Annotated in this window: 50 protein-coding genes; 24 read left to right on the top strand and 26 right to left on the bottom strand. The window is 74.2% G+C overall.

Features of this window, described 5'->3' with window-relative positions:
* Positions 1-20: 20 nt before the first annotated feature.
* The gene (locus ACIQI7_RS00250) at positions 21-173 is read right to left on the bottom strand and encodes a hypothetical protein (protein ID WP_387755976.1); all 153 of its coding nucleotides are present in this window, start codon (positions 171-173) and stop codon (positions 21-23) included.
* A 204-nt stretch (positions 174-377) separates the two neighbouring features.
* On the opposite strand from ACIQI7_RS00250, the gene ACIQI7_RS00245 reads away from it, so the two are divergent.
* The 3 genes from ACIQI7_RS00245 to ACIQI7_RS00235 are packed head-to-tail and all read left to right on the top strand — an operon-like array spanning position 378 to position 4,008.
* On the top strand, positions 378-905 hold the full coding sequence (locus ACIQI7_RS00245; protein ID WP_401103354.1) for a (2Fe-2S)-binding protein: 528 nt from the start codon (positions 378-380) through the stop codon (positions 903-905).
* Entirely contained in the window at positions 902-1,906 is a 1,005-nt protein-coding gene (locus ACIQI7_RS00240) for an FAD binding domain-containing protein (RefSeq protein ID WP_401103352.1), read from the top strand. The genes ACIQI7_RS00245 and ACIQI7_RS00240 overlap by 4 nt, the downstream gene beginning before the upstream one ends.
* Positions 1,903-4,008, top strand: coding sequence for a xanthine dehydrogenase family protein molybdopterin-binding subunit (locus ACIQI7_RS00235; protein WP_401103351.1), 2,106 nt, complete (start codon positions 1,903-1,905; stop codon positions 4,006-4,008). Before ACIQI7_RS00240 ends, ACIQI7_RS00235 begins: the two co-directional genes overlap by 4 nt.
* Before the next feature lie 253 nt (positions 4,009-4,261).
* Here the strand turns inward: ACIQI7_RS00235 and ACIQI7_RS00230 are convergent, their stop codons facing one another.
* The gene (locus tag ACIQI7_RS00230) at positions 4,262-5,113 is read right to left on the bottom strand and encodes a class I SAM-dependent methyltransferase (RefSeq protein WP_401103349.1); all 852 of its coding nucleotides are present in this window, start codon (positions 5,111-5,113) and stop codon (positions 4,262-4,264) included.
* A 504-nt stretch (positions 5,114-5,617) separates the two neighbouring features.
* Here ACIQI7_RS00230 and ACIQI7_RS00225 point away from each other — a divergent pair.
* Positions 5,618-6,559: a TIGR01777 family oxidoreductase gene (locus ACIQI7_RS00225; protein WP_401103347.1), complete on the top strand. Its 942-nt coding sequence runs from the start codon at positions 5,618-5,620 to the stop codon at positions 6,557-6,559.
* Positions 6,560-6,684: 125 nt separating this feature from the next.
* A complete protein-coding gene (locus ACIQI7_RS00220; RefSeq protein ID WP_401103345.1) occupies positions 6,685-7,563 on the top strand; it encodes a hypothetical protein in 879 nt (292 codons plus the stop codon).
* A gap of 81 nt (positions 7,564-7,644) precedes the next feature.
* Here ACIQI7_RS00220 and ACIQI7_RS00215 read toward each other — a convergent pair whose 3' ends face one another.
* From ACIQI7_RS00215 to ACIQI7_RS00175, 9 genes are all read right to left on the bottom strand, one after another.
* Positions 7,645-9,489, bottom strand: a complete 1,845-nt coding sequence (locus ACIQI7_RS00215) for a complex I subunit 5 family protein (protein ID WP_401103343.1) — start codon at positions 9,487-9,489, stop codon at positions 7,645-7,647.
* Between the two features lie 6 nt (positions 9,490-9,495).
* Entirely contained in the window at positions 9,496-9,840 is a 345-nt protein-coding gene (locus ACIQI7_RS00210; RefSeq protein ID WP_401103339.1) for a sodium:proton antiporter, read from the bottom strand.
* A complete protein-coding gene (locus ACIQI7_RS00205; RefSeq protein WP_401103338.1) occupies positions 9,837-10,577 on the bottom strand; it encodes an MnhB domain-containing protein in 741 nt (246 codons plus the stop codon). The genes ACIQI7_RS00210 and ACIQI7_RS00205 overlap by 4 nt, the downstream gene beginning before the upstream one ends.
* A complete protein-coding gene (locus ACIQI7_RS00200; protein ID WP_401103336.1) occupies positions 10,574-10,846 on the bottom strand; it encodes a Na(+)/H(+) antiporter subunit B in 273 nt (90 codons plus the stop codon). Before ACIQI7_RS00200 ends, ACIQI7_RS00205 begins: the two co-directional genes overlap by 4 nt.
* Positions 10,843-11,118: a monovalent cation/H(+) antiporter subunit G gene (locus ACIQI7_RS00195; RefSeq protein ID WP_387756002.1), complete on the bottom strand. Its 276-nt coding sequence runs from the start codon at positions 11,116-11,118 to the stop codon at positions 10,843-10,845. The genes ACIQI7_RS00200 and ACIQI7_RS00195 overlap by 4 nt, the downstream gene beginning before the upstream one ends.
* Positions 11,118-11,375 carry a monovalent cation/H+ antiporter complex subunit F gene (locus ACIQI7_RS00190; protein ID WP_401103333.1) on the bottom strand — a complete coding sequence of 86 codons (258 nt, stop codon included), beginning with the start codon at positions 11,373-11,375 and terminating at the stop codon, positions 11,118-11,120. The genes ACIQI7_RS00195 and ACIQI7_RS00190 overlap by 1 nt, the downstream gene beginning before the upstream one ends.
* Positions 11,372-11,818 (bottom strand): hypothetical protein, encoded by a 447-nt coding sequence (locus ACIQI7_RS00185; protein WP_401103331.1) that lies wholly within the window; start codon positions 11,816-11,818, stop codon positions 11,372-11,374. The genes ACIQI7_RS00190 and ACIQI7_RS00185 overlap by 4 nt, the downstream gene beginning before the upstream one ends.
* 222 nt (positions 11,819-12,040) lie before the next feature.
* The gene (locus ACIQI7_RS00180) at positions 12,041-13,057 is read right to left on the bottom strand and encodes an SDR family oxidoreductase (RefSeq protein ID WP_401103329.1); all 1,017 of its coding nucleotides are present in this window, start codon (positions 13,055-13,057) and stop codon (positions 12,041-12,043) included.
* Complete coding sequence (locus ACIQI7_RS00175; protein WP_401103327.1) at positions 13,054-13,713, bottom strand: DUF6328 family protein; 660 nt, start codon at positions 13,711-13,713, stop codon at positions 13,054-13,056. Before ACIQI7_RS00175 ends, ACIQI7_RS00180 begins: the two co-directional genes overlap by 4 nt.
* A gap of 236 nt (positions 13,714-13,949) precedes the next feature.
* On the opposite strand from ACIQI7_RS00175, the gene ACIQI7_RS00170 reads away from it, so the two are divergent.
* The 5 genes from ACIQI7_RS00170 to ACIQI7_RS00150 all read left to right on the top strand — a co-directional run bounded on the left by ACIQI7_RS00170 (position 13,950) and on the right by ACIQI7_RS00150 (position 20,372).
* On the top strand, positions 13,950-15,755 hold the full coding sequence (locus tag ACIQI7_RS00170) for a thiamine pyrophosphate-requiring protein (RefSeq protein WP_401103325.1): 1,806 nt from the start codon (positions 13,950-13,952) through the stop codon (positions 15,753-15,755).
* A complete protein-coding gene (locus tag ACIQI7_RS00165; RefSeq protein WP_401103323.1) occupies positions 15,742-16,179 on the top strand; it encodes a hypothetical protein in 438 nt (145 codons plus the stop codon). Before ACIQI7_RS00170 ends, ACIQI7_RS00165 begins: the two co-directional genes overlap by 14 nt.
* A complete protein-coding gene (locus ACIQI7_RS00160) occupies positions 16,172-18,496 on the top strand; it encodes a GMC family oxidoreductase (protein WP_401103321.1) in 2,325 nt (774 codons plus the stop codon). The genes ACIQI7_RS00165 and ACIQI7_RS00160 overlap by 8 nt, the downstream gene beginning before the upstream one ends.
* On the top strand, positions 18,493-19,587 hold the full coding sequence (locus ACIQI7_RS00155) for an enolase C-terminal domain-like protein (protein ID WP_401103320.1): 1,095 nt from the start codon (positions 18,493-18,495) through the stop codon (positions 19,585-19,587). Before ACIQI7_RS00160 ends, ACIQI7_RS00155 begins: the two co-directional genes overlap by 4 nt.
* Positions 19,588-19,697: 110 nt before the next feature.
* Complete coding sequence (locus ACIQI7_RS00150) at positions 19,698-20,372, top strand: HAD family hydrolase (protein WP_401103319.1); 675 nt, start codon at positions 19,698-19,700, stop codon at positions 20,370-20,372.
* 140 nt (positions 20,373-20,512) lie between these two features.
* Here the strand turns inward: ACIQI7_RS00150 and ACIQI7_RS00145 are convergent, their stop codons facing one another.
* Together ACIQI7_RS00145 and ACIQI7_RS00140 are read right to left on the bottom strand one after the other, a co-directional pair.
* Positions 20,513-22,285: a glycoside hydrolase family 15 protein gene (locus ACIQI7_RS00145; protein ID WP_401103317.1), complete on the bottom strand. Its 1,773-nt coding sequence runs from the start codon at positions 22,283-22,285 to the stop codon at positions 20,513-20,515.
* A gap of 15 nt (positions 22,286-22,300) precedes the next feature.
* Entirely contained in the window at positions 22,301-23,254 is a 954-nt protein-coding gene (locus ACIQI7_RS00140; protein ID WP_401103316.1) for a TIGR03557 family F420-dependent LLM class oxidoreductase, read from the bottom strand.
* 177 nt (positions 23,255-23,431) lie between these two features.
* Here ACIQI7_RS00140 and ACIQI7_RS00135 point away from each other — a divergent pair, with 177 nt between their 5' ends.
* Complete coding sequence (locus ACIQI7_RS00135; protein WP_401103314.1) at positions 23,432-23,851, top strand: hypothetical protein; 420 nt, start codon at positions 23,432-23,434, stop codon at positions 23,849-23,851.
* Between the two features lie 41 nt (positions 23,852-23,892).
* On the opposite strand, the gene ACIQI7_RS00130 is transcribed toward ACIQI7_RS00135, so the two are convergent.
* On the bottom strand, positions 23,893-24,339 hold the full coding sequence (locus ACIQI7_RS00130) for an SRPBCC family protein (RefSeq protein ID WP_401103312.1): 447 nt from the start codon (positions 24,337-24,339) through the stop codon (positions 23,893-23,895).
* Positions 24,340-24,564: 225 nt separating this feature from the next.
* Positions 24,565-25,467, bottom strand: a complete 903-nt coding sequence (locus ACIQI7_RS00125; protein ID WP_401103310.1) for a LysR family transcriptional regulator — start codon at positions 25,465-25,467, stop codon at positions 24,565-24,567.
* Positions 25,468-25,685: 218 nt separating this feature from the next.
* Here ACIQI7_RS00125 and ACIQI7_RS00120 point away from each other — a divergent pair, with 218 nt between their 5' ends.
* Positions 25,686-26,573 carry a 3-hydroxyacyl-CoA dehydrogenase NAD-binding domain-containing protein gene (locus tag ACIQI7_RS00120; protein ID WP_401103308.1) on the top strand — a complete coding sequence of 296 codons (888 nt, stop codon included), beginning with the start codon at positions 25,686-25,688 and terminating at the stop codon, positions 26,571-26,573.
* 27 nt (positions 26,574-26,600) lie between these two features.
* Here the strand turns inward: ACIQI7_RS00120 and ACIQI7_RS00115 are convergent, their stop codons facing one another.
* Positions 26,601-28,163: a serine/threonine-protein kinase gene (locus tag ACIQI7_RS00115; RefSeq protein ID WP_401103306.1), complete on the bottom strand. Its 1,563-nt coding sequence runs from the start codon at positions 28,161-28,163 to the stop codon at positions 26,601-26,603.
* A gap of 157 nt (positions 28,164-28,320) precedes the next feature.
* Entirely contained in the window at positions 28,321-29,607 is a 1,287-nt protein-coding gene (locus ACIQI7_RS00110; RefSeq protein WP_401103304.1) for a Rieske 2Fe-2S domain-containing protein, read from the bottom strand.
* A gap of 353 nt (positions 29,608-29,960) precedes the next feature.
* Here ACIQI7_RS00110 and ACIQI7_RS00105 point away from each other — a divergent pair, with 353 nt between their 5' ends.
* From ACIQI7_RS00105 to ACIQI7_RS00090, 4 genes are all read left to right on the top strand, one after another.
* On the top strand, positions 29,961-30,539 hold the full coding sequence (locus ACIQI7_RS00105) for a leucine-rich repeat domain-containing protein (RefSeq protein WP_401103302.1): 579 nt from the start codon (positions 29,961-29,963) through the stop codon (positions 30,537-30,539).
* A 358-nt stretch (positions 30,540-30,897) separates the two neighbouring features.
* Complete coding sequence (locus ACIQI7_RS00100; protein WP_401103300.1) at positions 30,898-32,061, top strand: methyltransferase domain-containing protein; 1,164 nt, start codon at positions 30,898-30,900, stop codon at positions 32,059-32,061.
* 268 nt (positions 32,062-32,329) lie between these two features.
* Positions 32,330-32,695 (top strand): hypothetical protein, encoded by a 366-nt coding sequence (locus ACIQI7_RS00095; protein WP_401103298.1) that lies wholly within the window; start codon positions 32,330-32,332, stop codon positions 32,693-32,695.
* 416 nt (positions 32,696-33,111) lie between these two features.
* Complete coding sequence (locus ACIQI7_RS00090) at positions 33,112-35,442, top strand: lamin tail domain-containing protein (protein WP_401103296.1); 2,331 nt, start codon at positions 33,112-33,114, stop codon at positions 35,440-35,442.
* A gap of 175 nt (positions 35,443-35,617) precedes the next feature.
* On the opposite strand, the gene ACIQI7_RS00085 is transcribed toward ACIQI7_RS00090, so the two are convergent.
* Positions 35,618-36,841, bottom strand: coding sequence for an FAD-dependent monooxygenase (locus tag ACIQI7_RS00085; RefSeq protein ID WP_401103294.1), 1,224 nt, complete (start codon positions 36,839-36,841; stop codon positions 35,618-35,620).
* A gap of 179 nt (positions 36,842-37,020) precedes the next feature.
* Between ACIQI7_RS00085 and ACIQI7_RS00080 the strand changes: the two genes are divergently transcribed.
* Together ACIQI7_RS00080 and ACIQI7_RS00075 are read left to right on the top strand one after the other, a co-directional pair.
* Complete coding sequence (locus ACIQI7_RS00080) at positions 37,021-37,530, top strand: MarR family winged helix-turn-helix transcriptional regulator (protein WP_401103292.1); 510 nt, start codon at positions 37,021-37,023, stop codon at positions 37,528-37,530.
* A 197-nt stretch (positions 37,531-37,727) separates the two neighbouring features.
* Positions 37,728-38,312: a hypothetical protein gene (locus tag ACIQI7_RS00075; protein WP_401103290.1), complete on the top strand. Its 585-nt coding sequence runs from the start codon at positions 37,728-37,730 to the stop codon at positions 38,310-38,312.
* Between the two features lie 67 nt (positions 38,313-38,379).
* Here the strand turns inward: ACIQI7_RS00075 and ACIQI7_RS00070 are convergent, their stop codons facing one another.
* Positions 38,380-39,687 carry a M64 family metallopeptidase gene (locus tag ACIQI7_RS00070; protein ID WP_401103288.1) on the bottom strand — a complete coding sequence of 436 codons (1,308 nt, stop codon included), beginning with the start codon at positions 39,685-39,687 and terminating at the stop codon, positions 38,380-38,382.
* 327 nt (positions 39,688-40,014) lie between these two features.
* Between ACIQI7_RS00070 and ACIQI7_RS00065 the strand changes: the two genes are divergently transcribed.
* Positions 40,015-40,854 carry a DUF4328 domain-containing protein gene (locus ACIQI7_RS00065; protein ID WP_401103286.1) on the top strand — a complete coding sequence of 280 codons (840 nt, stop codon included), beginning with the start codon at positions 40,015-40,017 and terminating at the stop codon, positions 40,852-40,854.
* Between the two features lie 124 nt (positions 40,855-40,978).
* Here ACIQI7_RS00065 and ACIQI7_RS00060 read toward each other — a convergent pair whose 3' ends face one another.
* Both ACIQI7_RS00060 and ACIQI7_RS00055 read right to left on the bottom strand, forming a co-directional pair.
* Positions 40,979-41,743: a sporulation protein gene (locus ACIQI7_RS00060; protein ID WP_401103284.1), complete on the bottom strand. Its 765-nt coding sequence runs from the start codon at positions 41,741-41,743 to the stop codon at positions 40,979-40,981.
* 107 nt (positions 41,744-41,850) lie between these two features.
* Positions 41,851-43,302, bottom strand: coding sequence for an amidase (locus tag ACIQI7_RS00055; RefSeq protein ID WP_401103282.1), 1,452 nt, complete (start codon positions 43,300-43,302; stop codon positions 41,851-41,853).
* Positions 43,303-43,844: 542 nt separating this feature from the next.
* Between ACIQI7_RS00055 and ACIQI7_RS00050 the strand changes: the two genes are divergently transcribed.
* Entirely contained in the window at positions 43,845-45,200 is a 1,356-nt protein-coding gene (locus ACIQI7_RS00050) for an RICIN domain-containing protein (RefSeq protein WP_401103280.1), read from the top strand.
* Between the two features lie 138 nt (positions 45,201-45,338).
* On the opposite strand, the gene ACIQI7_RS00045 is transcribed toward ACIQI7_RS00050, so the two are convergent.
* Positions 45,339-45,806 carry a hypothetical protein gene (locus ACIQI7_RS00045; protein ID WP_401103278.1) on the bottom strand — a complete coding sequence of 156 codons (468 nt, stop codon included), beginning with the start codon at positions 45,804-45,806 and terminating at the stop codon, positions 45,339-45,341.
* Between the two features lie 179 nt (positions 45,807-45,985).
* Complete coding sequence (locus ACIQI7_RS00040; protein ID WP_401103276.1) at positions 45,986-46,366, bottom strand: hypothetical protein; 381 nt, start codon at positions 46,364-46,366, stop codon at positions 45,986-45,988.
* A gap of 320 nt (positions 46,367-46,686) precedes the next feature.
* Here ACIQI7_RS00040 and ACIQI7_RS00035 point away from each other — a divergent pair, with 320 nt between their 5' ends.
* Positions 46,687-47,769, top strand: a complete 1,083-nt coding sequence (locus tag ACIQI7_RS00035) for a methyltransferase (RefSeq protein ID WP_401103274.1) — start codon at positions 46,687-46,689, stop codon at positions 47,767-47,769.
* Positions 47,770-47,881: 112 nt separating this feature from the next.
* On the opposite strand, the gene ACIQI7_RS00030 is transcribed toward ACIQI7_RS00035, so the two are convergent.
* A complete protein-coding gene (locus ACIQI7_RS00030) occupies positions 47,882-50,413 on the bottom strand; it encodes a hypothetical protein (RefSeq protein ID WP_401103273.1) in 2,532 nt (843 codons plus the stop codon).
* Between the two features lie 122 nt (positions 50,414-50,535).
* Here ACIQI7_RS00030 and ACIQI7_RS00025 point away from each other — a divergent pair, with 122 nt between their 5' ends.
* A complete protein-coding gene (locus tag ACIQI7_RS00025; RefSeq protein WP_401103272.1) occupies positions 50,536-52,707 on the top strand; it encodes a HEAT repeat domain-containing protein in 2,172 nt (723 codons plus the stop codon).
* A gap of 23 nt (positions 52,708-52,730) precedes the next feature.
* On the opposite strand, the gene ACIQI7_RS00020 is transcribed toward ACIQI7_RS00025, so the two are convergent.
* Positions 52,731-53,615 carry an IS5 family transposase gene (locus tag ACIQI7_RS00020; protein ID WP_401104503.1) on the bottom strand — a complete coding sequence of 295 codons (885 nt, stop codon included), beginning with the start codon at positions 53,613-53,615 and terminating at the stop codon, positions 52,731-52,733.
* A gap of 268 nt (positions 53,616-53,883) precedes the next feature.
* The gene (locus ACIQI7_RS00015; protein WP_401103270.1) at positions 53,884-54,684 is read right to left on the bottom strand and encodes a maleylpyruvate isomerase family mycothiol-dependent enzyme; all 801 of its coding nucleotides are present in this window, start codon (positions 54,682-54,684) and stop codon (positions 53,884-53,886) included.
* Between the two features lie 137 nt (positions 54,685-54,821).
* Here ACIQI7_RS00015 and ACIQI7_RS00010 point away from each other — a divergent pair, with 137 nt between their 5' ends.
* Positions 54,822-55,523: a transposase family protein gene (locus tag ACIQI7_RS00010; RefSeq protein ID WP_401103268.1), complete on the top strand. Its 702-nt coding sequence runs from the start codon at positions 54,822-54,824 to the stop codon at positions 55,521-55,523.
* 41 nt (positions 55,524-55,564) lie between these two features.
* The gene (locus tag ACIQI7_RS00005; RefSeq protein ID WP_401103266.1) at positions 55,565-56,614 is read left to right on the top strand and encodes a hypothetical protein; all 1,050 of its coding nucleotides are present in this window, start codon (positions 55,565-55,567) and stop codon (positions 56,612-56,614) included.
* Positions 56,615-56,934: the final 320 nt, after the last annotated feature.

The raw sequence follows: 56,934 nt of genomic DNA, 5'->3' as shown, positions 1-56,934 counted from the left end.
GCCCGCCGCGCCCGTCAGGCTCATCTGCGCCGCCCCAGGCGCACGCCTCCCAGGACCAGGGCGACGACGAAGAGCACCGCGCCGATGACCAGCAGCCACAGCAGGCCCTTCACCAGTGCGCCGACGAAGCCGAACACCACGGCGATGAGCAGGATGAACAGGAACAGTGCCACGACGGCTCCTCCCTCTCTCGGTCGTTGGGCCTCAAGGCACCCTTGACGTTCCCGGCGTCTGCCCGCAAACGGACGTCGTACGCACCGGGGGGCCACCGGCCGGGCGCACCGACGCGCGGGCCCGGGTTCCGGCCGCTGCCGCCAGGGGTGTGACGGGGCGCCGTGCGCCGTGTGGGCGCCGCCGGGGCGGGGAAACCTGGTGCGATGGAGAGGGAGATCACCGTACGGGTCGACGGCACCGCGCGTCGGCTGACCGTCGACACGCGCACGACACTGCTCGACGCGCTGCGCGAACGGCTCGGAGTGACGAGCCCCAAGAAGGGTTGTGACCACGGACAGTGCGGCTCCTGCACGGTGCTGTCCGGCGGCCGCCGCGTGCTGGCCTGCCTCACGCTCGCCGTCACCCAGGACGGCGCCGAGGTCGTCACCGCCCAGGGGCTCGCCGCCGACGGGCTCCACCCGGTGCAGCAGGCCTTCGTCGACTGCGACGCGCTCCAGTGCGGGTACTGCACCCCCGGGCAGGTCGTCTCCGCCGTCGGGGTGCTCGACGAGTTCGCGCAGGGCTGGCCGAGCGCCGTCACCCGGGGCCCGGGCGCACCGGAGCCGGGACGCGCCGAGGTGGCCGAGCGGATGAGCGGCAACCTGTGCCGCTGCGGGGCCTACGTCAACATCGTCACCGCCGTGCTGCGGGCAGCGGGCCGGCCCGCCACCGATCCGGAGGTGTCCCGGTGAGACCGTTCGACTACCACCGGCCCGCCGACGCCGCGGCCGCCGTGCGCAGCGTCGCCGGCCGTCCGGACGCGGTCTTCCTCGGCGGCGGGACGAACCTGGTGGACCACCTCAAGCTGGGCGTCGCGCGGCCCGCCCTGGTCGTCGACGTCTCCGGCGTCCTGCCGACCGGGGTCGAGGAACTCGGCGACGGCGCCCTGCGGATCGGCGCGGGGGTCAGCAACAGCGCGCTCGCCGCGCACCCCCGGGTGCGCGAGTGGTTCCCGGTGCTGTCACAGGCCCTCCTGTCGGGGGCGTCCGGGCAGCTGCGCAACATGGCCACCACCGGCGGCAACCCGCTGCAGCGCACCCGCTGCGTCTACTTCCAGGACGTCACGACCCCGTGCAACAAGCGCGAGCCGGGCTCGGGCTGTTCGGCGGTCGGGGGATGGACCCGCAACCACGCGATCCTCGGCGCCTCCGAGCACTGCATCGCGGTCCACCCCTCGGACATGGCGGTGGCGCTGGCCGCGCTCGGGGCGCAGGTGCGGGTGCTCGGCCCGGCCGGCGAGCGCACGATCCCGTTCGTCGGTCTGCACCGGCTGCCCGGCGACGAGCCCGAGCGCGACACGGTGCTCGAACACGGCGAGCTGATCACCGCGATCGACCTGCCGGGAGAGCCGATCGCCCGCCGCTCGGCCTACCGCAAGGTGCGGGACCGGGCCTCGTACGCGTTCGCCCTGGTCAGCGTGGCCGCGGCGCTCGACGTCCGGGACGGGGTGGTGGCGGACGCGCGGATCGCCTTCGGAGGCGTGGCGCACGCTCCGTGGCGCGCGTACCGGGCCGAGGAGGCCCTGCGGGGCGCTCCCGCCACGGAGGCCGGCTTCCGGGCCGCCGCGGACGCGGAACTCGACGCCGCCCGGCCGGCCGGGGGCCTGGACGGCGGCAACGCGTTCAAGATCCCCCTGCTGCGCCGCACCCTCGCCGCCACCCTGCGCGGCCTGACCGGGAAGGACACCCCGTGACGCTCCCCGACGAGCCGGCCGCCGTCGGCCGCGACCTGCCCCGCCGGGACGGCACCGTCAAGGTCCTGGGCACCGCCACCTACGCCCACGAGACCCCGCTGGCGGACGCCGCCCACCTGTACGTCGTGCAGGCCGCCGTCGCCCGGGGGCGCGTCACGGAACTGGACACCGCGGCGGCCGAGGCGCTCGACGGCGTGGTCGCCGTGCTCACCCACGACCGGGCGGAGCGGCTGGCGTCCGTCGAGGACCGCGAGCTGGCGGTGCTCCAGGACGCGGAGGTCGCCTTCCGCGGCCAGGTCGTCGCGGTGGTCGTCGCCGAGACCTCCGAGGTGGCGCGGCACGCGGCCGGCCTCGTCCGGGTCGGCTACGCGCAGCAGGCGCACGACACCGAACTGCGGGCCGACCGCGAGGACCTGTACACGCCGGAGACGGTGAACCCGGACTTCCCCACGGACACCGCCGAGGGCGACGTGGACGCCGCGATGGCGGCGGCGGAGGTGACCGTCGAGGAGACGTACAGCACCGCGCGGAACCACAACAACCCGATGGAACCGCACGCCACGGTGGCCCGGTGGGACCCGGCGGGCGAGGGCTTCCTCACCCTGTGGGACTCCACCCAGGGCGTCCACTCGACGCGGTCCGCCCTGGCGGAGGTGTTCGGTCTCGACGAGGAGCGGGTGCGGGTCGTCTGCCCGTACGTCGGGGGCGGGTTCGGCTCCAAGGGACGGCCGCACGTCAACGTGGTGCTCGCCGCGATGGCCGCCAGGGCGGTCCCCGGCCGGCCGGTGCGGCTGGCGCTGACCCGCCGGCAGATGTTCGACCTGACCGGGTACCGCACCCCCACCATCCAGCGCTGCCGCCTCGCGGCCGGGCGGGACGGCACGCTGTCCGCGGTGGCCGTCGACGTCGTCGAACAGACCTCACGCATCAAGGAGTTCGCGGAGCAGACCGGCGTCCCCGCGCGGATGATGTACGCCGCGCCGAACCGGCGCACCACCCACCGGCTGGCCGCCCTCGACGTGCCGGTGCCGTCCTGGATGCGCGCCCCGGGCGAGTGCCCCGGGATGTTCGGTCCCGAGGTGGCGATGGACGAGCTGGCCGAGCGCCTCGGCCTGGACCCGGTCGAGCTGCGGATCCGCAACGAGCCCGCCGTCGAACCCGGCTCGGGCAAGCCGTTCTCCAGCCGCGGCCTGGTCGGCTGCCTGCGCGAGGGCGCGGCCCGGTTCGACTGGGCCCGGCGCGACCCGCGGCCGGGCGTGCGCCGCCGGGGCGACTGGCTGGTCGGCACGGGGGTGGCGGCCTCGACCTACCCCGTCAGCCGGATGCCGACGTCGACGGCGACGATCCGGCGGGAGGGCGGGGGCTACCTGGCCGAGATCGGTGCGGCCGACCTCGGCACCGGGACCTGGACCACCCTGGCGCAGATCGCCGCGGACGCGCTCGGCGTGCCGGTGGAGCGGGTGGAGGTGCGGATCGGCGACACCGACTACCCGGTCGCGTCGGTGGCCGGGGGTTCCTCCGGCATGACGACGTGGGGATCAGCCGTGGTCGAGGCCGCGCGTGCGCTGCGTGCCCGGTACGGGGCCGAGCCGCCGGACGGGGCGCAGGCGTCCGGGAGCGTCGGGCCGGCGGACGAGCGCTACGCGATGCACGCCTTCGGGGCGCAGTTCGCCGAGGCGCACGTCCACGCGGACACCGGCGAGGTACGGGTGGCGCGGCTGCTGGGCGTGTTCGCCGCGGGCCGGATCATCAACCCCCGTACGGCGCGCTCGCAGTTCGTCGGCGGGATGACGATGGGGCTGTCCATGGCCCTGCACGAGAGCGGCGTACTCGATCCGCGGACCGGCCACGTGGTCAACCACGACCTGGCCGAGTACCACGTCGCGGCGAACGCGGACGTCGACCGGATCGAGGCGCACTGGCTCGCCGAGCACGATCCCCACGTCAACGCCATGGGGTCCAAGGGCATCGGGGAGATCGGCATCGTCGGGACGGCCGCCGCGGTCTCGAACGCGGTGTGGCACGCCTGCGGGGTACGGGTCCGGCACCTGCCGATCACGCTGGACAAGGTCCTGCCCGCGCTGGAGGAGCGGGCCGGGTGACGCCCGGGGCCGCCGGTGACGCGGCCGGGGGGCGAAGCCGTCCACCTCGGCGACGGGCCGACGGGCCGACCGGCCGACCGGCCGTCCGCACCGGCGGCCCCGGGCGTCACCCGGTGGCCGGCTGAGCCGAGCTGAGCCGCCCCGGGAAGCCGGACCCGGGAACCCCGGGGGAGGGCCGGGACGGCGAAGCGCCGCTGCTGCGGGCCGAGTAACGGGCGAGGGCCGGTCACCTCGGGACGGCCGGACGGCGGGGTCACCTCCGGCGCACGCGCAGGACGCCGGTCAGCATCGGGAGGGTGAATTCGCCGGCGCCGGTCTCCGGGCGGGCGGCGAGATAGGCGCGGGACTCGTCCAGCAGGGCCTCGCGCTCCTGCTCCGGCATGACCAGGACGCCCGCCTTCGTGCCGAGGGTCGCGACGAGGGAATCGGCGGTCCGACGCTGTCCGTGCGGGAACTCGGCCTGCTCCGCGGAGTCGAACCAGGCCTCCCCGCCGGACCGGGGGAGGTGCATCCGCGCCGTCTCGGTGCGCCAGCCGGCGGGCAGGTCGCGCGGACCGATGGCGGCGGGGCCGGTGACCCGGGCGAGGCCGGCCACCCAGTCGACGCCGTCGTCGAAGACGTTCCACAGGCCGGCCAGGACGCCGCAGGGCGCGAGCACCCGGGCGATCTCCGGCCCCGCGAGGTCCATGTCGAACCAGTGCATGGCGTTGCCGGACACCACGGCGTCGACGGCGCCGTCCGGCAGCGGGATCGCCTCGGCGCTGCCCGGCAGCGCGCGGACGGCCGGGAGCGAGCCGCGCAGTTCGGCCAGCATCGCCGGGTCGGGTTCGACCGAGACCACGTCGTGGCCCAGCGCGGCCAGCGTGGCGGTGAGCTTGCCCGTTCCCGCGCCGAGGTCGAGCACCCGCGGGCCGGGCGCGGCTTCCAGGGCCCACCGCACCGCGGCCCGCGCGTAGTCCGGGCGGTGCTCGGCGTAGGCGGCCGCCGCCCGGCCGAACGACGAGCCGTGCAGCCGCCGTTCGTCCTGGGCCGATGCCCGCCCGGTGGGCGCCGGGCGGCGTGCGTCGTGCTGGTGGTGCTCGGTGGTGCGGTCGGTCCCCGTCATCGTGGCTCCATCCGGTCGGCGGTCCGCGCCGGGTGCGCAGCGCGGTGGCCGTCCGGGGTCGACCTGACCCGGACGGCAAGAGCTATCGGCTCGATGTATCGAACCGATACATCGTGACCCTAGGTACCGGCGGGCTCCCGCACAAGGGTCCGCTTCCGGCTGACCGGTGATCAGGGCCGGTGGCCGGTGGCCGCGTTGACGCGGTGGCGATCGAGCTGTGCGTGCCGTCCACCGTCTCCTGCCACGGTGAGGAGGTCGCCGCCCCGGACTGCGGGGGCTGCTCGCGCTGTCGGCGGGGGAGGTGGGGGCCGGGGGCGGCTGGTGGGCGGGCTGTGGCCGGAAGGGGGGCCCGAGCGGCCGGAGAAGGCGCTGCAGGTGCTGGTGTCCCCGGCCCGGCCACCGGGCCGCCGGGGGAGCAGGGGAATTGAACGCGTTCAGAAGTGTGGGCTAGGCTGGCTCCGAGGCGCCCGGGGAACCGGGGAACCGAGGTGCGAGGGGGAGCCCATGAAGGTCGTCATTCCCGGCGGATCCGGCGCGCTCGGAACGCTGCTCGACCGGAGCCTGACCGCCGCCGGACACCAGGTCGTCGTCCTCAGCCGCAGGCCCGCAGGGCCCCGGCAGATCGGCTGGGACGCGCGGACCCTCGGCGCCTGGGCGGCGGAGGTCGACGGCGCCGACGTCGTGCTCAACCTCGCCGGGCGCAGCGTCAACTGCCGCTACACCGAGGCCAACCGGCAGGAGATGATGGACTCGCGGGTGCACTCGACCCGGGTCGTCGGCGAGGCCGTCGCGGCCGCCCGCCGGCCGCCCGCCGCCTGGCTCCAGATGAGCACCGCCACCGTCTACGCCCACCGCCACGACGCCCCCAACGACGAGTGCGACGGCCTGATCGGCGGCAGCGAACCCGACGCCCCGCCCGCCTGGCGGCACAGCATCGACGTCGCCCTGGCCTGGGAGCGCACCCAGGCGGAGGCCGACACCCCGCACACCCGCCGGGTCGCGCTGCGCACCGCCGCCGTCCTGGGCCCCGAGCGCGGCGGCTCCCTGGACGCGCTCTCCTGGCTGGCCCGGCTCGGCGCCGGCGGCCCGGTCGCGGGCGGCGCCCAGTACGTCTCCTGGATCCACGAGCGGGACTTCGCCCGCGCCGTCGAGTTCCTGATCGCGCGCGAGGACCTCACCGGCCCGGTCAACCTGGCCGCCCCCCACCCGCTGCCCCAGCGCGAGTTCATGCGCGAGCTGCGCAGTGCCTGGGGCATGCCGCTGGCCCTGCCCGCCACCCGCTGGATGGCCGAGCTGGGCGCCTTCGCGCTGCGCTCCGACACCGAGCTGCTGCTGAAGAGCCGACGCGTCGTCCCGACCCGCCTGCTCGACGCGGGCTTCACCTTCGACCACCCGGCCTGGCCGCAGGCCGCCCGCGACCTCGTCCGGCGGCTGCGCGGACGGTAGCGTCCGGTCCGGCGGCGCGGCGGTTCGTCACGGGGCCGTCACAGCTCCCCGCCGGGGCTTGCCCGGGCCGGGCGCCCCCGGGAGCGTGGAGCCGCACGCGACGGGCGAACCGGGGGCGGGACGGGATGCGGACGATACGGCTGCGGTACGCGCGGCTGCGGGGCGAGAGCCTGGGAGCCGGCTGTCTGCTGGGCCTGGTCACGCTGATCGCGCTGACGGAGTCCGGTGCCACCGCCCCGGCGACGGGTGTGCTGATCGCGGCCGTGGTCGCCGCCGCGGTGGCGGCCGGGACGCCGTACACCTGCCGGCTGCGGGAGGAGGCGGACGGCCTCACCGTGGTCCGGCTGCTGGTCGCCCGGCGCTACGCCTGGTCGGAGATCCGCGGGCTGCTCATGGAGTTCGACGAGGAGGACGAGACCGGCGTCCGCCGGATCACCCTGCGGCTGCGCCTGGCGGACCCGCCTGGCCGGTTCTGGGGCCCGCTGTTGGGCCAGTTCGCCGTCACCGACGAGGACCGGCCGCGCGGCGTCGAACCGCGCGCCCTGGCCGAGCTGTTCGCCCTGTTCGGCCGGCACGGACTGCCCGTCGACCGGCCGGACTTCGCCGACGCGGTGCTCTCCCTCCACGGGCTGCCCCGGCTGCCGCCCCGGCCGGTGCGGACAGTGCCGGCCGGGCCGGTGCCCACGCCGGTGGAGGCCTACGCGGACGCCCCGGGCGTGGAGGAGGAGCAGCGGGACCTCGCGGCCTGCCGGAGCACCGTCAAGAGCCCGCCCCGCAAGCGGCGCGAGTACCTGCTGCGGATCGCCGCGCGGGCCGACCGCGTGGCGCTGGGCGGCGGGGACGCGGACGTCGAGCAGGTGGTGTGGGCGCGGATCGCGGCCGGGTACCTGACCGAGCACGACGGCGCCACCGCCGACGGCGACGACGCCCGGGCGTACGTCCGCCAGCAGTACCTGGACTGGTCCCGGGCCTCCGCCGAGCCGCGGAACGGCCGGGGACGCTGACCGCCGGGGGCCCGGGAGTCCGCAACCGGGCCGCGACGGCCGGCCGGGCCGTACGTGAACGTCACGGGCCGACCGGGGGCGTCACAGCTGGGCGGTGAGGGCGACCAGCAGGGCGGCGAGTCCCACGGCCAGCCAGGCGACGTAGTCCCCCAGCAGGCCGGAGTGCAGGCGGCGCAGCGGCAGGACGGCGGCGCGGTGCAGGCCGCTCGTGCCGCGCCCGGGCGCCCGTCGGACGGCGGCCGTGGCGAAGCCGACGGCCAGCAGCGCGGAGAGCAGGCCGAGCCCGAGGCCGGAGGCCGTCCACCAGGCCTCCGGCGCGGCGGCCGCGGGTACGGGCGGGCGGCCGAGGGTGTCGGCGAGGTAGGCCTCGCGGCCGGTGAAGGCGGCCGCGCCCGCCGCGAGGGCCCGGCCGACGCCGGGCAGGACGCCGACGGCCAGGCAGCCGGCCAGCAGCAGCGCGGGGGCCAGGACCATCGGCGGGGGCAGCCGCCGGTCGGGCGGGCGGATCTCGGGCTCCTCGCCCTCGCCGGTGGTCGCGGCCACCTCCGGGTACTCCCTCGGCGGTGCGCCGACCCCGCCGAAGACCCGCAGGGCCGCCCGCAGCACGGCGCCGCCGGTCAGCGCCGACACCAGGACGAACACCGCGGGCAGCCAGGCCAGTTCGTGCCCGGCGGCCTCCTCGGCGACGGCCTTGCCGAGCCCGGTGCCGAACGGCGGCAGCCCGGCCAGGGCCAGTGCCCCGAGGACGAACAGCAGCCCGGTGACGCGCAGTTCGCGGGCCCGGCCGTGCAGCCCGTGCTCGTCCACCGAGCCGTACCGGTCGAGCAGCACGCCGGTGAGGCCGAACAGCGCGGCCTTGGCTCCGGCGTGGCCGGCCACGTACACCGCGGTGCCGGCCAGCCCGGCCGGGGTGAGCAGGGCCGCGCCGATCAGGAACAGCCCGACGTGCCCGACCGTGGAGAACGCCAGCAGCCGCTTCAGGTGCCGCTGCTGCCAGCACATCACGGCGCCGACCAGCGCCGTCAGTACCCCGGCGGCCAGCAGGGTGTCCCGCACGACGGCGTCCGGCAGTCCGCCCGCCCCGGCGAAGACCACCCGGTGGATCCGGGCCACGCCGTACACCCCTAGTTCGACCATCACCCCGGACAGCAGCATGCACACCGGGCTCGGGGCGACGGCGTGCGCGTCCGGCAGCCAGAAGTGGAACGGCGCCGCGGCGGCCTTCACCAGCGGACCGGCCAGGACCAGCACGAAGGCGATGACCAGCAGGGCGTCCGGGCCGCGGCCGGGCGCGGCGAGGCGGTCCAGCTCGGCGCCGATCTGGGCCAGGCCGAGTTCACCGGTGCGGGCGTAGAGCAGGCCGATGCCGAGCAGCGAGAGGTAGGCGGCGGCCGAGTTGACCAGCCCGAAGGCCAGCGCGCCGTGCAGCGGGCGCGGGTCCTCGATCCGGAAGCCGGTCAGCGCGTACGCGACGGCGCCCATCAGCTCGAAGAAGACGAAGGCGTCGAAGAGGTCGCCGGTGAGCGCGAAGCCGCACATCCCGGCCTCGAAGAGCAGCAGCAGCGCGGGGAACAGGCCGCCGCGCTCGCCGGAGGGCTCGTCGAAGTAGCGCCAGGCGTAGCAGAGCACGGCGAGCACGAGGACGGCCGCGAGCAGGGCGAGGCCGCTGCCGAGGCGGTCGGCGACCAGCACGATGCCCACGCTGTGCCCGTCGCTCGGGGTCCAGCCGCCCAGCCAGGAGACCGCCCGGCCGTCCGGGCCGGTCCGGGCCCACAGCAGGGCGAGGCAGACGACGTCGGCGGCGGCCAGGGCCGTGGCCAGCACGTCGCGGCCGAGGCGGGGCAGCCAGCGGCCGGCGACGGCGGTGACGGCCGCGCCCAGCAGCGGGACGGCGACGGCCAGCGGCAGCAGGTCGGCGGTGCGCACCGGCCGTCACCCCCGCAGCCCGGTCAGTTCCTCCGGGTCCACCGTGCCGTGGCGCTTGCGCAGTTGGATCACGAGGGAGAGGAGCAGCGCGGTGACGGTCGCGCCGACCACGATGTCGGTGAGCGTCAGTGCCTGGACCACCGGGTCCACCACCGGGGCGTCGGTCGGCAGGTCGGAGTAGACCGGGGCGGTGGCGTCGCGGCGGTACCCGACCGCGAGCAGCAGGACGTAGGTCGAGGACTGGGCGACGGCCAGGCAGCCGACCGCCTGCACCAGGTTGCGGCTGGTCACCAGGCCGTACAGGCCGGCCAGCAGGATCCACCCGGCCACCAGGTAGGGCAGCAGGCTCATGCCTCCTCCCGTCGGGGGGCGACCTCGACGGCCTGGTCCAGGAAGTGGGCGAGCAGCACCACCACGCCGGAGGCGACCTCGACCCCGACGACGGCGTTGACGACGGCCACCAGCCCGCTGGAGGACAGCTGGTTGAAGGTCCCGAGCGGCAGGGTGTTGGCGAGGTAGCCGGCGCCCTGGGCGAGGCCGATCAGGCCGAGCGCGGCGAAGGCGCCGGCGGCCAGGGCGTCCGCGACATCCAGCGCGGCGAGCGGACGGATCCGCTTGAGCACCCGGTAGTCGGCCGCGACGTACGCCAGGTGCAGGGCGGTGGCCAGCGCGACGCCGCCCTGGAAGCCGCCGCCCGGGCTCAGCGCGCCGTGCGCGACGAGGTAGCCGCCGGTCAGGACGGTGACCGGCAGCAGCGCGGCGCCGAACAGCCGGGTGGTGGGCAGGACGGGCTCGGCGGCGGCGCGGCGCTTGCGCTCGTCCCGGGCCAGCCGCAGCAGGATGCCCGCGCCGAGCACGGAGCCGAACAGGATCGACTCCTCGCCGAGGGTGTCGAAGGCCCGCTGGTCGAAGTTGACGGAGGAGACGGTGTTGGCCGTCCGCCGGGCCAGCCCGGCCGCCACCGCCCGCTGGCCGTACGGGTGCCGCTCGCCGCCGAAGCCGGGCAGCTCTCCGGCGGCGGCGACCAGCGCGGCGGCCAGCACGGAGGCCGCGAGGAGGAAGAGCCCGAGCCGGGCGGTCCGGTTCACTCGGCGCGGTCCGGGCGGCGTTCGTCGGTGTGCTCCTCGCGGTGCACCCGGCGGACGGTCAGCAGGATCAGCAGCGGGGTGATCGCGCTGCCGACGCCGAGCTGGGAGAGCGCGACGTCGGGCGCCTGGAGCACGGTGAAGAGCAGGGCGAGGCTCAGCCCGAGCAGGGCCAGCACGGCGGCCTGCCGGACGGGGTCGCGGGTGAGCGCGGCCGCGGTGGCGGTGACGGCGGTGAGCAGCAGGGCGATCACGATCAGGGCGTCGGTCACGGCCGTGCCGCCGCCCGGCCCACGGCCATGGTGGTGACGGTGCCGCCCGCCGCCAGCAGCCCGCCGACGACCAACAGTTTGACCGCCGCCCGGCCCGGCCCGGTGTCCACGGCGAGGGCGAGCGCGACCAGCGGGGCGCCGAGCACGGCGGCGGGCGAGAGGGCGTGCAGGCGCAGGTGGCGGCCGGGGAGCACGGCGAGCGCGAGGGCGGAGAGCAGCAGCGCGGCCGTGCCCGCGCAGAGCAGCACCAGGGCCACGGCGTGCCGCCCCATCAGCGCTCCTCGCCGGCCAGGAAGCGGGTGAACACCAGGGTCCCGGCGGGTGCCAGGACGGCGAGGTCGAGCGCCAGGTCGGTGTACGACGGCCGGCCGAAGCCCTGGGCGAGCAGCAGCAGCACGACGGAGGTCACCAGCGCGGCGAGGTTCAGCCCGGCCAGGCGCCGCCGCGCCTCGCCGGACAGCCCGAGCAGCAGGCACGGGGCGATCCCGCCGACGGCCAGCACGGCCGCCGCCAGCAGCCAGGCGTTCACTCGGCCGCCTCCGTCAAAGCGCGCTCCAGGGCGGAGGCTTCCCGCCCGAATGCGTGCACCAGCAGGCTCTGGCCGTCGACGTCCACCACGTACGCGCCGGGGGTCGAGGAGAGCAGTGCGGCCGCCCAGGCGGGGCCGGTGCCGGGGGCGAGCCGTACGGCGCGGAAGCCGGACCGGCGGCGGCCGGGGGAGAGCACGGCGAGGACCAGCCGGCCGGTGTCGGCCAGCAGGGTCCGCGGGAAGGCCCGCAGCGCCGGGGCGAGGCGGGCCGCGCCGCCCGGGGTGGCGCCGGAGCCGCGCCGGACGGCGAGCGCGCCGAGTGCCCCGAGCAGGGCGACGCCGCCGCCCACCGCCACCTCCAGCGGTGTCACCGAGCTGATCAGCACGACGTTCAGCAGCAGCAACAGCCCCCACCAGAGCAGGAGTTCGGCCACCGTCCGCATCGAGTCACCCCCTGTACCGGCCGTCCTGGCAGCGTCGCCGTCGCGGCGAGCGGCCCCAGGTGTACCGTCCGGCCGGTGACGGCGTCCCGTGCGCAACGCCGACGCGCGGGGGATCGACGTGCCGGACCACCCGTTCGCCGGAGCGCGAGGCCGGAACCTCCGATGATCGGCCCGGCTCCGCGCTCTCCGTTCTCGGCTCGGTTCAGGCCCCGGCCGTCGGGTTCACGACCGGCGTACCAGCGCCCTCGCCGCGGCGCCGAGCAGCGCGGCCCCGCCGACGGCGAGCAGGCCGTGGTGCTGGGAGGCCCACAACTGGGCGCTGCGCTCGCGGGCCTCGGCGTCGAAACGGCCGTGCGCGCCGTGGTCGTCGGAGGCGTCCATGGGCGACCAGAGGTTGCAGCGGTCGTCCGCCGGCCGGGGCCCGTCCTCCTGTTGGGCGTCGATGCCGGTGCGGGCGAGGTAGCGGTCGAGCAGGCCGGGCGCGAGGGCGTTGGCGACCAGGGTGGCGGCCGTGCTGGCACCCACCCAGTACTCCCGCCGCCCGGGGTGGTCGGCCGCGAACCGGACGGCGCGGGCGGCGAGTTCGGGCTGGTGGACGGGCGGCACGGGGCGGGCCCGGCCGCGCAGCCGGTTGAGCACCCAGTCGAACTGCGGGGTGTTGACGGCCGGCAGCTGGACCATCGTCACGCGCACCGACGAACCCTCGGCGAGCAGTTCGCAGCGCAGCGCCTCGTGCCAGCCCTGGATGGCGTGCTTGGCGCCGCTGTAGGCGGTCTGCAGCGGGATGCCCCGGTAGGCGATCGCCGAGCCGACCTGGACGATCGTGCCGTGGTCGCGCGGCAGCATCCGGTGCAGCGCGGCGCGGGTGGCGTTGACGTACCCCAGGTAGGTGACCTCGGTGACCCGGCGGAACTCCTCCGGGCTGATCTCCGTGAAGGGCGCGAAGACCGAGGCGAAGGCGTCGTTGACCCAGACGTCGATCGGTCCGAACTCGGCCTCGGCGCGGGCGGCGACGGCCTCGCAGGCGTCCGGGTCGGCCACGTCGGCCAGGACGGTGCGCACCGGCGAGCCGGCCGCCTGGGCCTCGGCCGAGGCGGCGCGCAGCCCGGCCAGGCCCCGGGCGACGAGCACGAGCCGGTCGCCACCGGTGGCGAAGGCGCGGACGCAGGCCCGGCCGACGCCGGCGGAGGCACCGGTGATGACCACGGTGCGGGGTTTCGAACGCGTACGGATGCTCATGGCACGCGTCTTGCCCCGCCGTCCTTCCCGAAACCCGGTGGGCGCCCCGCCCCGCCGCCGCCATCCCCGCCGCCATCCCCGCCGTCCCCGGCGGAACCCGGCGGGGGTCGGTCCGGGCCGCCGGCGTCGCCCGGGGGCCGGGTGCTCCGCGAGTCGTGCCGGCGCAGGTGCCGCACGGGGATCAGCAGCCAGCAGGACGCGAACCAGAGCATGACGGCCCCGGTGATCCAGCCGGACGCCGCCGAGCCCGTCGCCGTGCGCAGCAGGAGCAGCAGGGCGGAGCCGATGGTCAGCGCCAGCAGCAGCAGGCCGACGGCCACCAGCCGGGCCGCCGCGTCGACCAGTTCGGGCTTCAGGCGGTGGCCGGCGAAGATCCGGTGGTAGGCCACCGGGGCCGCCAGCGCGCCGGTGGCCAGCGCCCCGAGGACGACCGTGGTCACGTACAGTCCCCGGTCGAAGTCGCCGAGCTGCGTGAAGCGCGGCATGAAGACGACGCTCAGCAGGAAGCCGAACAGCACCTGCGAGCCCGTCTGGGCCACCCGCACCTCCTGGAGCAGGTCCGTCCAGCGCCGGTCGGCCCGCTCGTCGGGCGTCTCCCGCCGTCCCGTCCAGCGGCGGTGGGCGCGCCTCACCCGGCCGGTGTCCGGTGCCGCCATGACGATCGCCTCCGCCTCCTTGTCGCCGGTGCGTCTAGCCGCAGCCGGGCCCGGCAAACCCGGCCCGCGCCCGGCGGACCTGCCTGTTCCCGGCGGACCCGGCCCGCGCCGGGCACCCCCCGCCCGCGGCTGGCACGCCCCGCCGGTCTTTACGGCCGGAAGGCGTTTCCGGACCCCCGTAGCGGATAACCGCGCTGCGGGGGGCCGTCGCCGTGAAGGACCGAAGGAGGAGCACCGTGTCCCCGAAGGTTTCCGACCAGATCCTCGAACGACTGCGTGACTGGGACGTGCAGTACGTCTTCGGCTACCCCGGCGACGGCATCAACGGGCTGCTCGCGGCCTGGGGCCGGGCCGACAACGACCCCGTCTTCATCCAGGCGCGGCACGAGGAGATGGCCGCGTTCGAGGCCGTCGGCTACGCCAAGTTCTCCGGGCGCACCGGCGTGTGCGCGGCGACCTCCGGGCCGGGCGCGATCCACCTGCTCAACGGGCTGTACGACGCCAAGCTGGACCACGTCCCGGTGGTCGCCATCGTCGGGCAGACCGACCGCAGCGCGATGGGCGGCTCCTACCAGCAGGAGGTCGACCTGCTGAGCCTGTACAAGGACGTCGCCGCCGAGTACTGCCAGATGGTCACCGTCCCCGAGCAGCTGCCCAACGTGCTGGACCGGGCGATGCGCACCGCCGCCGCCCGCCGCACGGTCACCGCCGTCATCGTGCCCGCCGACGTCCAGGAACTGGACTACAGCCCGCCCGAGCACGCCTTCAAGATGGTGCCCTCCAGCCTGGGCAGCCCGCAGTGGACGATCGTGCCGAAGGAGGACGAGCTGCGTCGCGCCGCCGAGGTGCTCAACTCCGGCCGGAAGGTCGCCATGCTGGTCGGCCAGGGAGCCGCCCACGCCCGCGGACAGGTGGAGCAGGTCGCCGAGGTGCTCGGCGCCGGCGTGGCCAAGGCCCTGCTCGGCAAGGACGTGTTGCCCGACACCCTGCCGTACGTCACCGGGTCGATCGGACTGCTCGGCACCCGGCCCTCCTACGAGCTGATGCGGGACTGCGACACCCTGCTCACCGTCGGCTCCAGCTTCCCCTACAGCCAGTTCCTGCCCGAGTTCGGCAAGGCCCGGGCCGTACAGATCGACCTCGACCCGTTCATGGTCGGGCTGCGCTACCCGTACGAGGTCAATCTCGTCGGCGACGCCGCCCGCACCCTGGACGCCCTGCTGCCGCGGCTGGCCCGCAAGGAGGACCGCGACTGGCAGCGCACGGTCTGCGACAACGTCGAACGCTGGCGCGACGTGATGGAGCGGCGGGCCGGGGTCGAGGCGAACCCGATCAACCCCGAGTACGCCGTCCACGCCCTGGACCACCTGCTGCCCGACGACGCCATGGTCACCGCCGACTCCGGCTCCGCCGCCAACTGGTACGCCCGCCACCTGCGCTTCCGCGGCCGGATGCGCGGCTCGCTGTCCGGCACCCTGGCCACCATGGGCCCCGGCGTGCCGTACGCGATCGGCGCCAAGTTCGCCCACCCCGACCGGCCCGCCATCGCGATCGTCGGCGACGGCGCGATGCAGATGAACGGCCTCGCCGAACTGATCACCATCGCCAAGTACTGGCAGGAGTGGGACGATCCGCGCCTGGTGGTGGCGGTGCTCAACAACCGTGACCTCAACCAGGTCACCTGGGAGATGCGGGCGATGCAGGGCGCGCCCAGCTTCCTGCCCTCCCAGCAGCTCCCCGACGTCGACTACGCGGGCTTCGCCCGCAGCCTGGGCCTGGGCGCCGAGCGCGCCGACCACCCCGCGCAGGTGCCCGACGGCTGGTCGCGCGCCCTGGCCGCCGACCGGCCCTACGTGCTGGAGCTGGTCACCGACCCGGCCGTCCCGCCGATCCCGCCGCACGCCACCTGGGACCAGATCCAGGCCGCCGCCGAGTCCGTGCTGCGCGGCGACGCCGACCGCGTCGCGGTGGTCCGCCAGGGCCTCAAGGCCAAGCTCCAGGAACTCCTGCCCTCCTTCGGAGGCCGGCATGGGCATCACTGACCTCGCCCTGCGCAACGTCCGCACCGGCCGCTTCCAGCGCTCGCTGGCCCTGGCCACCGCCGGCGGCTCGGTGATCACCGCCGCCGAGATCTACCTGGAGCACGACCGGGCCGGCTTCGGCAACCGCGTCATGTGGTGGCCGGTGTGGCTGGGCCCCGTCGGCGCGGCCGCCGGGATCGCCGGGGCGTGCAGCCCGCGCGCGGCGCACACGCTGCTCCCGGTCGCCTCCGCCGCGATCACCGCCAACGGCCTGCAGGGCACCTACCTGCACGTCCGGGGCATCGCCGAGAAGCCCGGCGGCTGGTCGATGGCCCGCTACAACATCGAGATGGGCCCACCGCTGTTCGCGCCGCTGCTGATGAGCCTGGTCGGAGGGATGGGCCTGGTCGCCGCCGTGCTGCGCCGGGAGTCGCGCGATGCCTGAACCCCGCTTCCCCGGCTACGACGTGCTCGGCCAGGTCCGCTACTGGGACCGCGAGACCGTCGCCGCGGTGCTGTCCCGGACCGGCCCGCAGCCGCCGCTGCGCTTCTTCACCCCCGCCGAGGAGGCCACCGCCCGCGCCCTGCTCGACCAGCTGCTCGACCACCCGCAGCCTCCGCTGCTCGCGATGATCGACGCCCGCCTCGCCGAGCGGCAGACCGACGGCTGGCACTTCGCCGACCTGCCCGAGGACGACGAGGCCTGGCGGCGCAGCCTGCGCGCCCTCGACGAGGACGCCGACGGCTGCTTCGCCGACCTCACCGAGGTCCAGCAGCGGGCGGTGCTCGGCCGGGTGCAGGAACTGGCGGGCGAGCGCTGGCACGGCCTGCCCGCGCAGCACGTGTGGAGCCTGTGGACCCGCTACGCCTGCACCGCCTACTACTCCACCCCCACCGCCTGGAACGAGATCGGCTTCGGCGGCCCCGCCCACCCCCGCGGCTACCTGCGCCTGGGCGCCGGGCTGCGGGAGCCCTGGGAGGTCGCCGACGCCCACTCCCGCCCGCCGCGCCCGCCCGACCACGAGCCGCCGCGCCCCGTCCCGCCCGCCACCGACCCCGGCCGGCACTCCCGGCTGCGCGCCGCCGCCGCGACCGTACGGGCCAATGCCGCCGCCGAAGGCGAGGTCCGCCGGCGCAACGCCTCCGCCTGGCTGCTGCCGTCCGACGGCCGCGGCTTCGACCACTCCCTGGTACGGAACATGCGGCGCCACCGGGACGCGGAAGAGGTCGACCTGCTGATCGTCGGCTGCGGCGCGGGCGGCGCCACCCTCGCCCAGCGGATGGCCCGCCGGGGCTGGAGCGTGGTCGTCCTGGAGGCCGGGCCGTTCTGGGACCCGCTCGCCGACTGGGTCAGCGACGAGGCGGCCTCCCACCAGCTGTACTGGACCGAACCCCGGGTCATCGACGGCACCGACCCGGTGCCGCTGGGATCCAACAACTCCGGCCGCGGCGTGGGCGGTTCGATGGTCCACTTCGCCGGGTACACGCCGCGCTTCCACCCGTCCGACTTCCACACCCGCACGGTCGACGGCGTCGGCGCCGACTGGCCGATCGACTACGCCGACCTGCGGGAGTCGTACCGCCGGCTGGAGCACGAACTGCCCGTCGCCGGCCAGTACTGGCCCTGGGGCGAACCCCACCCCTACCCGCACGCGCCGCACCCCGTCGGCGGCAACGGCGAGGTGTTCCTGCGCGGCGCCGCCGCCCTCGGCATCCAGGCCCGGGTCGGCCCCGTCGCCATCACCAACGGCCGCTTCGGACGCCGACCGCACTGCGTCTACCGGGGCTTCTGCCTCCAGGGCTGCAAGGTCAACGCCAAGGCCTCCCCGCTGATCACCCACGTCCCCGACGCCCTCGCGCACGGCGCCGAGATCCGCGCCGACTGCATGGCCGCCGCCGTCGAGCTCGACCGCGACGGCCTCGCCCGCGGCGTCCGGTACTTCCACCACGGCCGCGAACACCTCCAGCGCGCCCGCACCGTCGCCGTCGCCGGGTACGCCATCGAGACCCCGCGCCTGCTGCTCAACTCCGCCTGTCCGCGCTTCCCCGACGGCCTGTGCAACGACCACGACCTGGTCGGCCGCTACGTCATGGTGCAGGGCGCCCCGCAGACCTCCGGCCGCTTCGAGGAGGAGATCCGCGCCTACAAGGCCCCGCCGCCCGAGGTCACCACCGAGCAGTACTACGAGACCGACCCGCGCAAGCCGTACCGGCGGGGCTTCAGCATCCAGAACATCTCCCCGCTGCCCATCACCTGGGCCGAGCACGTCGTCGCCCAGGGCCACTGGGGCGCCGACCTGCGCGCGTACCTGTCCGACTACGTGCACTGGGCCACCCTCGGCGCCATCGCCGAACTGCTGCCCCAGCCGGACAACCGGGTCACCCTCGCCGAGGAGACCGACCGCCGGGGCCTGCCCGTCGCGCGGTTCACCTTCTCCCAGTGCGAGAACGACCGGATGCTCATCCGGGCCGCCCGCGAGGTGATGGAGTCGATCCTGCGCGCCGCCGGGGCCGACGAGGTCATCACCATCGACCGCTACGCCCACCTGGTCGGCGGCTGCCGGATGGCCGCCGACCACCTGAGCGGCGTGGTGGACCACCGGCTGCGCACCTTCGCCGTGCCCAACCTGCTGATCACCGACGGCAGCGTGCTCCCCACCCAGGGCAGCGCCAACCCGGCGCTGACCATCATGGCCCTGGTCGACCGCGCCGCCGGCCTGCTCGCGGCGGGGCAGCGGTCCGGACTGCGAGCGCCGGCATGACCGCCGTCGAACGCATCGGCGTCCAGGTCTACACCGTCCCCACCGACGCCCCGGAGGCGGACGGCACCCTCGCCTGGGACAGCACCACCCTCGTCCTCGCCCAAGCCGTCGCCGGCCCGCACACCGGCCTCGGCTGGACCTACGGCGCACCCGCGACCGCCGCCGTGATCAGCGCGGAACTCGCCCCGCTGGTCACCGGCCGCGACCCGCACGACACCAGCGGCGCCCACGAGGCGATGAACCGCGCGGTGCGCAACACCGGCCGCCCCGGCCTGGTCGCGGGCGCGATCTCGGCCGTCGACCTCGCCCTGTGGGACCTGCGCGGCCACCTGCTCGGCCTGCCGCTCGCCCGACTGCTCGGCGGCGCCGCCCGCCCGGTGGCCGTCTACGGCAGCGGCGGCTTCACCACCTACTCCGCCGGCCAGCAGGAACGCCAGCTGCGGCACTGGACCGAGGAGCAGGGCATCCCCCGGGTCAAGATCAAGATCGGCGAGTCCCGGGGCACCCGGGAACGGCGCGACCTCGAACGGGTCCGCGCCGCGCGCGCGGCCGTCGGCGACCGGACCGAGCTGTACACCGACGCCAACGGCGGCTACCGGCGCAAACAGGCCGTCCGGATCGGCGGCGCGCTCGCCGACGAGGGCGTCAGCTGGTTCGAGGAACCGGTCTCCTCCGACGACCTCACCGGCCTGCGCATCGTCCGCGACGCCGTCACCCCCGACGTCACCGCCGGGGAGTACGGCTACGACCTCGCCTACTTCGCGCGGATGGTCCCCACCGTCGACTGCCTCCAGGCCGACGCCACCCGCTGCGGCGGCCTCACCGGCTGGCTGCGCGCCGCGGCCCTCGCCGAGGCCCACGGCCTGGACGTCTCCGCCCACTGCGCCCCCCACCTGCACGCCCACGCCGCCGCGGCCGTCCCCAACTGCCGCCACCTGGAGTGGTTCCACGACCACGTCCGGATCGAGCGGCTGCTCTTCGACGGCACCCTCGACCCCTGCGGCGGCACCGTCACCCCCGGTGCCGACGGCGCGCCCGGCCACGGGCTGCGCCTGGCGCCCGGTCGGGCCGACGGGTACCGGGTGGGCTGACCGCGCGAGCGTCGCGGCGGACGACCGCGAGTCGGCGAACGAGCGGACGTCAACGAACAACCGAAGTCGGCGAACGAGCGGACGTCGGCGAACGACCGAAGGAGAAAACGGTGACCAAGGCCCCAGCTGCACTCTTCGACGTCGACGGCACCCTGCTCGACACCGTGTACTTCCATGCCCTCGCCTGGTGGGAGGCCCTCCGGCAGCACGACCGCACGGTGCCCACCGCCCGGGTCCACCGGGCCGTCGGCATGGGCTCCGACCAACTCCTCGACCACCTACTCGGCGAGGAGCGCGACCACGGCGACGACGACGCGATCACCGCCGCCCACGACGCCCTGTACGCCCGGTTCTGGCCGTTGATCCAGCCGCTGCCGCGCGCCGCCGAGCTGCTGCGCGCCTGTGCCGACCGGGGCTGGCAGGTCGTCCTCGCCAGCTCCGCGTCCGAACGGGAACTCACGGTGCTGCGCCGCGCGCTCGACGCCGACGACGTGATCGCCGCGGCCACCTCCGCCGACGACGTGAGCGCCACCAAGCCCGCCCCCGACCTGCTCCGGATCGCCCTGGACCGGGTGGACGCCTCGCCCGAACACGCCGTGTTCATCGGTGACACCGTCTGGGACGTCACCGCGGCGGGCCGGGCGGGCGTGGCGTGCGTCACGGTGGAGAGCGGCGGCTTCGCCGCGCAGGAACTCCTCGGCGCCGGCGCCGCCGAGGTCCACCGGGACACCGCCGAGCTGCTGGCCGACCTCGACCGCAGCGCGCTCGCCCGGCCGGCGGGCTGATCCCCGCGGGCTGCTCCCGGCGGAGCCGGGCTCTCGAAGGCCCGCCCGGCGCGTCCGGGCGGGCCGTCAGGCGCCCGGGGGCCCGCAGGTGCCGGGGGAACTGCGGGCGCCGGGCGGCCGCCCTTCAGGCCGGCTTCCCGTCAGGCGCCGGGCGGCCCGGCCAGTCGGGCCGCGCACTCCAGCAGCATGGCGTGCACGAACGCCTGCGGCAGGTTGCCCCGTTGCTGGCGCTGGGCGATGTCGTACTCCTCCGAGAACAGGCCCGCCGAGCCGCACAGCCCGCGGGTGGCCTCGAACCAGCGGGCCGCCTCGACGGTGTCGCCCTGCTGGTGCTCGGCGAGGGCCATCAGGAAGCCGCACAGGACGAACGCGCCCTCCGCCTCGGCGAGCGGGCGTCCGTCGTGCCGGAACCGGTAGGCGTAGTGCTCGTCGGTGAGTTCGCGGCGGCAGGCGCGCAGCGTGGCGACCGTACGGGGGTCGTCGGCGGCCGGGGTGCCGCGGTAGGGCGGGAGCAGCAGCGCGAGGTCGGGCGCCGGATCGCCGGGGGAGCGCTGCCAGCGGCCCGACGGGTGCCGGGCGCGCCGGGAGGTGTGGGCGAGGATACGGTCGGCCAGCGCGCTCCACTCCGCGGCGAGCCCGTCCGGCACCCCGGCCGGGCCGGCCGCCCGCGGGCGGGCGATCGCGCGCAGCCCGGCGGCGCAGATCAGCCGGCTGTGCGTCCAGGCGCGGTCCTCCAACTCCCAGATCCCGGCGTCCGGTTCGCGCCACCGCTGGGCGATCGTGGTGGCGGCGGTGCGCACCGCGGCCCGGGCGGACGGGTCCAGCCGGTCGTGCCGGGCGGCCGCCGCGTAGAGCAGCAGCGCCTCGCCGAAGACGTCCAGCTGGAACTGCCGGGTGATCCGGTTGCCGATCCGGTCGTGGCCGCCCGGGTAGCCGGGCAGGTCGACCGTCCGCTGGTCGGGCACCGGACCGCCGGTCACGGTGTAGGCCGGGGCCAGCCGGGGGCCGTGCTCGTCGAGCCGCGCGGTGGTGAACCGCACCGCCTCGTCCAGGAGTTCGTACGATCCGAAGGTGGCCACCGCCTGGCCGGCCAGGCACTGGTCGCGGATCCAGACGTAGCGGTAGTCGTAGTTGCGGCCGGCCTCGGCGCGCTCGGGCAGGCTGGTGGTCGCGGCGGCGACCATGCCGCCGCCCCCGGGGGAGGTGAGCCCGCGCAGCACGGCGTAGGAGAACCGGGCGTCGCGGCCGTCGAGGGTGTGCCCGAGGCCGGGTACGGCCGCCCGCCAGGCGCGTTCGGTGGCCCGCCAGGCCTTCTCCGGGTCCGGCGGGGGGCCGTCGAGGGGGCGGTCGGCGGCCTCCAGGACGAGGTCCAGCCGTTCGCCCGGGTGCAGGACGGTCTCGGCGGTGAGCCGGCCGTCCCGGTCGGGACGGGCCGATCCGGCACCCGTCCAGCGCAGCCTCAGCGGCCCGGTGCGCAGCGACCAGCCGCCCGCCGTCCGGCGGGGTTCGCGGTCGCGCCGGGGCCCGAAGCCGGATCCCGGCTCCAGGACGGTCCGGAAGCGCACCGGGGCGTACTCGGCGGTCAGCCGGCGCAGCAGCACGAGCCGGTGCGGGTCCGCCGGCATGGCCAGCGCCTCCCGGCACTCCAGGATGCCGTCCCCGGCGATCCACCGGCTGCGGCGGACCAGACCGCCGTCCTCGTAGTAGCCGCCCGGCACGAACCGGCCGACGGGTGTCACCGCGTACACGCCGCTGCCGCCGACCAGGCCGGCGAACAGCGGCTCGGAGTCCCAGCGGGGCGCGCACAGCCACGCCACCTCGCCGAACGGGCCCACCAGGGCGCCGCGTTCGCCGTCGGCGAGGAGGGCGTACTCGCGCAGGCTCCAGGGCGGGAAGGGCGGGAAGGCCTCCACGGCGCGGCCCGGCGCTCAGGCCACCTGCGGCAGGATCTGCTCGCGGTAGAAGTCGAAGAACCCCTCCTGCTCCTGGCCGATCTGCCCGACGTACACCTCGTCGAAGCCGGCGCCGACATAGGCGCGCAGCTGGTCGGCGTGCGCCCGCGGATCGTCGCCGCAGACCACCGACCGGGCCACCATCTCCTCGGTCACCAGCTCGGTGGCCTGCTCGAAGTGGCGGGGCGTGGGCAGTACCTGGGCGAGTTCGCCGGGCAGCAGCTCGGTCGGCCACAGCCGGTGGACGGTCTTGACCGCCCGCTCGCGGTCCTCGGACCAGCACACCTTCACCCCGCCGATCACCGGACCGGTGCCGCCCGCCGCCCGGTAGCGGCCGACCAGCTCGGTGTCCGGGCTCATGGTGACCAGGCCGTCCGCGAACTCCGCCGCCCGCTCGGCCGCCTTGGGGCCGAAGGCCGAGACGTACACCGGCAGCCGGGCCGCCTTCGGGGGCGTGTAGAGCCGGGCGTTCTCCACCGTGTAGTGGGTGCCGCGGTGGGACACCAGTTCACCGGTGAACAGCTCCCGCATGACCTCGACGGCCTCCTCCAGCATGTCCGCCCGCACTGCGAACGGCGGCCAGCGGTCGCCCAGCACGTGTTCGTTGAGCGCCTCGCCGGTGCCGACCCCGAGCCGGAGCCCGCCCGCCAGCTGCACGTCCGCGGTGGCCGCCGCCTGCGCCGTCACGGCGGGGTGAAGCCGGACGGTCGGGCAGGTGACCAGGGTGGTCACCGGCAGTCGGACGACCTGCGACAGCGCGCCGATCACGCCCCAGACGAACGGGCTGTTGCCCTGGGCGTCGTTCCACGGGTGGAAGTGGTCGGAGATCGCCAGCCGGGTGAAACCGGCCCGCTCCGCCAGCCGGGCCTGCTCGACCAGCTGGGCGGGGGTGAACTCCTCGCAGGACAGGAAGTAGCCGAACTCGGTCATGGCAGCCTCGGTTCCGTCGACGAGCCTTACCCGGAGCGGCTTTCCGGGACGGGCGCCGCCAAACGCCCCTACGGCCGGGCGGGGTCCGCGGGGCGCTCGCCGGGGCCCGGGTCCGCCGCCGGTACGACCCCTGATTCTCGCCGGGTTTGCGCCGATGTCGCGGGGTAGGCGTGCGGCATGGAGGACATCGGACCCGCGGCGGACGATTCCGCCGCCGACGACACGGAAGCACTCGACCTCTGCGACCACTGCGGGCGGGTCGTCGCCACCGCGGACCTGCTCGGTGCCCTGGTGCCGGACTCCTCGGCCCTGCACTCGACCCAGTCCGCGCTGGACGGCAAGCGGCTCGTGCTGGCCTGCTGCGCGGACCACCTGGCCGCCCTGATCGCGGACTACCGCCACCGCCCCTTCGTCCCCGAGGAACAGTGGGCGGGGAAGGTCTGCCGGGCCATCGCCGACTACGAGGACCCCGTCCCGCTGAGTGTGGTGGCCCGTCTGACCGGTCTCTCCGAGCAGCAGGCGGTGGAGGGCGTGGAGTGGCACAACGCCCGCGCCCGCGAGTGGCGCCGGCACTACGGCGACTCGGGCGACGACTGACCGGCCGGCGCTCCGGTCTCGCGGGTGCCCGGTGCGACGGGCTACGACTCCAGCAGGTGGTCCAGCACCCGGCCGAAGACCAGGCGGCCCGCCCGGGCGAGGACGGGATCGAGCAGCGGGCCGACCGCCCGGGGCGGGCCGGAGACCGTCAGCTCCTCCGTCCAGACCGCCGCACTGCCGCCGCCGACCGCCCGGACCCGCAGCTCGGCCCAGCCGTGTACCGGGTGGCCGCGCTTGACCAGCCGGCACCGCCCGTCCCGGCCGGGGCCGGGTGCGACCAGCTCGGTGAGTTCCATCGGATCGTCGAAGCGGAGCGGCCCCAGGCCCGTCCGGGCCAGGACGACATCCCCCGCCGCCCGCCCGGTGCCGCGCACCACCGACACCCGGGTGAACGGCACCCGGTCCCCGTGCCGCGACCAGGCCGTCAGCCGCTCCCAGCACTCGGCGGGCGGCAGCGGCGTACGGCGGATCAGGACGAAGCGGGCCACAGCAGCCACCTTAGTACTGCCTTGTTACGTGCTGCGCGGGGTCCGGGCAGGCGGGTGCGCGTTTCGGCGGTGCGCTGTCGGGGTGGCCCCCGGGACGGCCCTTCTCCTCTCTCCTCACCAGAGGGGTGGAGGGGACGCGGGATGTGTCAGGCGGTGCCGACGGCAGGCGAGTCATCGGCATCCTCCATCGACTCCACCATGCGAAGGGTGGCCCGATCAGGGTGCTCAGCGACTCGAAGGCCGCAGGTCGGCCGTCATCTCGAGCAGGCGGATCACCGCGGCGTCGGCGTCCGGGCGGTGGATGGCGTACACGGCGGTCTCCAGGTGGCTCGCCCGCCCCTGGAGCGGGACCAGTCGCACGCCGGAGACGGTGAGGTGCTGCAGGCTCTCGGGCGCGAGGCTCACGCACAGGCCTGCGGACACATAGCTGAACAGGCCGCTGAGGTCATCGGCGATCGCCACTTCACGGGGAGTGAACCCCGCATCGCGGCAAGCGAGTCGAAGTTGTTCGGCGAGGACGGGCAGTGCCGTCGGGTCCGGCAGCACGAAGTCCTCGTCCGCCAGCTGGGCGAGGTCGATCCCCTGGGCCCGGGCCAGCCGGTGGTCGTACGGCAGCGCGGCAGCGATTCTCTCGGTGACGATGACCCTGCTGACGAGATCGTCGGAGAGCCGCCCCGGGTCGCGCACGAAACCGAGATCGAGCATGCCGCCCCGCACCTGGTCGACCACACCCGCCGACGAGCCGTGCTGGAGGTGTACGCGGAGCCCCGGCAGCTGCTCGGCTGCCGCTCGCAGCATCGCGGGAAGGTAGACGTGGCTCAGGAGGCTGACGTAGCCGACGCGGACACCGCCTTCCAGGCCCGAGGCGACCCGCCGGGCCCGGGCGACCGCGGCGGTCTGCAGGTCGAGCAGCCGCTGTGCGTCGGCGGCGAACACCTTCCCGGCCGCGGTCAGCCGCGCACCTCCCGGGCCGCGGTCGAGCAGCCGGGCACCCACCGTCCGTTCCAGGCGCTGGATCGACTGGCTGAGTGGTGGCTGGCTCATGCCGAGACGTTCGGCGGCCCGGCCGAAGTGCTTCTCCTGCGCCACCACCAGGAACTGTTCCAGCAGGCGCCGTGACAGGTTCATATCGTCTTTGATATTGATCATGAGCCAATCATATATTGGACAGACTTCCTGCCCTGGGTGTCGACTATGACGTGGAACCGGGAGCCGAGTGCGGACCAGTTCCTCTCGCGGCTCGGCCGACTTGCCGCCCTGTCCCCTGGCTCTGCTCCTGAAGGCAGGGCCGGCGCCCGGCCGCGCCCGAGCCTGTGTCTCTCTGTCGATCCTCTGAGGTGGGTTTCATGGCGGTCGTGACGATCGTTGGTGCCGGGGTCATCGGTATCTCCTGGGCGCGTCTGTTCGGCGGGGCCGGTTGGGAGGTGCGCATGAGCGACCCGCGGCCCGACTTGCAGGAGCTGGTGGAACGTGAACTGGCGGGCGTGCCCGTGACGGCGACCGCCGACCTGGCCTCTGCGGCGGCCGGAGCGGACTTCGTGCAGGAGGCCGGACCCGAACGGATCGAGATCAAGGAGGAGATGTTCGCCGCGCTGGCCGCGCACACGGGCGACGACGTGGTGCTGGCCTCGTCCTCCTCGTCCCTGCTGCCCTCGGTGATCGCCCAGGGCAACCCGGCGGCCGACCGGATCGTGATCGGCCATCCCTTCAACCCGCCTGAGTTGATGCCGCTGGTGGAGGTCGTGCCGGGACCGCGGACCGCCACTCGGACCGTCGACCGGGCGGTCGAGGTCTACCGCGCGCTCGGCAAGCTGCCGATCCGGCTGAAGAAGGAGATTCCCGGCTTCGTCGGCAACAGACTCCAGAAGGTCTTCAACGAACAGTGCGCCTACCTGGTGCAGCAGGGCGTGATCGACGTGAAGGAGCTCGACGAGCTGGTGCGGGCCTCGCTCGGTCTGCGCTGGGCCGTGACGGGGCCGTTCGAGAGCGGGGTCCTCGGCGGCGGCCCTGCCGGCATGCGCCACCTCGTGGAACACGTCGGCTCACAGCTGACCTTCGAGGACGGCAGCCCGGACCCGGCCCGGATGGGCGAGGTCCTCGACGCCGTCGAACGGGCTTACGGCACGGGCCGGCCGGCCTACGAACGCCTCGTCGAGCTGCGTGACGGACGCACCCGCGCCGTCCTCGACCCGCTGGGTTGGACGAACCCCTCCTCCGACGGCGGTCGGCAGTAGTGGAAACACCAGATCGCACTCGCGCGGCTACTTCTTCCGCAGGTCGCCCGAGAATCCGCCGACCAGCAGGTGCAGGCTGCCGTCCGGATTGCGGGTGTACACCTGGTCGTACGGGACGGCGGCGCAGCCGCTGAGCGCGTTCATCGGCGCGGTGCGCAGGACCACCCGGTCCGCCGTGACCTGGACGAGGTCGGCGGTCGCGTCGCAGTAACGGGTGCCGGCGCCCTCGTTGTTGTGGATCCGGGCGACCGGATCGCCGGCCCGGCCCTGGGTGATGGTGATCGCGAAGTCCGGCTGGACCAGGGTCTGCGGGCTGCCCAGGGTGCCCTGCCAGGAGCCGAGGAGGGCGGCCGGGATCTCGCCGTCCGGCGTCGGGGTTCCGGAGGTGGCGACGGGCGAGGGCGAGGTGCTTCCGTCGCCCGCGGCCGGGGTGCCGGCGCCCTTGTCGCGCATGGCGAGGAACACCGACGTACCCGCCAGGGCGAGCGCGAGGACGGCGGCGACCAGCAGCGCGCCGGGCCCGGGCCGGCGGCGGACGGGCCGGGGCGCGTACGGGTACGGGGGGTGGTAGGGCGGGGGCTGTGTCGGCGAGTACGGTGTCGGCGTTGCCGGGGTCGGCGTTGCCGGGGTCGGCGTGGGCAGGCTCGGCGGGCCGTCGGGCCACGGCTCCGCCGGGCCGAACTGCCCGGTGGGGCCGCCAGGTTGGATGGTGGAGTCGCCGTCCAGGTCCAGCAGCTCGACGGCGAGCGAGGCCAGTGCGCCGGCGATCGCGGGCGGCAGCCAGTCCCGGCGCCCCAGCCGCTCGCCCGCCGTCGGGTCGGCGGCCGTCAGCCGCTCGCGCAGCTGCGCCGGGGTGGGGCGGCGGGCCGGGTCCTTGGCCAGGCAGTCCGCCACCAGGGTGCGCAACTCCCGGTCGGCGATGTCGAGTTCGGGCTCGTCGTGGATCACCCGGTAGAGCAGTACCGCCGCGCTCACCCCCGAGCCGAACGGCGCGGTGCCGGTGGCGGCGTGGGCGAGCACGGCGCCCAGCGAGAAGACGTCCGAGGCGGGCCCGGCGTTGCGGCCCTCGGCCTGCTCGGGGGAGAGGTAACCGGGGGAGCCGACCACGAAGCCGGACCGGGTCAGCGCGGTCGCCGCGTCCAGCGCCCGGGTGATCCCGAAGTCGATCAGGCGCGGACCGTCCAGCGCCAGCAGCACGTTGGAGGGCTTGACGTCCCGGTGCACCAGCCCTTGGGCGTGCACGGCCTCCAGCGCCTCGGCGAGCCCCACCCCGAGCGACCGGACGGCGGCGACGGGCAGCGGGCCGAAGTCCCGTACGGCGGTGCCCAGCGAGGGCCCGGCGACGTACCCGGTGGCCACCCAGGGCTGGGCGCCCTCGGTGTCCGCGTCCAGCACCGGGGCCGTCCAGCGGCCGCCGACCCGCCGGGCGGCGGCCACCTCGTTGCGGAACCGCACCCGGAACTCCCGGTCCGCCGCGTACTGTTGGTGGACCAGCTTGACCGCCACCGTGCGGCCGCCCGCCGTGCGGCCCAGGTAGACCCGGCCCATCCCGCCCGCGCCGAGTCTCCGCAGCAGGCGGTACTCGCCCACCTGCCGCGGATCCCCGTCCCCCAACGCCTCCACGCCGACTCTCCCCTCGCCGCGCCCGTTCGTCCTCCACGCCAGACGGTACCGCCGGGACGCTCGGTTCCGGTTCGGGCCGGTGGCATGGATCAGGGGGCGGGGCGGCGGGGTGGACCGGGACGGCTCAGCCCCGGGAGGCTCCACTGGACGCCTTGCCGGACGCCTCCGTCCGGGCCGGGCTCGCGGTGGTCTCGCCCACGGCTGCGCCGTGGCCGTCGCCACCGCTTCCGTTGGCGCCATGCCCCTCCGGGCCGTCTCCGTTCGTGCCGCTCCCGGCCGCGCCGCTTCCGTCGGCGCCGTGCCCGGCCGAGCCGTGCCCGCCGGCGCCGTGACCGTTCCGGTCGGCGAGCGCGGCCGGCCCCGGCAGGTGCGCCTGGTGGTCCGGCGGGTAGAACTGCCGGGCCCAGTGCCGCATCGCGCCGATCGGCCCGTCGCCCGGGGCGAGCCGGGGCGGCGACACGTACCGCTTGGTGGACCAGATCGGGAAGTCCGCCGAGGTGAACTCGAGATTGCGCCTGAACATCGGGCCCGACAGCAGCCGGGTGACCGTCCGGCTGACCACCCGGGCGACGGCCGGCGGCAGCCCGGACGGCTCCGACATCACGAAGCGGCTGGCCTGCCGCAGCTGCATCCGGCCGGGGGCGACCTGGGTGGCCATGACCAGTGAGCAGATCTCCAGACCGAGCGAGGGCGTGTGCACGTCGGTGTGCAGCGCGGTGAGGCCATACCCGTCCACGTCGACGTGGACCTCGCGCATCCCGAGCAGCGGGAAGGTCTCCCGGACGAGCATCGAGATGTGGAAGCTGGTGCCGTCGAACTCGACCGGTGCCGCCAACTCGCCCTGTGGCCAGCCGTGCAGGGTGACGAAGTGGCCCAGGTCGAAGGAGTTCTCCATGACGTCCTGGGCGTAGCCGGGCATCTCGAAGGAGGCGTACCGCAGCGGCTGCCGACCGTCCCCGAGCCGGTGCCAGGCGGGGATCTCCCAGTCCGGCTCCCGGCCGTCGTGGTGGCGCCAGACGAAGACCGCCTCGTTCACCTCGCGCACCGGCAACCGGGTGAGCGCGGCCTTGGGCGGGGTGGTGCCGTACCCGGTGCGCACGCAGCGGCCCTCGGCGTCGAAGGCGAACCGGTGGAAGGGGCAGACCAGGTCGTCGCCCTCGACCGCGGCCAGGCCGAGGTGGGCGCCCAGGTGCGGGCAGTACGGGCGGATCGCGCGCAGGCGGCCGTTGCGCAGCCGGTACAGCACGACGTCCTCGCCCGCGAGCTGGCGGGTGAGGACGGTGCCGGGCCTGAGCTCGGCGGAGAAGGCGAGTGCGGACCAGCCGTCGGGATAGGGCAGCGCCGGTGGCAGGGCGACGTCGGCCGCGGTCGGGCGGTTGCTGACGGGGTGGACGTGCTTGGACACGCGCATGAAGTCTCCTGTCGGTCTGCCCGGCGCCGCCCCTCCCAGGCGATTAGCGCTCGAACAGAATGGAATTCAGATGCTATCCACGGATCGGGAGCACGTGCACGGACAATCTCCCTAATGAGCAACAAGTCTGATGATCATTTAGAATTGTGCGTTCAGGAATTCGATTGATCCCGGCCACTCGCCCGACCCGGTGGCTCGGGCACGTTCGACCACCTCGCCCCCGCCCCACCCCCGGGGCGGCAACCCCGACGGAACCGAGTCCAGGCCGGCCGGCTCTCCTTCGAATCCGTACCCCGGTCGATCCGCACCGGCGGAGGCTGCGTGACCCCGGACGGGAAGTCTTCAAGCCGCTGGTGGAGCTCACCGCAGAACAGCGGCGCCAGGTCGTCACGCTCCCGCCGGCCATCGCCGGACTGACCTCGGTGAAGCACCTCGTGCTGTACGGCAGCAACCCGGTGCGCATACCGCCTGAGATCGGCGCGATGGAGAGTCTCGAGGAGTTCACCCCGTACACCTCCTACCGGCTGCACTGGTTCCCCTATGAGATCACCCGGTGCCCCAACCTTCGGCTCAGCACGGTGAGCACCCGTGCGCTGTATGGGAACTACAAGCAGCGGCCGCCGTTTCCGCCGTTGTCGACTGCAGCGACCGGCGCCGACGGCGTTGACCTTGAAGACCTCGACCCCGGTGTGTGGGGTGCCGCAGCGATCCGTACGTGCAGCGTCTGCGATCAGTGCGTCGAAGGCGCGGCGCTCCGCCAGGTGTGGATCTCGCTCAGGACGTCGGGCGCCGACGTCCTGCCGCTGCTGGTCAACGCCTGCTCGACGACATGCATCGACGCGCTGCCCGTGCCGGCCGACGGCTACGTCCAGGTTCCGCACACGGGCGGCCCGAACGTCGACCAGCCGCCTGCCGGGCGATGGCCCCGTTGAGTGGTGTGGGCGGGTGACGGCGAGGTAGGAGAGCCGGTCGGGGGCGCGCGGGTCGGTATCGGCCGCGCTGGGGCGGCCTCGTCCCCGGCCGGGACTCGGACCCCGCGCTGGGCCACCGGAGGCCCGGCGTGCGCCGACGCTGTCTGCGCCCCGGTTGCCCCCGCGCGCCTTAGCGCGCCGGGCGGAGGTGCGCCAGGATGGTCGGCTGGTCGTATCCGTGGTCTGCAGGAGGAGGCAGCGTGGGAGAGCACTCGAAGCCGGCGAAGGACCCCGGCCAGGGGACGCCGCCGCCGGGCAACGCCGACGGCAAGGTGACCACGCCGCCGCCGAGCAACGGCAAGCACAAGAAGAAGTGACCGTGGGCGACGACGCGGGGCCCGGTTGCCGGTCGGCCCTGGATGCGGAGATGGAGCGGGCCGGGGCGTGGCCGGAGGATTCGCCGTGGCTGCGGGAGGCCTTCACCGCGCTGCCGCGCGAGCGGTTCGCGCCGGGCCGGCTGTGGCGGTGGGACGGCTGGGCCTACGTGCCGGTGGAGCTGTCGGGCGACCCGGACGGGTGGCTGGCCGAGCTGTACGCCGGCCTTCACGAGCCGGCCGTCACCCAGCTCTCCGGTGGGCTGCCGTCGTCGTCGCTGTCCGCGCCGTCCGTGGTGGCGGACATGCTGGACAGCCTGCGGCTGGAGCCGGGGCAACGGGTGTGGGACGTCGGCACCGGGCAGGGCTGGACGGCGGCGCTGGCCGCTTGGCGGGCCGGACCGGGCCTGGTCGTCTCCACCGAGGTCGATGAGCGGCTGGCCGCCTTCGCCCGCGGCCGGCTCGCGGCTGCCGGACTCGACGTGGAGGTGGTGGTCGGCGACGGCACCGCCGGCGGACCGCCGGGTGGCGGCCGGGTCGACCGGCTGCACGCGACCTACGCGGTCGAGGCGGTGCCGTGGTCGTGGGTGGCGGCGGTGCGGCCGGGCGGGCGGATCGTCTACCCCTGGGGACGGCTGGGGTACGTCGCGCTCACCGTCGGCGAGGGCGGTCGCGTCGCGCACGGCTGGGTCCACGGCCTGGCGCAGTTCATGGGCGACCGCACCGGTCCGGCGCAGGCTGGCACCGGGCGCTCGGCCTACGCCGCGGTCCGCGGCGACGCCGAGCCCGAGACCAGCAGGGTCCTCGACCGCGACCCGGCCGCGCTGGAGGACTGGAACCTGCGGTTCGCGCTGCGCGTCGCCGCCCCGGACGCCGTGCTCTCCACCGAGCAGGGTGCGGACGGGCCGGTCGTCCTGGTCCACGACGGCGACCGCTCGTGGGCCGAGGTCGGCCCGGGAGCGGACGGGCGACCGGTGCTGTGGCAGGGTGGGCCACGCCGGCTCGGCGACGAGCTGATGCTCGCCTGGGCCCAGTGGGACGGCCTGGGCCGCCCGGGCCTGTACGACTACGGCGTCACCGTCACCCCTGATGCCCAGTGGGCGTGGCAGGGCGACCCGCAGGACGGTCCGCGCTGGCCGATCGGAGGCCGGCTGCCGGCCGCGCGGTAACCGATCGCCCGCGACCGGGTGCGCGGTGGGACGTCCGACCGCTCGGCCACCCGGTGCGCTGCGGGGCGTCCGGAGGCCCGGCGGGCAGGCGCGGTGCGCCGAGGCGTGCGCCGGTGCGCCGGGTCGGTGCGTTCACTCAATTCGCGTGGTGAGACGGCGAGTTGGCGATCCGGCCGGATGTGGTGGAGCATAGGCCGGGCCCGGTCCGTTGCGGTGCGCCTGCGCCGCGGCCGAGGCTGCGTACAGCTGCTGGGGAGGAGGCGGTCCGGTGACTGCGGAACGTCCGTTTCTGGTCCGGGGGAAGGCGGTACCCCTGGCCAGGTACCTGGCGGAGGAGGACATCGAGGGCCTGGTGGCCTGCTCGTGCATCGGGAACGAAGTCAGCATCGACCTCGCGGACACCAGGATCCTGGTGAGCCTGGTCGACGTCGCCGACATGGTGAGGCTCAACTTCCACATGGTCCAGGACGGCCCGGCCAAGCCCCGCTCCTGGTCGCGCCGGGTGCCCGTCGGCACCGGGCCGCGCGAGATCGCGTCCCGGATAGCGCTGGACGTGCGGGCCCTGGAACGCGAACTGGCGCCGCTGCGCCGGCGCCCGCCCCGGACGGTGCCGGTGCGGCACCGTCCGGGCTGAGCCCGGCGGGCGGAGTCCACCGGCCCGGGTTCGGCGGCGGGGAGCTGCCGGACCCGGGCCGGTGCTGTTCCGGTCGGGGCAGCAGCCGTGCGGGGCGACGGAAGTCGGGCCCAGCCGTCCGGAGGGTGGCATCCCACTTGTCGCGCGCGGAAACGTTCTTCCGCCGTACGTCTGGCCGTTGCCCGCCACGACCGGTAGGGATCTGGTGGCGCTGCTAGAACCGCAGCGCCCGACCTTTCCCATCCGTGGTCACACCGCCGGGCCACGAGCCCGGACGGTGGTCAGGAGTCAGCCTCATGCGGAGCACCTCGAATCCCGGGAGCACCTCGTATCCGGGGACCGTCGCGAATCCCCGGAGCACCTCGAACCCCCGGACCACCCGGAGAACGCCGCGAGTTCGGCGCCGAACCCCGGCGGTGGCCTCCGCCGCGGCCGTGGTGGCGGCGCTGGTGGCGCTGCCCGGCGGCGTGGCGCAGGCGGCGTCGCCCGACATCGTGATCAGCCAGGTGTACGGCGGTGGCGGCAACTCCGGTGCCCCGTACGCCAACGACTTCGTCGAGCTGTACAACCGCGGCGCCACCCCGGTGTCCGTCACCGGCTGGACGGTGCAGTACGCGTCGGCCGGTGGCTCCAGCTGGGCGCGGACCACCCTCTCCGGCACGATCGCGCCCGGTCACTACCTCCTGGTCCAGGAGGCCGCCGGGGCCGGTGCGGGTGCCGCGCTGCCGACGCCGGACGCGACCGGCACGATCGCCATGTCCGCGACCTCCGGCAAGGTCGCCCTCGTCACCAACGGCACGGCGCTGACCTGCGCCTCGGGCTGCGCGGGCCAGCCCGGGGTGAGGGACTTCGTCGGCTACGGCAGCAGCGCCGGCTCCGCCGAGGGCTCGCCGACCGGGAACCCGTCGAACACCACGGCCGCCCTGCGCAAGGGCGGCGGCGCCACCGACACGGACGACAACGCGGCGGACTTCGCGATCGGCGCGCCCGCGCCGCGCAACTCCTCCACCGGCGGGGGCGGCAACACCGGCGGCACCCGGATCCACGACATCCAGGGCGCCGCCCGCACCTCCCCGCTGGCCGGCAGCGCGGTCAGCGCGGTGCCCGGCGTGGTGACGGCCGTCGGCCCCAACGGCTTCTGGTTCCAGGACCCGCAGCCCGACAACGACCCCGGCACCAGCGAGGGCGTCTACGTCTACACCGCCGGCGCGCCCTCGGTCGCGGTCGGCGACTCGGTCACGGTCGGTGCCACCGTCAGCCAGTACCGCCCGGGCGGCACCGGCGGCACCACCAACCTGTCGATCACCGAACTGACCGCGCCCACCGTCACGGTGGTCGCCCACAACACGCCGCTGCCCGCCGCCACCGTGGTCGGCCAGGGCGGGCGGATACCTCCGTCCGCGGTCATCTCCGGCGTCACCTCCGGCGACGTCGAGACCGCGGGGAACTTCCAGCCCGCCACCGACGGCCTGGACTTCTGGGAGTCCCTGGAGGGCATGCGGGTCGAGCTCGACAACGCGGCCGTGGTCGGCCCGACCAACAAGTTCGGTGAGGTCCCCGTCGTCCCGCAGGGCAGCGGCACCCGCACCGGCCGGGGCGGCATCCTGCTGCAGGCGAACGACGGCAACCCGGAGCGGGTCGTCCTCGGGAAGGCGCTCGCGCCCACCCCGACCGCGAACGTCGGCGACACCCTGACCGGTGCCACCGTCGGCGTGCTCGACTACGCCTTCGGCAACTTCACCCTCCAGGTCACGGCGACCCCGACGGTCACCTCCGGGGGCACCGCCCCCGAGGTCACCGCCGCGCCGACGGCCGGCCAGCTCGCCGTGGCCACCTTCAACGTGGAGAACCTCGCCCCGTCCGAGCCGCAGAGCAAGTTCGACGGCCTCGCGGCGGGCATCGTCACCAACCTGCGCTCGCCCGACCTGGTCGCCCTGGAGGAGATCCAGGACAACAGCGGTGCCACCGGCGACGGCACGGTGAGCGCGACCCAGACCCTGGCCAAGCTCACCGCGGCCATCACCGCGGCCGGCGGCCCTTCCTACTCCTACCGGGAGATCGACCCGGTGGACGGCCAGGACGGCGGGCAGCCCGGCGGCAACATCCGCCAGGTCTTCCTGTTCCGCACCGACCGCGGCCTCTCCTTCACCGACCGCCCCGGCGCCGGACCGACCACCGCCGACTCCGTCGTGAACGCGGGCGGCACGCCGCAGCTGGCCTACTCGCCCGGGCGGATCGACCCCTCCAACGCGGCGTTCAACTCCAGCCGCAAACCGCTCGCCGGTGAGTTCCGCTGGAACGGCAAGCCGGTCTTCGTGATCGCCAACCACTTCAACTCCAAGGGCGGCGACCAGCCCCTCTTCGGCCGCTACCAGCCGCCGGCGCGCCCCTCGGAGAGCCAGCGCCACGACCAGGCCGCCGTGGTGAAGGGCTTCACCGACCAGATCCTGGCCGTGGACCCGAACGCCTCGGTCATCGTGCTCGGCGACCTCAACGACTTCGAGTTCTCCCGGACCACCGACATCCTCACCGCCGGCGGTTCGCTCACCGACCTGCCGCGCACCCTGCCGCCGGCCGAGCGCTACACCTACGTGTACGAGGGCAACTCGCAGGTGCTGGACCACATCCTGATCTCCGGCTCGCTGGCCGCCACGGCGTACGGCTACGACATCGTGCACATCAACAGCGAGTTCCGCACTCAGCTCAGCGACCACGACCCGCAGGTGGTGCGCATCCCGCTGCCGTAACGGCGTCCGCCTGACGGCGGCGGTCCTCCCGCTCGCGGGGTCGCGAGCCCGCGAGCGGGGAGGCCGGCAGCTCGTCCCACCGGGGGAATCCGCCCGGGCGCCCCCAGGCTCTGGCGGTACCGTGCCAGGGCGGTCAGTGGCCCGGCGTCAGTGTCCCGGTGTCAGTGCCCCGGTGTCACCGTCCCGGGGCGTAGTCCGGCAGCAGCAGGTCCGAGTGCGCGGCCCGGCCCGCCTGCGCGCCCGCCGTCGCCAGCTCCTCGGCGACGGCCGCCGGGTCGCGCAACAGGGCGTTGCGGGCCTCCAGTTGTTCGCGGGTCGTCGGTGTCACCACCGTGCCGCCGCCGGTGGCCAGCGCCTGGTTGCGTTCCGCGAAGGGACGCATCCGGCGCTCGTAGGCCGCGAAGGCGGCGGTGTGGTCGGCGTGCGCGGCCAGCTCGCCGGCCAGGACGTACGCGCCGACCAGGGCGACGCTCGACCCCTGGCCGGACAGGAACGAGGTGGCGTGCGCGGCGTCGCCCGCGAGGACCACCCGCCCGCGCGACCAGCCCGGCAGCTGGATCTGGCTGACGATGTCGAAGAAGAGGTCGTCGGCGTCCCGCATCGCCGCCACCAGGCGCGGCAGGTGCCAGACCCGCTCCGGGAAGTGCGCGGCGACCAGCTCGCGCTGGGCCCGCGGATCGCGGAAGGCCTCGAAGGGCGGGACGTCGCGGGTGAAGGTGAGGAAGCCGTGCACCCGGTCGGCGGGCTCGTGCGCGTAGAGGACCGCGCCGCGCCCGACGTCGTTCCAGATCACGCCCTCGCGGGAGAGGCCGAACTCGTTCGGGAGGGTGAAGCCGGCGAAGACGTGCCCGAGGTAGCGGTGGTAGCGCTCTTCGGGGCCGAGCACCAGCCGACGGGTGTTCGAGTGCAGCCCGTCCGCGCCGACCACCAGGTCGAAGTCGCGGCGGACGCCGCTGTCGAACACTACGTGGACGGCGTCCCCGCCGTCGTCCAGCTCGGCGATCGAGTCGCCGAAGAGGAACTCGACCCGGTCGCCCAGCGCCTCCTGGAGGGCGTCGGCCAGATCGCCGCGCCGGACCTCCAGGTCGAGACCGGCTTCGCTGCCGGTCAGCTGCTCCGGGCGCAGCGAGCCGACGGTCCGTCCGGCGGGGTCGACGAAGGTGATCCGCCGGCTGTCGACGTGGGCGGCGCGCAGGCGCGGCAGCAGCCCCATGCGCTCCACGACCTCGCGGGCGGTGCCGCGGATGTCGACGGCGTAGCCGCCCCCGCGCACGGCGGCGGCCTTCTCGACCACGGTCACCTCGAAGCCGTACCGGTCGAGCCAGTACGCGAGCGCGGGGCCCGCGATGCTCGCCCCGGAGACCAGGACTCGACGGGCGGGGCGTGACACGGTGTTCATGGCCTCTCACTTTCCCGGCGGGTTCTCCCGCCGGCACGTCGGTGGGACACGGATACGCACCGGACGAGCAGAGATGCGTACCTCAGGTATCTTTATGGAAACCGCACGTCACCCTCGGGGGCGGCGGCCACCCCCACACCGTACAGATACCTAACTTAGGTATGCAAATGGAGGCACCCATGTCCGCCGAGTCCACCGAGGCCCGCGAACCGGGGGAGCCGCGCCCCGATCTGCTCGCCGCGCTGACCCGGATCTCCCGGCTCGGCGCCGCGATGACCCGGGGCCGCCTGGTCGAACGCGCGGCGGAGGCGGCGGGGCTGGGGCGTGACCGGCCCGCGGTGGGCGTGCTCGTCACCCTGCGCACCGCCGGAAAGCCCCTGCGGATCGGCGAGATCGCCGATCGCATGCAGGTCGTGGGCCCGCACATCACCCGCCAGGTCCAGGCCCTGGAGAAGCGCGACCTCGTCCGCCGCATCCCCGACCCGCACGACGCCCGCGCCCGCCTCATCGAACCCACCGAAGCCGGCGCCGAGGCCGCCAACCGTTATCTCGCCTTCCTGCTCGGCTGGTTCGGCGACACCCTCGCCGACTGGCCCGCCCAGGACCGCGACGACCTCATCCGCCTCCTCGCCCGCTTCACCGACGACGCGACGGCCCGGCTCGCCCTGCTCGACGGCGGCGAGGACTGACCCCTACGCCCTGGCGACGGCCGGGCCCTGCTTCCCGCGGTGAGGGTCGCGCCCCACTTCCTCGGCGACGGTCGTTCGTCCGCTGCCGCGGTCCTGGCCGTGAACCGCAAGCCGCTCAGTAGGGTGGGGCCGTGACGGGTTGTCGCGCCGGGGGTGGGGAGGCCGTTGTGCTGGTCGGGTCGCGGAGCGGATTCGGCTTGGAGTTCCACCCCGAACGGGACCCGGGGCTGCTGTGCGTCGACGTCTTCGTCGGCGGGCTCCATGTGAACGCGTGGGACAACGCGTTCTACCCGCCGCTGCTGGTCAAGAAGCTCAAGGACGAGCTCGGTCGCCTCCGCCCGACGACCGCGCCGCCGGTGGGGTTCACCTCGCCGTCCGAGTACTTCCTGATGGTCGAGAGCTGGATGTACGACGACGCCGGTACGGGGGCGGGAACAGGGGCCTCGGCGGAGGCCGAGGAGGCGTTCGCGCGGTGTGCGTTCCTGGAATGGGGGGAGTGCACCGACCAGGTGACGGCCTTCGCGTTCCCCGACGGCGACCGGGTGCACCTCGCCTGTCGGATGCGTGATGGCGACGGTGCCGCCCCGGGCGCCGGGTCCGGGGATGGGCCGACGGTGGTGTCGGTGAGCCGGACGGTGCTCGTGGAGACGCTGGAGCGCGGCCTCGCCCTCGCCGAACGGGAGTGGGCCGCCCGGCTCGCCGCCATGACGGGCCGCGGCGGCACGGACGACGGCGAGGACGGCGAGGACGGCGAGGACGGGGCCGGCGTGCGTTCTCCTTAGGTGTGTGCCGACGGCCGGGAGGCGGCTGAGGCCATCTCGCGGCCGAGGCCCGGGTCCGCTCCGCGCCCTACCGCGTCACCAGCCAGGACAGGCTCGCGGTCAGCCTCGTGCGCAGCGCCGGATCCGCGACGGCCGGGGTCGGGTCGGTGGCGACGGCGGTGAGCAGGTGCGGCCGGGAGCGCGGACCGGTCAGCTTGAGTTCGGCCAGGTCCAGCGCGGTGCGGTCGGCCAGCCGGGGCAGTTCCCGCCCGTCCAGGTACCAGCGCAGCCGGGTGCCGGCGACCGGCAGGTCGACGGTGAGGCGGTCCGTGGCGGTGAGCCGACTTCCCTGGGCGGTGGGGCTGGTGAGCGGCGTGGCGTGGCGGTAGAAGCCGGCGATCATCGCCTCCCGCCCGGGCAGGTTGAACTCGCGTCCGAGTGAGCGCATGATCGAGTTCTCGGTCGGCCGGTAGAGCCCGGTGGGGTAGTAGCCGCCGCCCTCGTAGGTGCCGACCGTGCCGCCGTCCGGCGAGGCCTGGCCCAGCCAGCGCGACCACTTGGCGCCCTGCCGGCGCATCCGGTCGGCGGTCAGGGTGCTGATGTTGGCCTCGGCGGGCTCGTCGCCGTGGTACGTGCCCTGGCCCTCGTACACGTACTCGTCGGCCAGCTTGCCCAGCGAGTGCCCGATCTCGTGCACCGCGATCTGCCCGGACTTCGCGTTGCCGCCGGCCACGGTGGCGATGCCCTCGTAACCGACCGGGGACTTGACGTCGTTGTAGCCGGCTCCGCCGTACTTCGCGGTGTTGGCCACCACGAGCACCAGGTCCGCCTGCGGGGCCTTCGCCGCGTACGACTCCACGGCCTTCTCGTCCACGCAGAGCAGCCGCTCCACGCCGTCGCACCAGAAGTACGAGCCCAGCGCGGTGTGCCGCACCGTCGCCTGGTCCGGATCCCCGGTCACCCCGGACTCGGGGGAGACGGCGGACACCGCCCAGACGTTGAACAGCCCCCGGTAGGCGGCGTAGGGCTCGACGGAGGTCAGCTCCTGCCACTTCTGGGTCGCGTCCGTGCGGAACTTCTCCTGCTCCTGCGCGGTGTACCCGTCGCCGACCACCACCACGTCCAGCTTGGTGGCCGGCTCGCCGTTGCGCACCAGCGCCGTCACCTCGCCGTCGCCCGGCACCGGCGCCACGCCCTGGGGGCGGTCGGCGAGGTACGGGGAGGCGGCCGGGGCCTGGGCGCGGGAGATGCCGCCGTCCTCGGCGAACACCTCCACCTGACGCGTCGTCGGCGCCCCGTCGGCGGGGCGGCCCCAGGCCGGCGCGGCCCCCAGCGCCGTCCCGGCGAGTACGGCGGCGAGCAGGGCGGTGGCGGTTCTGGCGGCGGTGCGGTGCACGGAGGGTCCTCCCGGTCGGCGGTCTGTGGCTTGCCCCCTTCCCATGTCGAGAACCTGACAATCATTGAGCGACGACCCGCCCGCCCGGCGTGCCGTACGGCCACCAGGCGCGACGCCGGGCACGACGCCGGCCGCGGGGTGGCTCGGCGCGGGGGCTCCTCGGGGTGATCTGTCGGCTATCTGCCGATACCGCCGCCGAGCTGGGAATTCTCGTTGGCAGTCCAGGTCGCGGATCCCCTGGAGTCGGCGCGCCCGTCCCGGTCGGGGTGGTGGTGCACCGGCGTGCGTGATCGAGCACGCGTGGCGATTCCAGGAGTTGAAGACCTGATGTTGTGTGTGGCATGCGGGGCGCGCCCGGCGGGGACGGACAGCGGCCGCTGCTTCGGCTGTGCGGAGGCGGCCCCCGGATGGGCGGCCGCGCTGCGCCCGGCGAACGGCCTGGCCGTGGCCGTCCACGTCCTGCTGGCGCTGAACGCCGCGGTGGCGGCTGTGGTCGTCGCCGTCGACCTGTGGTCCGACGTGCTCCTGGGCGAAGTGCTGGACGGTTCGGGCGACGCCGACCTCGACGATTTCGACGCCGTGGAATCCGTGGCGAACGCGGCGAACGGGGTGGCCCTCCCGCTGGCGCTGGCCACCGCCGTGGTGTTCATCGTCTGGTTCTACCGCATCCGCCGGAACGCCGAGCTGCTGCTGCCCAACGGCCACCGCCTCGGACGGGGTTGGACCATCGGGGCGTGGTTCACCCCGGTCGTCCTGCTCTGGTTCCCCTGGCAGCTGATGGCGGACTGCTGGCGGGCGAGCGCGCCGCTGGACGCGGAGGGTAGGCGGCGCACGACGTCGGAGACGGTGCTCGGCGTCTGGTGGTCCACCTGGCTCGGTGCACTGGTCGTCGGCCGGATCGCCGCCACCATGGTGCGGAGCGTGAACCCGTTGTTCCCCGACGACCTCGAGACCCTGCGCAACGCCGTCCGGGTGGAGGCCGCCGGGTCGGCGCTGCGGCTGGTGGCGGCGGCCGCCGCGATCATGGTGGTCCACCGGCTGACCACGATGCAGCACGCCCGCCGTGCCGACGTCAACCCGCTCGCGGCCAGGGCCGCCCAGGAGGCCCGGACCCAGGCCGCGGCAGCGGCCCGGGCAGTCCGGGGTGAGGGCCCCTCCGGCGGGTGAGGGCCCCTCCGGTGGGCTCGACCGCCGGGCTTGACCCCTGGCTCCAGCCCCTGGTTCGTCGAGAAGGCCGAGGCGTGAACACCCGGCGGCCCGCCGCCGGGTGTTCACGCCGGTGCGCGGTCGGTCAGTGGCCCAGCACGCCGCGGATCCAGCCGTCCACCGTGCCGGTGAGGTCGTGCTGCCCGGCCGCGTGGTCCAGCAGGAACGTGCGCACCGAGTCGCCGCTGTGGAACATGCCGCGCTTGTCGAACTCCAGCACCACCTCGACCCGGTGCGGGTCGGTGACGAAGGACAGCTCGATCTCGTTGCAGCGCCGGGCGAACTGCGGCGCCGCCTTGTACTCGATCTCCTGGTAGAACGGCAGTGTCTGGCCCGTGCCGTGGATCCGGCCGGCCTCGAGGTCGGCCCGGTGGAAGTGGAAGCCCAGCGCCGCCAGCGCCTCCAGCACCCGCTGCTGCACCGGCAGCGGCTGCACCGCGAGCGGGTCGTTGTCCCCGCGGTCCAGCTGGCCGGCGATGTCCACATCGGTGCGGACCCCGAGCGCCATGCCCGTCAGGTGGTGGCTCCCGATCGCGGTCAGCGGCGTCTCCCACGGCACCGGGAAGGCGAACGGGACGGCGACCTGCTGCCCGGCGGCCAGCCGCAGCGGGCCGCAGACGACCAGCTGGGCGAACTCCTTGACGGTGTGGCTCTCGCTGTCCTCGTACTCGACCTCGACCCGGGCGGTCAGGTGGAGCGTGATGCCGTTGATGTCGGCGTCGCGGTCTCCGCCGACCAGGTTGACCTGGCCGTGCACCGCGCCGCCGGGGTGGACGGTCGGGGTGGACAGCACTGTGTCGACGCTGGGTCCACCGACGCCCAGGGCGCCGAGAAGCCGCTTGAACACCATCCGGATTACTCCTCACAGGGTCGGGCACGCGAGCCCGCTGATCGTACTTTGCCTGCGCTTTGCCACCGATCGGCGGCCCCGGCTGCGAGGAAACCGGTGGTACGCCACTACCTCGGTGCCTGGAAGCCGCCGACCCTCTGCTCGAGCAGTTCGGCCAGCCGCAGCGGGGTGCGGTCCTCGAACATCGGACCGATGATCTGCACTCCCACCGGCAGGCCCTCGGGGGACCGGCCCGCTGGTACGGCGGTGGAGGGCAGGCCGGGCATGGTGGCCAGACCGGCCCAGACGAGCTGGTCGAAGTACGGGTACGCGACGCCGTCGATGTCGAGCCGGCGCTCCCTCGGATCGGGGTTGTGGTCGTGCGGGAACGCGGGAGTGGGCGTGATCGGGCACACCACGGCGTCGTACTCGGCGAACAGCTGCCGCCAGCCGTGGCGGTGCAGCTCGCGGCGGGTGTTCGCCTCGATCCAGTCACGGTGGCTGAGCACCATGCCGCGCAGCAGCCGCGCCTCGAGACTCTGGTCGTCCGCGCTCAGCGCGGCGGCGCCGGCCTGCACCTGCTCGTACGCCTCGACGGGAAAGCGTGCGACGGAGCCCGAGAACAGGAACTTCGTGTAGAGCAGCGCGGATTCGGTCAGATCGGGCAGCAGCGGACTGTCCCGGTCGACGCGGGCACCGCCGTCCACGAGCGCGTCGGCCACCCGGTTCACGGCCGCCCGCACGGCCGACCCGGTCGGAATGACCGGATGCTCCTCGAGGACCAGGACCCGGAAGTCGCCCAGCCGTTCGTGGCGCGCGGGCGGCAGCGTCAGGCGGTACGCCACACCGTGCGTCAGCGGGTCCGGTCCGGCCATGACGTCGAGCAGGAGCGTCAGGTCGCGAGCGCTGCGCGCCATCGGACCGACGACCGCCAGGTCGTGCTCGACCGGCAGGGCCGGCCCGGGCGGCGGGACCATGCCGCGGCTCGCCGCCAGCCCGAGCGTCGGCTTGTGGGCGTAGACGCCGCAGAAGTGCGCGGGGGTGCGCAACGAACCGGCGAGGTCGGAGCCGATGGACAGCGCGCCGAACCCGGACGCCAGGGCCGCCGCCGAACCGCCGGAGGACCCACCCGACGTACGGCGGTGGTCCCACGGGTTGTTGGTGGTGCCGTAGATCTCGTTGAAGCTCTGAATGTCCTGCAGCCCCACGGGCACGTTGGTCTTGCCGAGCACCACCGCGCCCGCCGCCTTGAGCCGCGACACCTGCACCGCGTCCTCGGCGGGCAGGTAGTCCCGGTGCGGCGGCATGCCCCAGGTCGTGGGCAGCCCGGCGACGTCGTAGGACTCCTTGACCGTCACCGGTATGCCGAGCAGCGGCCGGTCCTCACCGCGGGCGCGGGCCTGGTCGGCCCCACGCGCGGCGGCCCGGGCGCGGTCGAAGTCCGGCACACAGATCGCGTTGATCGTCTTGTCGTCCCGCTCGATCCGGGCGATCGCCTCGTCGGTCAGTTCCACCGACGTCACCTCACCAGCACGCAAAGCCGCCGCGAGTCGTTCGGCGGTCTGAAAGCTCCACTCCATGCGTCGGACCGTACCGGCCTGCGCCGAAGGGCACGAAATGCCGCTTGGAACAACAGGACTGGTGCCTCAATACTCCTCCTTTCCCGCCGGTCCCAAACGCTCGTTGGCCTGCAGGGGTGAGCCGGGGAGCATGTCCTCACTCCCGTTACGCTTCCGCGCGCTCTGTCACGCGCCCTGACAGGAGGCGATCTTGCCGTCGATCATTGGGAACCGCCCAGTCCGGTTGATGGCGAACACCTCTGGGGCGTCCCGGTGTTCGGGCGCGCCCTCGAAGCGCCGCCGTCTCCCGCGCCAGGGCACGCAGCGCTTTCAACTGGACACCACCGGGAGGAACCATCTTCAGCATCCGACTGCGGCTGTCGTTCCGGGCGGTCGCCCTGGCCGCGGCCCTGTTCGCCGCTCTGGTCGCTGTCCCGCTCACGGCGACCGCCGCGCGGGCAGCGACCCCGATCTGCATCAGCGGCACGCTCCAGTACGACTACCAGTCCGCCGAGGACGGAACGGCCAAGCCCACCCACACCAAGCCGCTCCGCAACGCCATCGTGGAGCTGTGGGGCGCCGAGAAGAGCACCGACTCGCCGCACGCACTCAACGTCGTCGGACTCACCGGCTCCACCGACGGCAGCTACAACCTCTGCTACACGCCCACCACGACCACCTCGCTGAGCACGGTCTGGGTGAAGGTCTGGGCCGCCAACGGCACCAACGTGTGGCGGGTCATCGACGTGAACTACGAGTACTACGTCTGGCAGCTGCCGGCCCTGTCGAACGTCACCGGCAACAGGAACATCGGCACGGCCAAGCCCCCGGCGTCCACGGCCCGCGCCTGGCACACCTTCGACACCCTCAACATCCTGTGGTCGAACCGCAACAACCCCCAGAGCGGCTGCTGGTCCTCCCACGAGACCGACAACAGCACCTGCACCCCGCTCACGGTCAGGTGGCGCGACTCCACCACTGGCGGATCCTGGTACAGCGACTACGACAACACCGTCTACCTCATCGGCCCGGACGCCGACTCCGAGCACTACATCCTGCACGAGGCCAGCCACTTCCTCATGCACCGCATGTTCAACGGACCGTGGCCGTCCAGCCTCACCTGTCAGAGCCACTACATCCCGTACGTGAGCACCGAGGGCTGCGCGTGGTCGGAGGGCTTCGCCAACGCCTCCGCCGCCTACCTGCTCGGCGACTCCCGCTTCGTCTTCAGCGACGGAGGCAGCATCAACTTCACCTACGGCGACGGATGGGGCGTCGGCGACCAGGTCGAGGGCAACGTCGCCGGCTCCCTCCTCGACCTCTGGCGCACCGTCGACACCAACTGGAACGGGAGCATCGCCGCGATCACCGCGCAGAAGCCCACGACCTTCTCCGCCTACTTCAGTACCACGCGCCCGGCGGCGAACCCGCCTCTGGCCACCGGCAGCACGGCGCTCGGCAAGCTGAACCCGCACACCATCGACTACGGCCCCTCCGTCGTCGGCGACGGCAAGTACCACAGCCTCACCGACGGCGGCGGACTGGCGCTGGAACGCATGGGCGGATGCACCAACGTCACCAGCGCGAACGTCGACATCAACACCTCCGACACCACCCGAAGCTGGCAGCGCTGGAAGGTCGACGCGAACGCCGACGGCACCGTGCGGATCACCGACGGCTGTGCCCAGCCGTTCACCCTCACCGCTCCCACCGCCGCGGGCGGCACGGTCACCGTCAAGGCCTACGACCCCGCCAACGGCTACCAGAAGTGGAAGGTCACCAAGAGCAACGGAACGCTGAAGATCACCAACGCCCAGACCGGTCTGGCTCTCGACCGGACGAGCGCCACCCCGGGCTTCCCCGCGACCGTCAACTCGTCCAGCAGCTCGAACTCCCAGTCCTGGGCGCCCCTCAACTGAGCGCCGCCGCCGTCTCCGCCGGTCCCCGAGCCCGGGCCGGCAGGGACGGCGCCGCATGTCGGTGCAGCGGACTCCCCCGGGACCTGATCTTCAAAATCCCCACCTGCCGGGCAGACTAGGGGAGTTCGAAGACAGGCCTCAGCAGCGCAGCCCGGTGCCGCCGCCGTTGGCGCGACTCAGAACCTCGTCGTCGCCGTTCCGGTAGAAGAAGAAGCCGTACACATCGATGCACGTGCTGCCCGGGGCGTAGACGTACACCGGCCCCGCGTACTTGGTGTAGTACTGCAGTTCGCCGTCCTGCTGCGCCCAGCCGGATTGACTGGTGGTCTTGATGGAGACGGTGATCTTCGAGAAGTCCTTCGCCTGCGTGTCGTCGCCCCGGGCGATGGCGCAGTTCTTGCCGGTACTGCTGCTGTAGTAGGTGTCGATCCAACCCACGCGGCGGCCGTTGTGGTCGTCGACGATCGGGTACTGCTTCAGTGAGCCGTACGAGCTGCCGCAGAGGTTCACCTGAGGGTAGGCGTCGGCCTGGCCGGCGGTGCCGACCACGAGGCCTGCCAGCGCTGCGGAGACCGTCAGCGCTGAGATGATTCGCTTGCTTTGCACGGGAGTTCAGACCCTTCGCCGTAGGGCTTCCCGCCGCCAGGCAGGCGGGGGTTCCAGCAGTAGCACCGGGTGTGCGACGCGGGCGGCCGGGGCCGGGGCCGCAGGAGAGCCTGCTCGCCCGGGTGGGGGCGGAATGGAACCGTCGGCCTGCTTCCTGCCCCTGCCCCCTGTCGCCCGGCTCAGGCGGTGTAGCTCGCCTGCTCCAACGAGGCGTACGCGGACCGGAACTTGTAGCCGGCGCTCTCCCCGTCCCCCCAGGACAGTTCGTCCTGTCCACGGCGCAGGCTGTTCATGGCGTCCTCGACGTCCACGATGACCGGGGACGCGGCACAGCTCCCGGTGGTGAGGTAGCTCATGGCGTAACCGGAGAGGTCCCAGGCGCCGTTCAGGTTCCCGTGGTTGGTGACGGAGATCGCCTGGCCGGTGTAGTCCATCGCCGTGACGATGTCCTCCCAGCACCTCGACTTTGCGCTGGCGGCGGGCGCGGCCGCCACGACGGCGCCGGCGCCCAGCGCGAGGACTGCGGTCACGGTGGCGAGGCGGGTGCGTAGACGAATCACGGACGGATTCCCTTCCGAAGCGGCGGGTACTGCCGGTGAACCGGGCGGCCCGGCCGGGCCCGCTCGCGCCGGTGGCGCGAGGTGCCTCCTGATAGCGGCGAGATCCTCGTCCGAGGACCCGGTGGACCTCCCACTGTGGAGGAACACGGGATTGTCCGGCCGCGAGGAGCAGTCGCGGCCCAGGTGAGCAGCGGACAACCCGGATTGTCCACGGACACGGCGCCAGGGAGGGAACGGGGCAGCGGGTGGAACCAGGCTTCGCGGTGGCCGTGTCCGGGCACGGTCCCAAGCGCAACCACGGATTCGAGAAGGGAATCGGAATGCGCCAGGACAAGAACGAGGCCGACGGCAACGGCGCCACCGGTGCTGACGAGGCGTCCGCCGACAGCGCCCAGGAAGCCCGGCTCCGTCGTTCCAGCGCCTTCCTCGTCGACGAGGCCCTCGGCTTCCTCTACCCCGCGGCCCTGCGCGCCGCCGCCGACGTGGGCGTGGCCGACCACCTCGGGAACGGCCCCGCCACGCCGGCCGAACTCGCCGCCGCGACCGGCACCCACGCCCAGAGCCTCCACCGGGTGCTGCGCCTGCTCGCCACCAGGGGCGTGGTCGCGGAGGACGAGGACGGGCGGTTCACGCTGACCGATGCCGGACAGGCCCTGCGCAGCGACGTCCCGTACTCCGCGCGCACGGCCGTCCAGATGCTCACCGACCGCACCATGTGGCGCCCGGCGGGCGAACTGTCCCGCTGCCTCACCGACGGGACCACGGCGTTCGACGCCATCTTCGGGATGCCGTTCTTCGAGCACTTCGCCCAGGACGAGCGGACCGCCGCCGTCTTCCACGTCGGCATGGCGGCGATGTCCGACCCGGAGAACGCGCCGATCGCGGCCGTGTGCGAACTCCCCGGGACGGGAACGGTCGTGGACGTCGGCGGCGGTCACGGCGGCCTCCTGGCGGAGGTCCTGCGCCGCAACCCCGGGCTGGAGGGCGTCCTGTACGACCGCGCCCACGTCCTGGCGGGCCACCGCCTGGACGCGGACAAGGAGATCTCGGGGCGCTGGTCCCTGGCGGAGGGCGACTTCTTCACCGCCGTCCCGCCCGGCGACGCGTACCTGCTCAAGCGGATCACCCACGACTGGGACGACGACGCGTGCGCGACGGTCCTGGGCCACTGCCGCCGCGCCCTGCGCCCCGGCGGGCGGGTCCTGGTACTGGACGCCGTCGTCCCCCGGGGCAACGGCCCCCACCAGTCCAAGGCCCTGGACCTGATGATGATGGCCTCCCTCACCGGCCGCGAACGCACGGAGGCGGACTTCGCGCAGCTCTTCTCCGCAGCCGGCCTGCGCCTGGCCCGCATCCTCCCCACGCCGACGGTCCTGTCGGTGGTCGAGGCGGTCGCGGCCTGAGCCGTGCCGCCACCTGCCCGCCTCCGCCTCCACCCCTGCCACCGCCGGCCTGCGGACGGCGGCGGCAGGGGTGGAGGACAGGTCGCCGCCTCACCGACGAAGGCTCCAGGCCTCAGGCGTCGCGGCGCCAGCGGTCGCCGGCGAACCGGGTCAGCGCGACCTCCAGGTCGAGCGGCACCACCTCGGTCGGGCCCAGCTCCCACACCCGGATCCAGCCGTCCGAGGTGGTGCGGGAGCGCGGCGGCTCCCGTCCGGGCATCGGCTTCATCACGAGGTAGTACGAGCTGATCAGTACGAGGGAGCCGGTGTCCCTGTTCCGGTGGGACCGGATCCTGAGCACCCGTACCTCCGCCACGTCGTCCCAGCGCAGCCGCAGCCTGCGGCCACCGTCGAGCTCCACGCCCTCGTCGTCGATCCGCAGTCGCGTCGCGACCGCACGCAGGGCCAGCGCCCCGAGGACGAGGACGCAGACCACGCCGAGCAGTACCGGCCAGTGGCGTACGAGCAGCAGCCAGGTCCGGTACCAGTCGCCCCGGAAACCCGATCCCGAGGACATCGGGGAGACGACCAGGAGGAACACGACGACCGGTACCAGCAGATCGAACGCCAGCGCCCGCAGGGCCCCGAGACTCCGCACGCTGCTCCTGAGCACCACCTCGCGCGGCCCCGCCCCCTCCTCGGGCGCCCCGCCCGGTGCCCCGCCGGTGAGCCGCGACCGCAGCTCGGCGTGCCGGAACTGGTAGACCCCGCCGACCCGCCGCAGCACGCCCGACCGGCGGCCGTCCTCCAGGAAGCCCAGCACGTCCCGTGGCAGACGTCGCCTCCCCGCCAGGACGAGGCGCGTGGCGGTCCAGCGGCCCCACCGGCTGAGGGCGATCAGCACCGCGGCCGAGCACGACCAGCTGACGACGAGGGCGCCGCCGACGAGCAGCGGATCGCCGTCGAGCCAGTGGAAGAACGCCAGTGAGGTGCCCGCGACGGCGGGGGCGACCAGGGCGGCCTCGTCCAGGGCGATCCTGCGCTCGTCGTGCAGCAACTGCCTCGGCCTGGCGGCCATGTCGAACTCGGTCGAGCGGGTCAGGAGGACGCCGGAGAGGACGGGGAGGAGGAAGACGCACAGGGTCGCCGAAGTGGTACCGGGCAGGGCCGCGCCGACGGCCGTCGTGGCGGCGGCCGACGCGGCCAGCAAGAGCCGTCCGCCGGGTCCGGTGGCCGGTCGTCGTGGGCGGTTGTCGAAGCCGCTGAACAGGTGCCGGGTGAAGACCCGTCCGAGCGCCGTGGCGATGACGGCCATCGCGGTGACGGCCCCGAGCGCCTGGCCCACCTCCGGGATCCCGATCCCGGGCCGCGGGGGAGCGGCGCCGAGGAGGGCGGCCAGTCCCGCGATCGCGTAGCCGGCCGCGGTGCCGCAGGCGGCCACCACGACGAGGACGACGGAGCCCCAGACGCCCGGCTCGGTCAGCAGGCTCCGCAGCTGCCACCAGGCGATGTCGTGGGTGCGTCGGCGGTGCAGGTCGTCGGCCAGGAAGCGGAAGTACGCGGGCGCGCGGTCGGCCCTCCAGCGGTGTACCGGCCCGGGAAGGTAGGACGGTCGCGGCCCCTGTGCGCAGACGGCCGGGATCAGCCCGTCCAGGAGGTGGCCCTCGATGTCCGCCCGCGCGGGCAGCCGCGTCGCATCGAGCAGCTCCCGGGGATCGGAGTCCTTCGGCGCGTACACCGTCGCCGCGAGCCAGAGCATCAGCGGCGAGGACAGGGCGGTGGCGACCGGACCCTCGGGGTCGCTCTCCATCGCGTCGAAGAGCGCCTGCCAGGCGCCGAGGCGCTCCCGGTGGCACATCTGGGCGAGGTAGGCCCGGCCGGCCTGCGGCGGGACGGGGAGGGCGCGCAGAACGGGCACACCGCGCAGCACCGGTGAGACGTCCACGGCGTGCTGGTACGCCTCCGGGCGGGACGTCAGGACCAGGGGGTCCGTCGTGCCGAGCGCGCGCTTCAGTGCCTCGACCGCGTTGCCACGGGCCGGCGGCAGCAACTCGTCGAAGCCGTCGAGCACGGGAACGATCCGACGGCCTCGGACCAGGGCCTCGACGGTGGGCCGGTCGAGGCCCGCCACGAGCTGCCCGTAGTCCTCGCCGATACGCCTGACGACCCAGTCCTGGATGCTGGTCCCCGGCTCCCAGTCCGACATCGACAGGATGACCGGGACGCTGTCCCGTGAGCCGGGGACCGCGGCTCTGGCTTCCAGCAGCTCGACCACGATCAGCACGACCAGGGAGGACTTCCCCGCCCCGCCCGGTCCGGTCACCACCAACTGGTGCGGTGTGAGCGCCCGCAGGCGTGCGACCACGTCCTCGAACGCGAGCTGTTCGGGCAGCGCCGGGGTCGGGTCGCTCCCATGGGCCGGCTCCAGCTCCCACGGGACCGCCATCGGCACCCGCTCCCGCAGCCCGCGGACGTTGGCCTCGTCACGCCACTGCTCCAGGACCTCGCGGGCCAGCCCGTCCAGGGCGGCTTCCCCGGCGTCGATGGGGAGCGGCTCTCCGCCTCGGGGAGCGGGGGCGGAGCCGAAGTAGACGGCGCCGATGCTCCCCGCCTGGACCGCGTTCCCGGGCGATCCCTTGATGTTGTTGTGCACCTCTCCGATCACGCCGACATGCTGTCAGACGGCGCATGCGCGCGACGGGTGGCGTGCGGAACCGCCGACCCGACCCGCTGTGCGCCGGCGGCGGTGTCCCGGCAGTGTCAGTGCCACGTGCCACTGTGCGATCCATGATCGACAGACTTGAGGGCCTCGACCGCGTCGACTGGTCGTCCATGGGGCACGCCTACGGCCCGGCGGACGAAGTCCCGCTGTGGCTGGAGCAGATGGCCTCGCCGGACGCCGACGTCCGGGAGCGGGCGTTCAGCAGCTTCTACAGCTCGGTCCACCACCAGGGCGACGTCTACTCGTGCACGGCAGCGAGCGTGCCGTTCCTCTTCGCGCTCGCCGGCGACCCCCAGGCGCCCGACCGCGCAGCTGTCCTGCGGCTCGTGCTCAGCATCGGACGCGCGGCGCTGGACTGCGACCCCGACGGCGTCTACTACGGTCCGTCCGGTCACGCGTCGACGCCCTACGCGGATGTCGTGCCTCAACTGCGTGATCGCATCGAGGACTTCGTCCGGCACGCGGCGGACCCGGACCCGCGGGTGCGGCAGGCCGCCGTCCCGGCGCTGGGGCTGTTCCTCGACGACGCCGACCGGGCGTTCGCCCTGCTGCGCGAGCGGCTGGCGGCCGAGAGCGGCACCGTGGAGCGGCTCCTGGTCATCGAGACGGCCGCGACGCTGGCCCGCCGACTGCCGGCCGCGCTCGGCCCGGTCACGACCTGGCTCACCTCCCTGACGGCCGCCCCCGCGCTGGACGCCGACATCCGGCTCGCCGCCCTCGTCCACCGGGCCGCCTGCACGCCGGAGGCGATCGACGACAGCCTCGTCCCGACGGTGACGGGTCTGCTCCGGCAGCTCACCCCCGAACCGGCACCCGAGGACGAGGACGAGGACGAGGACGAGGACGAGCCCGGGCCCGAGGACGGGGACCAGGACGAGGCCCGACCGGCGGACTGCGGGCAGGGCGCCTGCGCGGACATCGCCACCGAACCGGCACCGGACCCCGGAGTCCCGCCGCAGATAGCCGCCGTCTTCGCCGACCTCGACCGCCACGGCCGCGTCCACGCCCCCACCACCGAACTGCTGACCACCCTCCACCGGACACTGGACGCCCGGGTGCCTGAGCGCACCGCCCTGCTCACCGCCCAACTCCGCAGCCCCGACGCGGCCGTCCGCTACGACGCCATCGCCATGACCTGGGACCTGATCCGCTCCTGGCGCGGCGACCACACCGGCCTCGTCCTCCTGCTCGCCGACTGCCTGCCCCCCGACGACCCGTACACCGCCGCCGAAGCCGCCGAAATCCTCGGCAAGCTCCCCGCCGCCCTCGCCGAACCCGCGCGCGAAGCCCTCGCCGCCCTCGTCGTAGCACACCGCGCCACCCACGGCCCGGACGTCTGGGCCGCACACCACCCGCTGCTGCGCCGGGCCCACCAGCAGGCGGTCACGGCGCTGGCCGGCCTGGGCGACGAGCGGGCCCTGCCCAGCCTGCTGACGGCGCTCGACACCGGCACCGACGACTGGCGCGCCCTGCAGGTCGTCGGCCACCTCCCGCAGGCCGCCGGGGACCTGGTGCCGAGGGTGGCCCGGCGCCTGGCCGACGCGGACTTCTCCTGGCCCTGGGGGTCCGCCACCGCGCTGATGGCCGCCCTCGACGGGCTCGGCGACCCGGCGGCCGTACCCGCGCTCACCACGGCCCTGGCCACCGCCGTCGAGCGGGAGCAGTGGCAGACCGCCGGCGCGGCTGTTCGGGCGCTCGGCTCCATCGGCACCGGCGCCAGGCCGGCGCTGGAGACGGTCCGGCCGCTCGCCGAAGCCGAGGACCCGGACCTGCGCTTCGCAGCCGTGAAGGCGTTGTGGGACATCGAGCGCGACCCCACCGATGCCGTGCCGCGGCTGATCGCCCTGCTCGACACCGGCAAGGACCGCGACGCCGCCGACGCCCTCGGCCGGATCGGGGGACCGGCGGCCCCGGCACTGCCCCGGCTGCGGCAGCTGTCCGAAGCCGGCCACGTCCGGACCCGGGTGCACGCCGCCGCCGCGATCCACGACATCGGCGGCCCGCCCGAGGCCGCGGCCGTCCTGGCCGTGCTGCTGGAGGCCTGGGAGGAGAACGACTCGACCGCAGGCCCGGTCCTGGACTGCCTGCAGCGGATGGGCCCCGCCGCCGCACCCGTCCTGCCACGGATCCACGCCGAACTCGCCCTCGCCCGCCGAAGCGGCGGCTTCTTCGGGAGCGTCGAGCACGACGAGGCACTGCAGCGCGCCGGCCGGGCCGTCATCGACCGGACAGCCTGAGAAAGTGTTGGGTAATCGGGTGGTCACTCGCTTTTGAGGTCGTCGGCGAGGCGGCGGGCTGCTTCGGTCTCGATGGGGCCGTGGGGTTCGATCGTCTCGCCGGCGAGGCGGGCGGCCATGAGTCGGATCATGGCGACCTTGATCATCGCTTCGGCGTGCGCGGTCTTGCGCTCGTAATCGCGTGCCAACCGTCTGCACCGTCCCAGCCAGGAGAATGTCCGCTCGACCACCCACCTTCGGGGCAGTACCTGGAAGCCTTTCACATCGGCGTTGCGCGGCACCGCGACGATCTCCAGGTTCTCGTGCCCGGCCGCCCAGGCGATGAGTCCGGCGTCGATCGCGTTGACACAGCCGCCGTCGACCCAGACCAGCCCGACCTGCGGGAACAGCTCGCGGATCCCGGCGAGGACCAGCTTGGCGCCCGCCCGTTCCTGGACGGACGCGGAGTGCACGACCACCCGCAGCACGAGCCCGCAGGTGTCCACGAGCAGGTGTCGCTTGCGGCCCCGCACACGCTTGCCCGCGTCGTAGCCGATCGCCTCGCCGCCCTGGTGGCTGCGGGCGGACTGCGAGTCCAGGACCGCGGCCGAGGGCTGCGGGTCCCTCCCGTCCGTCACCCGCACCCGCTCGCGCAGCGCGTCGTGGACCCGGTTCCAGGTACCGTCGGCCGTCCAGGCGCGAAACCAGCGGTAGGCCGCGTCCCACGGGGCGAGGTCGTGCGGCACCAGCCGCCACGCGCAGCCGGTGACCAGCACATACATGACGGTATCCACGACGAGTCGACGCGGGAACTTCAACGGTCGGCCGGCGCGGCGCGGATCCCGCTCCGGCAGGAGTGGCTCGATCACCGCCCACTGAGCATCCGTCAACGACGACTCGTAGGGCGGCTTACAGGAGCACAGACACATGGTTGTGATCTTCGCGGTCGCCTCGATCGCGAAGATCACCACCGACGCATTACAGCCCGCAGTTGATCAATTACGCAACACTTTCTGAGGCCGGCACCGCAACCACCGTGACGGGGTCGGGGGACGGCTTCGTGGGCCGGGAGCGCGGCCCCGGACCGGGGCCGGCCTCGACGCGGAACCGTCTGAGCCCGGGGCCGCACCTGACGAACCACGCGAGGAGCCGCTTCCCACCCGGGTCGAGGCGCGGCCGGCCGCCCCCGCCACGTCCTTACTTCTCCTCCGGCTCCCAGGCACGGAGCAGGTCGAGCAGCCCTGCGTCCCCGTCGACGTGCAAGGACTCGGCCTGGATCCGGTCGTACAGGTAGAGGACCAGCTCACTGGCCGTGCCGTGGACGGCGGCGCCGGCCGCGTCCGAGTCCTCGCCGGCCGCGGCGGCGGGCGTGGGGACACGGGTGACGCGTGCACCGTCGCCGTCGACGGTGAGGCGCCAGGAGCGGCCCTCGGCGGCGTGGAAGTCGAAGGCCGTCGGCTTGTGCGGCCAGGCACTCGGCGTCGCGCAGACGGTGAACAGGAACTCCTCCACACCGTCGAGTGCCGGCTCGACCGGCAGCGGCTGCGGGGCGCCCCCGGCGAGCTGGGCGTCGTAGGTGTGCACCGCGGTCTCCTGGACCCGGTGCCGGGCGACTCCGCCGGCGGTCCGCGGTGACTGCGACGCGGGCCACCACGTCCAGCAACCGCTCTCCGGTCCCGCCGCGCGCAGGGCGTCCAGCAGGAGCTGCGTCGACGCGTCCAGCCAGGCCAGCAGGGCCTCACGCTCCCGCGGCAGCTCCAGCGCGGCGCGCGCGGCGGCGGCCTCGGCCGGGGGAGCGTCGGCCGGCCCCGCCCCGACGATGGCGGCCCAGAACCGGTCTCCCCCACCCAGGTGCTTCACCAGATCGAACAGCGTCCACCCGGGGCAGCTCGGCACCTCCGCGTCGAGACCGGGCGCGGCGGCGACCACGGCGCGGAAGGCGGTCGACCGCTCATCGATCAGTCGCAGCAGGTCGGGGAACTCAAGATTCTTTTCCACGCCGGATGTCTATCACCGCGCTCCGGTGGCCGGACAGCGATTTTTCCCGCTAGCCTGTCGCCACCGGCCGGCCCTCGCGGACGTGGTCCTCGGCCCCACCGCTCGGGCGGCTTGCCGCGCACTGCCTCGAGGAGCCGGTGGTGGCGTCATGCCCGGGCGTCGTGCGTGCGGGGGGCGCTGCCGTCGCCGCACGGCCCGGGCACCTCGGTGACGTGGCGTCATCCGGGGCGCGTGGCCGCGCTGCCGTTCGAGGTGATGGACGCGGAGGCCACGACGGCGGGGAGGACGGGGTGTCGTCGGGAGTTGATGCCATCCCAGGAGAACCGGCCGGCCGGATCCGGCCGGCCCGTCGCCGGCAGGGACGGGAGTTCGGCCGGGAACTGGCCGCGTGCGGCCCGCCGACCCGCTGCCCCGGCTGCGGAAGCCCGGAGAGGCGGAGACGCTCCCCATACTGGCGCACTCTGGCCGAACTCCCGTTTATCGGACGGAAGTTGTTGCTACGGCTGCGGACGCGACGCTCCTGCTGTCAGGCTGTGGCCAGCCATCGAACTCAGTCAGCCGTCCAGGCGGCACTGGCTCCCTGGTGCTGGCGGCCGTCGGTGCTCCGGGTGACTGTCTCCCCGGGCGGGCGCACCCGCCGACCCAGCCGGCTCGGACGGCGAGCTGCAGCACCAGCGGACGCAGTGCCCGCCGCCCCATGGAGCGCGGCGAGGAGACTCTACGCATGCCGTCGGCCTGGGATTTCACGGAGCTCCGGTCAGAGCCGTTTTCGCAGAGCGTTATCAGCATCCCCAGGAAACCATGGAGCCGTCCGAAATTCGATGGACCCTCTGCCGTGAGCGAGGCACAATCCCCGGGAACCGCAGCGAGGGGAGCTTGTTTGGACGTGTTCGCGTGTGCCCGGTGCGGCACCGAGTTGACGGCACCGGTGTCCCGGGTCGCGCTCCCTGTCCACACCCACTACGGGGCCTGGGAGGAGCTTCATCCTCCGCTGATGGAGCCGTCGACGTACGCAGTCGAACCACGGCCCACGGGACCGCCATGGCGGTTGTGGGAGGAAGTCGGAGGGGAAGCCGCCGCTCAGCAGGGTGTGTACGCGCCGGTGTATTCCGTCTCCTTCGGCACGCGGGGCAAGATCGTCATCGCGCCCGGTGACTCCCGGTCGATGACTCTGATCCTGGAGAAGTGTGAGGGCTACTGCCGGGGCGTGGACGGCCGGGCCGGGCCAAATCTGGCCTGTGCAGGATGTGGGCGGGCCGTGGCGACCCGGATCGACGACTGCGGCTCGTGGCAGACGGTGTGGCTGGAGCCCGACGCGGTCGTCCGCCACCCGTCGGGGCTCCCGGCTGACCCGCTACCCGGCTGGGCTGACCTGGAGCGTGCCGAACACCGCGTCCCGCCCGTCGAACCCGACGGATCGTGGAGCCGCCGCTGGGAGGCCGCGGTCGGCGTCGCGCTGGCCCACCCTGTCACGGCCACCGAGAACCACCCGGTGACGCTCCCCGCCGGCCCCGTCACCGAACTGCTCGGCCACGCCGTGGCCTGCTACCTCCTGCCCGGTCCCGACTCCCGGTCGGTTGCGTTGGCCGGCCCGGGCCTCCCCGAGTCCCGGCCGTGCCCCGACGTCCTCCTCGTCCCCCGTCACCCCGGCACGGGCGAGCCGTGGTGCCCACCCGACCGCAAGGCGACGGTGGTGCCACTGGACAGTGGAGTCTGGGCGTACCTCGCCAGTCCCGCGGAGGAACCCTCGCCGACGCCTGTCACGGGAGCGCTCCCGAAGGGTGTCCTGCGCGACGACTACCCATTGCCGCCACGCCCCTGGTACCCCCTGAAACCTCATCACGGCGCCTTCAGGGACACTCTGGTCCAGCTGCCCGGGATCCGTGGCCCCAGGCTGCGCAGGCATTACGACGCCGCGTACCGATCATGAGCGCCCGATGGGTGCCGGGGGCCACTCCGAACCGTCCAGCCGTCCGTGACGGTCCTTCCCCGGGTTGCGGGTGCGCGCCTGGTGTTCGAGTCAAGGAGTTGTCGTCGACCGGCCGTCGGCCTGCGGCAGGAGTTGAACCACGCTGATCCAGGGGGAGTCGGCGCCGGTCTTCTGGAACGCGCGGATTCTCCAGCGTCCTGCGGGCAGGGAGATGGGGGCCTGTTCCGGCGCGTCGTCGACGCCTGCGGTTGACGCCCGTCATCCCGTCAAGAGGAGAACACCATGAGCCGGCACCACGCCGCCCACCCCGAGGCGCCCGG

Origin of the sequence: Kitasatospora sp. NPDC092039 (genome assembly GCF_044756065.1) — a bacterium.
Lineage (GTDB): Bacteria > Actinomycetota > Actinomycetes > Streptomycetales > Streptomycetaceae > Kitasatospora.
This window is presented reverse-complemented; position numbering and strand designations above follow the sequence as displayed.

Excerpts from the sequence above, each read along its gene's own strand:
- ACIQI7_RS00245 (WP_401103354.1), top strand. The coding sequence starts at position 378 with ATGGAGAGGGAGATCACCGTACGGGTCGACGGCACCGCGCGTCGGCTG.
- ACIQI7_RS00230 (WP_401103349.1), bottom strand. The coding sequence starts at position 5,113 with ATGACGGGGACCGACCGCACCACCGAGCACCACCAGCACGACGCACGC.
- ACIQI7_RS00225 (WP_401103347.1), top strand. The coding sequence starts at position 5,618 with ATGAAGGTCGTCATTCCCGGCGGATCCGGCGCGCTCGGAACGCTGCTC.
- ACIQI7_RS00220 (WP_401103345.1), top strand. The coding sequence starts at position 6,685 with ATGCGGACGATACGGCTGCGGTACGCGCGGCTGCGGGGCGAGAGCCTG.
- ACIQI7_RS00210 (WP_401103339.1), bottom strand. The coding sequence starts at position 9,840 with ATGAGCCTGCTGCCCTACCTGGTGGCCGGGTGGATCCTGCTGGCCGGC.
- ACIQI7_RS00195 (WP_387756002.1), bottom strand. The coding sequence starts at position 11,118 with ATGGGGCGGCACGCCGTGGCCCTGGTGCTGCTCTGCGCGGGCACGGCC.
- ACIQI7_RS00185 (WP_401103331.1), bottom strand. The coding sequence starts at position 11,818 with ATGCGGACGGTGGCCGAACTCCTGCTCTGGTGGGGGCTGTTGCTGCTG.
- ACIQI7_RS00180 (WP_401103329.1), bottom strand. The coding sequence starts at position 13,057 with ATGAGCATCCGTACGCGTTCGAAACCCCGCACCGTGGTCATCACCGGT.
- ACIQI7_RS00175 (WP_401103327.1), bottom strand. The coding sequence starts at position 13,713 with ATGGCGGCACCGGACACCGGCCGGGTGAGGCGCGCCCACCGCCGCTGG.
- ACIQI7_RS00165 (WP_401103323.1), top strand. The coding sequence starts at position 15,742 with ATGGGCATCACTGACCTCGCCCTGCGCAACGTCCGCACCGGCCGCTTC.
- ACIQI7_RS00160 (WP_401103321.1), top strand. The coding sequence starts at position 16,172 with ATGCCTGAACCCCGCTTCCCCGGCTACGACGTGCTCGGCCAGGTCCGC.
- ACIQI7_RS00155 (WP_401103320.1), top strand. The coding sequence starts at position 18,493 with ATGACCGCCGTCGAACGCATCGGCGTCCAGGTCTACACCGTCCCCACC.
- ACIQI7_RS00140 (WP_401103316.1), bottom strand. The coding sequence starts at position 23,254 with ATGACCGAGTTCGGCTACTTCCTGTCCTGCGAGGAGTTCACCCCCGCC.
- ACIQI7_RS00135 (WP_401103314.1), top strand. The coding sequence starts at position 23,432 with ATGGAGGACATCGGACCCGCGGCGGACGATTCCGCCGCCGACGACACG.
- ACIQI7_RS00125 (WP_401103310.1), bottom strand. The coding sequence starts at position 25,467 with ATGAACCTGTCACGGCGCCTGCTGGAACAGTTCCTGGTGGTGGCGCAG.
- ACIQI7_RS00120 (WP_401103308.1), top strand. The coding sequence starts at position 25,686 with ATGGCGGTCGTGACGATCGTTGGTGCCGGGGTCATCGGTATCTCCTGG.
- ACIQI7_RS00110 (WP_401103304.1), bottom strand. The coding sequence starts at position 29,607 with ATGCGCGTGTCCAAGCACGTCCACCCCGTCAGCAACCGCCCGACCGCG.
- ACIQI7_RS00085 (WP_401103294.1), bottom strand. The coding sequence starts at position 36,841 with ATGAACACCGTGTCACGCCCCGCCCGTCGAGTCCTGGTCTCCGGGGCG.
- ACIQI7_RS00080 (WP_401103292.1), top strand. The coding sequence starts at position 37,021 with ATGTCCGCCGAGTCCACCGAGGCCCGCGAACCGGGGGAGCCGCGCCCC.
- ACIQI7_RS00065 (WP_401103286.1), top strand. The coding sequence starts at position 40,015 with ATGTTGTGTGTGGCATGCGGGGCGCGCCCGGCGGGGACGGACAGCGGC.
- ACIQI7_RS00060 (WP_401103284.1), bottom strand. The coding sequence starts at position 41,743 with ATGGTGTTCAAGCGGCTTCTCGGCGCCCTGGGCGTCGGTGGACCCAGC.
- ACIQI7_RS00055 (WP_401103282.1), bottom strand. The coding sequence starts at position 43,302 with ATGGAGTGGAGCTTTCAGACCGCCGAACGACTCGCGGCGGCTTTGCGT.
- ACIQI7_RS00035 (WP_401103274.1), top strand. The coding sequence starts at position 46,687 with ATGCGCCAGGACAAGAACGAGGCCGACGGCAACGGCGCCACCGGTGCT.
- ACIQI7_RS00025 (WP_401103272.1), top strand. The coding sequence starts at position 50,536 with ATGATCGACAGACTTGAGGGCCTCGACCGCGTCGACTGGTCGTCCATG.
- ACIQI7_RS00020 (WP_401104503.1), bottom strand. The coding sequence starts at position 53,615 with ATGTGTCTGTGCTCCTGTAAGCCGCCCTACGAGTCGTCGTTGACGGAT.